A 57,671-nucleotide genomic window follows, 5' to 3' on the forward strand; every position below is an offset into this window, starting at 1 on the left:
GCGGCATGATCGCCGCGAACCCGGTGCTCGCACCGATCTTCACCCTCAACGCCAAGCAGCTCGTGGTGGCGCTTGTGCTCTACTCGTTCGCCGCCGCCGTGTTGCCGCATTGGCTGCTTGTCACCCCGCGCGATTACCTGTCCACCCTCATGAAGATCGGCACGCTCGCACTGCTCGTCATCGGCGTGGTCATCGCGAACCCGCAGGTGCAGGTGCCTGCGCTCACCACGCTCGCGTCGCGCTCCAACGGCCCCACGTTCTCAGGCAACCTGTTCCCGTTCCTGTTCATCACGATCGCATGCGGCGCCCTTTCGGGCTTCCACGGCGCCGTCTCGTCAGGCCTGACGCCCAAGGCGATCGAAAAGGAAAACCAGATCCGCATGATCGGCTACGGCTCGATGCTCGTCGAATCGTTCACCGCGATCATCGCGCTCATCGCCGCCGTCACCATCAGTCAAGGCGTGTATTTCTCGATGAACATGTCGCCCTCGCAGATCGAGGCGACGGCCGGCAGTGCCTACTCCGCCTCGGCGAGCCCAGAACAAAACGCGGCGGCCGCCGTGAGCCGGATGGATGTGCAGAACATCGAAGGCCAACGCATGCGCGTGGAATGGCAGTCCGACGGCACCGTATACACCGGTGCCGAGGCGCTCGACGCGGCCGCCCACGACGTGGGGGAGGAGACGCTCGTCTCGCGCACCGGCGGCGCGACGACATTCACGATCGGCATGGCGAACTTCCTCAGATCCTATCTGGGTGGAGAAGAATCCATGGCGTTCTGGTACCACTTCGCGATCATGTTCGAAGCGCTCTTCATCCTCACCACCGTCGACAACGGCACCCGTGTGGCCCGTTATCAGATCGGCGACCTGCTGGGCAATGTGCGCCGGCTCAGGAAATTCGCCGACCCCACATGGCGCCCCGGCAACCTGATCACGACCTTCGTCGCCACGGCCCTGTGGGGTACGATGCTCTACATGGGCGTCTCGGACGCCAACGGCGGCATCAACGCGATGGTGCCGATCTTTGGCATCTCGAACCAGCTGCTCTCCGCCGGCTGCTTCATGCTCGTCACCGTCTGCGTCGTCAAAGCCGGCTTGGGGCAGTACGCATGGATCCCCGTCGTGCCATTGGTATGGGACGTGGCGGTCACATTCACCGCCGACTTCGAGAAGATCTTCGACCCGCAGCTCGGGTATTTCGCCACCGCTTCGTCATTGCGCGCGTCGATCGACTCCGGGCAGCTTGAAGGCGAAGCGCTCGCCACCGCATACGCATCGCTGTCGAACGCGTACCTCGACGGTGTGCTTTCGGTGTTCTTCCTCGTCATGATGGCCGCGTTCCTGGCCGTGGGACTCAAGACCATCGTCGCCACCGTCCGCGCACGCGCCTATGGCGACCATCTGACCTCGCAGGAGCCGTTCCTCGAATCGAACTGGTTCGCCCCCTCGGGCCTCATCGCCACACGGCTCGAACGCAAGGTCCAGCGCGAGTTCGAGCAGCGCCATGCGCACCGGGCGGAACTCGGATGAGCGCGCCCGCACGGTTGCGCGCCATCGTAGCCCGCATATGACGCGCCGTGGTGTGGTATGTGCGGGAAGTGAGCGGCGAAGCGCGCTACGAGCACTACGTGGAGCGATTCACGCGCGAGCACCCCGGCGAGGAACCGCTTAGCGAGCGCGCCTATCTCAAGGCACGCGAGGAGCACGAGCGGCTGCACCCCAACACCGGCTGCTGCTGTTGAATCCAGCTAACCCGCCAACCCAAGGGCGAGCTTGAGCGCGACGACGCGGCGGGCCGATTGCGTCACCCGCTCGGCGAACGCGGCGTCGTCACGCGTACGCGCACGCAGGCCCTCGAGAATCGGCTGTGTGAACGCGGGGTCGTTCACACAGGCCAAGTCGCCACCGGCCTGCACGAGCCGCACGCCCAGGTCGGCGGGGGCGATCGCGCTGACGGCGCTCGCCGAGAGGGAATCGGAGATGACGACGCCGCTATAGCCGATGTCGCCGCGCACCATGCCGTCAATGACCGTGGGCGAAAACGCCGCCGGTGCATCCGGGTCGATGGCTGTGTACGTGGCGAGCGAAATCATGACCATGCCGGGGTCGGCGGCGCGGATCGTCTGGGCGAACGCCTGCACTTCCGGGCCATTGCGCGTGGTCGTCGTGTCGACGATGCCGTCCGTCGTGAAGTCGGTATTGCCGGTCACTGCGCCGAGCCCGGGAAAGTGTTTCGTCGCTGCTCCCACGCCGGCGGCACGCAAGCCCTCGACGAACGCGGCGGCATGCTGTGCATTGCCCGCGGCGTCGAGCCCATAATCACGGTCGAGCGCGCCGACGGGGGCGTTGGATGCGCGGTCGATCGTCACGGTGTCCACACACGGCGCCAGATCCACATGGACGCCGGCCATATGCAACTGTTCGCCCCACCTCCGGCTCGCTGCCTGCAGGTCGGCGAGGGTCATCGTTCCCTGCGCGACCTCGCTCGGCATGGTTTCGAATCCGGGCCCCTGCAGATGCTGCACCTGGCCGCCCTCTTGGTCGGTGGCCACGAGCACGCGCGTGGGGCCGCTCGCATAGGATTGCAGCATGTCCGTGGCTTCGCGCACTCCGGCCACGCCGCTTGTCCAATTGCCCATCAGGATGACGGAACCGATATGCTCGTCGGCGATCAGTGTGCGGATCGCCGAAGGAGCGGTGCCTGCGGCCAATGGTGTCATGACCAGTTGCGCCGCGCGTTCGTCGAGGCTCATGCCATCCACGATCGCCTGTGCCTGCTCTGCCGTGGTCGGGCTGGGAGAGGTGGTCGGTGTGGCGCTGTTGGGGGAGCCACCCCGGATGACGCCGGGGGATGACGCGGGTGGAGTGGATGTATGCGCCGAGGCGGAAGCCTGCGGGTGCGGGGCATGCGCATGGTGCGCCCAAGCCCACCAGATGGCGCCGCCTGCCAGCAGGACGGCGATCACGCTGGCCATGATGGCGATCCATGCGTGTGTGCGTTGCCGTTGCCCATTGCCGTGTCTGCTTCTCTGCCGCGGTGCCATGAACCCTCCTGTATTGATGTGATTGGTCTTGTGTCCGTTGCCACCAGTGTAATGAGGCGCAACAGGGCGGCGCGTTCCATGTCCGTGGCGAATTATGGAGCATTCATGGATGAATGTGTATGGCGCTTGATGCCATTCGTGGTATTCCAGTAAACTGAATGAATGTCTTTTTTCGATTTTGGCCCTTTGTTCGGCGCTACGCCGGGGGCGCGCAAACCCTCCAACCAGAAGGATGATGACGAGCCGGTCATCATCGACATCGAAACCAACGGCGACGAACCCCACGCTGCGGCTGGTTCGGGCGCCAAGCCACCTACCGGCGCGCCTCGGATCGCCCGCCAGGCGAAGCAGCCATCGCATGGCCGCGGCTCGCGTGTGCTGATCGCGGTCGTGGCGGTGATCGCCGTGGTGGTGGCGTTGTTCTTCGCCGTCGCCAACTTCGCCACCGACGTCATGTGGTATTCCCAGCTTGGCTTCCAGAGCATCGTGTGGACGCTGCTGGGCACACGTGTGGGCCTGTGGCTCGCGTATGCGGCGCTCATGGTGCTGGTCACCTTCATCTCGGCCACACTCGCGATCCGCGCACGGCCCGCCTACTCCGACGGCTCCACGATCCGCATCCACGGAGACACGATCGAAGTGGGCAAATCGGTGAGCTCGAAGACGGCGCGCCGCGTGGCCATTGTGGTCTCGCTTATCGCCGGTCTCGTGTTCGGTTCGCGGTTCAACGCCAACTGGACCGAGATCCTGCTGATGTTCAATGGTGAATCGTTCGGTGTGACCGACCCGCAATTCGGCATAGACAACGGGTTCTACGTGTTTGTGCTGCCTGGCCTGTCGCTGCTGCTTTCCGGCTTGTCGTTGCTGCTCGTCGTCGCGCTCGTGTTCTCGATCGGCACGCATATCGCGATGGGCGGCATCCGGTTCCGCATGCCCGTCCACGGGCGTGGCCTGTTTTCGATGACGACGCGCGCACGCCGGCAGATCGCCATCTGGTTCATGCTGTGGATGGTTTCGTGGGCGGCCAATCAGGTGCTGTCGATCTTCTCGACGATGACCGCGCAGGGAGACCGCATCACCGGCGCCACCTATACGACGGTGCATGCGCACATCCCGGTGATCATCATCATGGCGGCGATCACGGTGATCGTCGGCGTGGTGCTCGGTATCTGGCTCATGCGCACGCGCCTGTTCGATGAGGACGGCGGCGGCCGTTCCGCCGGATTCGTCACCGCGTGGAAGGCATGGCGCGTGCCGGCCATCGCCGTCGCTTCGGCCGTCGTCCTGTCGCTGCTGCTGTCCACGCTGTGGCCCATGCTGCTGCAGCGCTTCCGCGTCAATCCGAACGCGCAGGAGATGGAATCGACGTACATCCAGCGCAACATCGACGCCACGCGCGCCGCCTACGGGCTTGACGCCGTGCAGACCGAGGAATACAAGGCCACGACGAAGGGCACCGAAGGCGCGCTGCAGAAGGACGCCGAGACGACCGCGCAGATCCGCCTGCTCGACCCGCAAATCGTGGCGCCCACGTTCCGCCAGCTGCAGCAGATGAAGCAGTACTATACGTTCGCCGACACGCTTGCCGTGGACAAATACGACATCGACGGGGTGAACCAGGACACGGTGATCGCCGCCCGCGAGATGGACCTTTCGGGCAATGACAACCGCAATTGGGTCAACGACCACACGGTGTACACGCATGGCTATGGTGTGGTGGCCGCCTACGGCAACCGCGTGACGAGCGACGGCCAGCCGGAGTTCTTCGAATACGGCATCCCCACGCAGGGGTACCTGACCGAGACGCAGCATTACGAGCCGCGCATCTACTTCTCGCCCAATGCGCCGGAATACTCGATCGTGGGCGCGCCGGAAGGCGAGCGTTCCTGGGAGTTCGACTACCCGACGAGCGGTAGCGAAGGCGCGGTCACCACATTCAAGGGAGACGGCGGCCCGAATGTGGGCAACATGTTCGCCCGGCTGCTCTACGCGATCCGCTTCGGCTCCGACCAGATCCTGTTCTCCGACCGCGTCACGCCCGAGTCGCAGATCCTCTACGACCGTTCCCCGCGCGAACGCGTGGCCAAGGTGGCGCCATACCTCACCCTCGACGGCCGCGTCTACCCAGCCGTTGTGAACGGCCGCGTGAAGTGGATCATCGACGGCTACACCACATCTGACCGGTACCCGTACGCGCAGATGACCGACCTCGCCTCCGCCACGCAGGACTCCACAACGTTGAGCTCGGACTCGGTGCAGGAGCTCGGCAACAAGCAGGCGAATTACATCCGCAATTCGGTCAAGGCCACGGTCGATGCGTACGACGGCTCGGTCGACCTGTACACATGGGACGACCAGGACCCGGTGCTCAAGGCGTGGCAGAAGATCTTCCCCGGCCAATACCACCCGATGTCGGAGATCTCGGGCGAACTCATGGCGCACATGCGCTACCCGGAGGGCATCTTCAAGGTGCAGCGCCAATTGCTCGCCAAGTACCATGTGACCCAGGCGAACCAGTTCTTCTCGGGTGAGGATTTCTGGCAGACGCCGGTCGACCCCACCGAATCCCAGGAACAACAGGCGCGCGACGTATTGCAGCCGCCGTACTACCTGACGTTGCAGACGGGTGGCTCGCAGCAACCGGTCTTCTCCCTGACCTCGTCGTACATCCCGGCCGGCGCGAGCACGCGTGAGATCCTCACCGGATTCCTTTCGGTCGATTCCGACGCGGGGCGTACCAAGGGCGTGAAAGGCCCGGATTACGGCACGATCCGCCTGCAGGAACTGCCCAAGGACTCCAATGTGCCGGGCCCGGGGCAGGCGCAGAACAACTTCAATGCCAACGCCGAGGTGTCGAAGGAGCTCAACCTGCTGCAATCGGGTTCCACCCAGGTGGAGCGCGGCAATCTCCTCACGCTGCCGCTCGGCGGCGGACTGGTCTATGTGGAACCGGTATATGTCAAGTCCTCCGGCGCCACCAGCTACCCGTTGCTCAAGAAGGTGCTCGTGGCGTTCGGTGACCAAGTCGGCTTCGCCAATACGCTCGATGAGGCACTTGACCAGGTGTTCGGCGGCGATTCCGGTGCCTCCGCGGGCGACGCCTCGAACACGCAGGGCGGCCAACAGGACAAGGCGCCCAGTGGCGGCAGTGATGGTGGGTCGGAGCCGAGCGGTTCCGCATCGCAGGATTCCGCCGCGCTCAAATCCGCGCTCAACGACGCCGCCCAAGCGATGAAGGACTCCGACAAGGCGATGAAGAGCGGCGATTGGAGTGCCTACGGCGAAGCGCAGAAACGACTCGAGGAGGCCATCAACAAGGCGCTTGAACTCGAGTGAACGGTAGGGAACCGGGGCATGTGAACCCTTGGCTTCCCTCAAGGAGACAGGCGGGGCGCCGGTCCAAGCAGGGCTGGCACCCCGCCTGTCGCATGCCGTACGCCTATGGCGAGTGTCAGGCAGTAGCGCGCTACACTGGCGCGTATGACCGATTATTCGTACCATGCGGCCACCGACGCCGATTTGCCCGCGCTCACCGATATCTACAATGCCGCCATCATCCGGGGCGGCTCCACCGCAGATACGGAACCCGTCACCACCGAACAGCGCAAGGCGTGGCTCGACTCCTTCCGGGCGCCGTACGCCGTGTTCGTCATTGATGCCGACGCTGGTGGCACCGCCGAACCGATAGGGTTCGCGGCCATCAGCGCCTTCAACCCCCGGCCCGGCTATGACGGCATCTGTTCGCTCGCGTACTACATCACACCCCAATGGCAGGGCCGTGGCGCCGGAAAATACGCGTTGGGCGTGCTCATCGACGAATGCCGTGCCCGGACGATGCGCATGGCATGCACGGTGATCTTCGCCGACAACGCGGCTTCGAGCGGCCTTATGGAACGGTTCGGCTTCACACGCTATGGCCTGTTGCCGCAGGCGGCGTATGATTCCAAAGGCACATTGCACGATGTGGGGTTCTGGGCGCACACCTTATAGCGACATGGGCGCACGGAGAGCGCCCGCACACCACCCGTAAGAAAAGCAGGGGCATGCGCGCCCCACGGCACACGAAAAGAGGATGACATGGCTTCCGAATACTGGCTCATCGTAGGGCTGGGCAACCCCGGGGCGAAATACCGAGGCACACGCCACAACATCGGCTTCATGACCGTCAACGAGCTCGCCGAACGCTGGAGCGTGCATTTCGCCAACCACAAGGGGTTGGCCGATCTGGGCAAAGGCGTCATGGCGCTCGATGGGCGCAACGTCAAGATGTTCCTATGCAAGCCGTTGACCTACATGAACGATTCAGGCAACGCCGTCGCCTCGATCCGCGACTACTACCGCATCGGCACCGACCACATCATCGTCATCCACGATGACATGGATCTCGAATTCGGCCGCATCAAACTCAAGTCGGGCGGTTCAGCAGGCGGCCACAACGGCATCAAATCCATCGACCGCTGCCTGCACACCCCCGACTACGCGCGTGTGCGCATGGGCGTCGGCCATGCGAGCCGCGCGGGTGACCGCCACGACAACACCATCAACTGGGTGCTCGGCGAATTCAACGCCGCCCAGCGCAAACAACTGCCCGAATTCCTCGCCGACGGCGCCGACGCCGCCGAATCGATCGTGTTCGATGGATTGACGAAAGCGCAGGCCACATTCAATGCCAGCTGACCGAGATACGCATACCCACACCCCGGAAGACGAGCTCATCGCGGGCTCCCTAGGCGAAGTGCGTGAGGCGCTCGCCCGCGACCCGCAGTTCGCGGCGCTTGCGCACGGCGACATCGAAGCGCCCGACGACGCCACCGATCCGAGCCTGCTCATCGGTGCACCGCAAGGCATACGCCCGGCGCTCGCCGCCGCCACCGCCGAACGCGCTCCCGTCGTCGTGGTCGTCCCCTCCGGCCGTGAGGCGGAGGAACTCGTCGAAGACATCCGTTCGTGGTACCGCGGCGACCCGGCGGCGGTCGCCCAGCTGCAGTCGTGGGAGACGCTGCCGCACGAGCGGCTTTCGCCGCGCGCAGACACCGTGGCCAACCGCATGGAGGTGTTCCGTCGCCTGTGCCACCCGCGGCAGGGCAGTGCCATGTTCGGTCCCATCCGCATCCTCGTCATGCCCGTGCGTTCGCTCATCCAACCGGTCGTCGCCGGTATCGGCGACGTCGTACCGCTCGTCTTCACGCGCGGCGAGGAGATGCCGCTCGACACCGCAGCACAGCAGCTTGTGCGCAATGCCTATACCCGCGTCGACCTGGTCATGGACCGCGGCGAATTCGCGGTGCGCGGCGGCCTCATCGACGTTTTTCCTCCGACGGCGCCGCACCCCGTGCGCATCGAGTTCTTCGGTGACGAAATCGATTCGATACGCCAGTTCCATGCCTCGGACCAGCGCACCTACGGTGACGAGATCGACTCGATTTGGGCTACGCCGTGCCGCGAAGTGCAGCTGACGAGCGAGATCCGCAACCGCGCACGCGCGCTTGTCGGCTCCATTCCCAACGCCGACGACATGCTCGAATCCATCGCGCAGGCCATCCCCGTCGAAGGCATGGAATCGCTCATCCCCGCGCTCATCGACGAGATGCAGCCAGTCTCGTCGATGCTGCCCCTCGGTAGCGTCGTCATGCTCAGCGATCCCGAGAAACTGCGCCGCGCGGTCGACGACCTCGAGAAGACCGCGAACGAGTTCCTCGCGACCAGTTGGAGCGTCGCCGCGTCCGGGCACGGTTCTGGCGCGCCGATTACCTTCGACCAGGCGAACTTCCTCAACTATCAGGAGGCCGTCGCGCAGCTCATGTACAGCGAGCGCGAGGTGTGGCAGGTCAGCGGATTCACCGTGGACACCACACGGCCCGGGCATGTGCAAATCGCCGCACAGACACCGGTCGACTTCCGCGGCAGCGAGGCGAAAGCGGAACAGGGGCTGCGCGAACTGCTCGACGACGGGTATGAGCTGACCCTCACCGCCGCCGCGCACGGCACACTGCAGCGACTCAAGCGCATGCTGCACGGCATTGGCGTCGCCCGGTTCACCTGCGTGCGTTCGCAGGCGCAGGACGGATTCATCGACACCGCGGCCAGGGTCGCGCTGCTCACCGAGCGCGATGTGACGGGCCGTGCCAGCGCGGCGGGGGCGTCACGCACCCCGCGCAAACGCCATAAGTCGATTGACCTCATGGAACTCAAACCGGGGGATTTCGTGGTGCACGAGCAGCACGGCGTCGGCCGGTTCGTCGAGATGCGACAGCGCACCACCGGCACGGGCCGCAACCAGTCTACGCGCGAATATCTCGTCATCGAGTATGCGCCGAGCAAACGCAACGCGCCGCCGGATAAGCTGTTCATCCCGACCGATCAGCTCGATCAGGTGAGCAAATACATCGGCGCCGAGATTCCCAAACTCAACAAGCTCGGCGGGTCGGACTGGGCGCAGACGAAGGCCAAGGCGAAGAAACACGTCCACGAGATCGCACAGAACCTCATCAAGCTGTACGCGGCACGCCAGCAGGCGAAAGGGTTCGCCTTCAGCAAAGACACACCGTGGCAGAAAGAGCTCGAAGACGCATTCCCGTACCAGGAGACCGCCGACCAGCTCACCACGATCGACGATGTGAAGGCCGACATGGAAAAGCCGGTCCCGATGGACCGCCTCATCTGCGGTGACGTGGGGTTCGGAAAGACCGAAATCGCGTTGCGTGCGGCGTTCAAAGCGGTGCAGGACGCCAAGCAGGTCGCCGTGCTCGTGCCGACGACCCTGCTCGTGCAGCAGCATTTCGAGACGTTCAGCGAACGCTTCGAGGGATTCCCCGTCAAGGTGGCGGCGATGAGCCGCTTCCAGAGCGCCAAAGAGATCAACGAGACGCTCAAAGGGCTCGAAGACGGCACGGTCGATGTGGTCATCGGCACGCACAAACTGCTCAACCCAAAAGTCAAGTTCAAGGATCTGGGCCTCGTCATCATCGACGAGGAGCAGCGGTTCGGCGTGGAGGCCAAAGAGACACTCAAGGCCATCCGTACCAATGTCGATGTGCTCAGCCTGTCGGCCACGCCAATTCCACGCACGCTGGAAATGGCGGTGACGGGCATCCGTGAGATGTCCACCCTCGCCACGCCGCCAGAAGACCGTCTGCCGGTGCTCACGTACGTCGGCGCCTATGAGGACGCGCAAGTGACGGCGGCGGTGCGCCGTGAGCTGTTGCGTGGCGGCCAGGTGTTCTACATCCACAACCGTGTGCAGGACATCGACGAGAAGGCGGCGCACCTGCGCGAACTCGTGCCGGAGGCGCGCATCGGAATCGCCCACGGCAAGATGGGTCGCAAGCAGCTCGACCAGATCATCCGCGACTTCTGGCATCGTGACATCGACGTGCTGTTGTGCACCACAATCGTGGAGACGGGTCTTGATATCTCGAACGCCAACACGCTGATCGTCGACAACGCCGACAAATTCGGCCTCAGCCAGCTCCACCAGCTGCGCGGACGCGTCGGCCGAGGCCATGATCGCGCCTACGCGTACTTCCTCTACGACCCGAGCAAGCCGATGACCGAGCAGTCGCATGAACGCCTCGTCACCATCGCCCAGCACACCGCGCTCGGCTCCGGCTTCGACGTGGCGATGAAGGACCTTGAATTGCGTGGCACCGGCAACCTGCTGGGCGATGAGCAAAGCGGGCACATCGAAGGCGTGGGCTTCGACCTCTACGTGCGCATGGTGACCAACGCGATTGAGGAATACAAGGAACCGGAGCGCGTGGAGCCGGTCTCCGTGACGATCGACCTACCGGTCGAGGCGTCGATCCCCGTGGAATACATCGATTCTGACAAGCTACGGCTCGAGGCATACCGCAAACTCGCCGAAGCGCGCACGGACGAAGACCTTGAGGAACTGCGCGAAGAGCTCACGGACCGGTACGGCGAACCACCCCAGGTGTTCACCTCGCTGTTCGACATCGCACGGTTGCGCGCCCGCGCCCGTGACCTCGGCATCACGGAGATCGTGGGGCAGGGGCGCAAGCTGCGCGTCGGCAAGATCGATCCGCCGGAGTCGGTGCGCATGCGCATCGAACGCATCTACAAAGGAGCGCAATACCGGCCGCTCACCGAGACATACACGATTCCCACACCGTTCGAGGGGACCCTCGGGTCCGCCCCGATGGATTCCGATGCGGTGCTGCGATGGACCGAGCAGCTTCTCAACGACTTCGCCTGGACACCGAAGGCGGGGTCGCGCTGAGTGGTTACGCCCCGCGGAAAAACGTGGGGCGTAACCGGTCATGAGCACGAATAATGCGTTGTGAGCGCTCACAACTATTGATGGTTCCGGTGTGCACTCGTCCAATAAGCCCACTACTGTTAGAGACTGTCAACACAACCTATGCACATAAGGAGTAGTTGTGGCAGCAATTGAAAGCGTGTACGCACGCCAGATTCTTGATTCCCGTGGCAACCCGACCGTTGAGGTCGTTCTCGACACCGAGGACGGCGCCCGCGGCATCGGCCTGGTCCCCTCCGGCGCCTCCACCGGTGATGCCGAGGCTTGGGAGCGCCGCGATGGCGACAAGTCCGTCTACATGGGCAAGGGTGTCCTCAACGCGGTGAAGGCCGTCAATGAGGAGATCGCCCCGAAGGTCATCGGCATGGACGCCACCGACCAGCGCGCACTCGACGACCTCATGATCGACCTTGACGGCACCCCGAACAAGGGCCGTCTGGGCGCCAACGCCATCCTGGGCGTCTCGCTCGCGGCCATGTACGCCGCGGCCGAGAGCGCCGAGCTGCCGCTGTACCGCTACATCGGCGGCACCAACGGCCATGTCTTGCCGGTCCCCAACATGAACATCATGAACGGTGGCGCGCACGCCGACTTCGCCACCGACATCCAGGAGTACATGATCTCCCCGTACGGCTTCGAGACCTACAGCGAGGCTCTCCAGGCCGGCGTCGAGGTGTACCACACCCTCAAGAACGTACTCAAGAAGCAGGGTCTGGCCACCGGCCTCGGCGATGAGGGCGGCTTCGCTCCGAAGATGAAGACCAACGAGGATTCCCTCAAGTACATCATGGACGCCATCTCGGCCGCCGGCTATGAGCCGGGCAAGCAGATCGGCATCGCCCTCGATGTGGCTTCCTCCGAGTTCTACAACAAGGACAACGGCACCTACCACTTCGACGGTGAGGACCGCGACGCGGCCTACATGCTCGACTTCTACGAGAAGCTCGTGGACGAGTTCCCGATCGTCTCCATCGAGGATCCGTTCCAGGAAGAAGGCTGGGAAGACTGGGCCAAGATCACCAAGGCCCTCGGCGACCGCCTGCAGTTCGTCGGCGACGACCTGTTCGTCACCAACCCGATGCGCCTGAAGAAGGGCATCGACATGGGCGCCGGCAACTCGCTGCTCGTCAAGCTCAACCAGATCGGCACCGTCTCCGAGACCCTCGACGCGATCGAGCTGGCCACGAAGAACGGCTTCACCTCGATGGTGTCGCACCGCTCCGGCGAGACCCCGGACACCACAATCTCCGATCTCGCCGTGGCCAAGAACACCGGCCAGATCAAGACCGGTGCTCCGGCTCGTGGCGAGCGCATCGCCAAGTACAACCGCCTGCTCGAGATCGAGGAAGAGCTCGGCTCGACCGCGCAGTACGCCGGCTACAGCGCGTTCAAGGCCTGCAAGAAGTACATGTGATCGTGAGCGGTGCGCCGCGCGCATGCATGACGCGCCGCTGAACATTCCATGCTTCGATTCACCGCTACCCGTCGTCGTTCTTTCGTCGAACGCGGCGGGTAGCGTCGTATCCATGAGCGCACGCACCAAGACCACAGCACCGAAGCCGCAGCAGCGCAAGCCCGAACGCGCTTCGGGAGCCGGGCCCATCGCGTTTTTCGTGGCGCTGTTCATCATCGCGCTTGGCTTGATCCAACTCGTCTCCACGTTCCACACCTACGCGCTCAACCTTTCGGAACTCAATGCGCTGAAGAAGCAGGAATCCTCGCTGGTGGCGCAGAAACAGGAACTCGAGAACAACATCGAGCGGTGGAATGACGACGCGTATGTCACTGCCCAGGCCCGTGAACGGCTGGGGTATGTGTTCCCGGGAGAACAGGCGATTCGCGTGGAGCATCCGGAGGCAGTGACCGGTGGGGTGCAGCGCACGCAGGAATCCAACGACACCGGCACATCGGGCGATTCGAAACTGCCGTGGTACAGCGAGCTCGCGTATGCGTTCGGCCAGTCCGACACCGACCGCCACGATGCACAGACGAAAAACGGCGGTACAGCGTCGGACGGCCAGCCGGCGGACAAGGCCGGCCAAGAGGAGCAGGCACCTACGCAAGGCGACGGGACGGCCGCACAATGACGTCCCGCCCCATGCAGTACGTGTGATGGAGTGTGCAAGAAGGAATGAGGAACGGATGATGCAATTCGACGCTGCCGAAATGGATAATGCCCAGATTCTGCTGGACCGCATTCTGGAGCATCCGGCGACCGGGCACGATGTGGCGGTCGTGCAGGAACAGCTGGGGCGCTATCCGCGTGGCATGATGGCGGTGGGGGCGCGCTGCGCGAACGGATGTCCACTCGCCGTGGTCACCAGACCGCTTGTGGACGGCAAAATCCCGTTCCCCACCACGTGCTACCTGACTGGCCCGGAGATTGTCAAGGCCGTCTCCCATCTCGAAGCAGATGGGGTGATGCGCGAATACAACGAAATGCTGTCCCAGGATTCGCAGCTGCGTGAACGCTATGAGCGCGCCCACCGCATGTACTTGGCGTTCCGCCATGCGCTGGCGCTCCATACCGGCGACAGTGAAGAACATATCGACGGCATCAGCGCCGGAGGCATGCCCACACGCGTCAAATGCCTGCACGCGCTCGTCGCGCAGAGCCTCGTTATGGGTCCGGGAACCAACCCCATCGGGGACATGGCGCTCGAACGTCTGCGCGGCGAATTCGACCCGGCGGTGTGCACATGCGCGCCAACCACCACCGGGCAGCGCGGCTGATCCGCCGACTGCTCACACGCCCCTATACCATATGGAGAGATCATGAGCGACCATGTTGCCACGCCGCAATCCGAGCCCAGTGTTGTTGTGGGCGGCATCGATTGCGGTACGAACTCGATTCGTCTGAAAATCGCCCGCGTCGACGCGCACGGCGTGCACGACATCGTGCCGCGCACACTGCGCGTCGTGCGCTTGGGCGAGGGCGTGGACCGCACGCACCGGTTCGCTGAAGAGGCGCTTGAGCGCACCTATGCGGCAGCGCGCGAATTCGCGCGAATTCTCGACGGGCACCCGGTGCAGGCGCTGCGGTTCGTCGCCACGTCCGCCACGCGCGACGCGCAGAACCGCCAAGAGTTCGAAGACACGATCGAGTCGATTCTCGGTGTACGCCCCGAGGTGATCAGTGGCGTGGAGGAGGCCGACCTGAGTTTTCTCGCGGCCACAAGCATGACGGCGCGCACCGACTTGGAGCCGCCGTTCCTCGTGGTGGACTTGGGCGGCGGATCCACTGAGCTCGTGCTCGGCGGCGATGGCGTGAAGGCTCCCGCTACGCGTGTGGATGCGGCGTTCTCGATGGACATCGGTTCGGTGCGCATGACGGAACGTCACCTCACCAATGATCCGCCCACCCAGACGCAGATCGATGCGGCCGTCGACGACATCGACGCGCATATCGACGAAGCGTTCACCCATGTGCCGGCCGGACGGGCGCGCACCATCATCGGCGTGTCCGGCACGGTCACGACGATGACGGCGTTGGCGATGGGCCTGACCGAGTACGATCACCGCGCGGTGGATGGCGTGCGCATGGACTTCGGCACGGCGTTCGCTGTGGACGATCGCTTTCTGCACATGACCCGGGCGGAACGCAGCGCATACAAGACGATTCACCCCGGCCGCATCGATGTGGTGGGCGGGGGCGCCTTGGTGTGGAGCCGCGTGCTCGAACGCATCTCACAGGCCGCACAGGCGGATCACGGGCAGCGCATCGATTCGTTTGTGGCGAGCGAGCATGGCCTGCTGGACGGGATTGTGCTCGATTTGGGGAACCGATTGCTTCATGAACGCTAGTGTGGCATAATACCCACGTGCTGTGCATGCTGTGCGCAGACGTGCCGCCCCCATGGCGAAACTGGTAGACGCATTCGACTTAAAATCGACCGCTACGGCGTGCGGGTTCGAATCCCGCTGGGGGCACCGATGTCAACATGCCGTGATGTCGCCGTAACACAAGATGACAATTCGACCATACACTGGCCGGCATGAGCGAAATGACTGAACGGATACCGATGACCACCAACCACACCAAGCAAAGCGGGCGCCGCTCGACCATCGCGGCACACCACGAATCCGGCGTGCCGATCATGCTCACCCAAGCAATCATCGTCGCATGCACGCTGTGTTTCTGCGAATTGCTGTGCTCGCCGTTGTACGTGAGTTTTGCACCCCGCGTGTTCCCGATCCTGCCTTGGGCGCTTGTGGCCATGTTGCTCGCGGTGATGTTCTCGTACGTTGTGGGCTTCGCGCTGCTGTGGTGCGCCGAATCCTTCGCCTACCGCATGAAGCGCAAGCTGCAGCCGGTCGTCTATGCGGTGACCGGTGCCATCGGCTTCGGTGTGTGGACGGTCTGGGTCGTGCTGGGAATCATGAACATGATCAGTGGCGGGATTGGCATGGGCACGGTGAGCGCCGACCACACCACCATCGCCGCAATCAACGGTGCAGTGCTCGGTCTGGCCTCGTTCTTTGCCGCATTCACGTTGGGGGAGCGCCTTGCAAAACACCGTACCGCAGTGATTGCATTGGGCGTGGCCAGCGTGCTGCTCGCGGTGGGTGGGGGCTATGTGCTTGCCTCGATGATGCACGCAGTCGCCTGAGAGCGTAACACTCCTAGCCTCCACGAGAGCGCGCACATATATTCATGTATATGTTCAGCGTCCTCGATTTGTATTCCATCGGTGTGGGGCCGAGTTCGTCGCATACCGTCGGCCCCATGCTCGCCACGCAGCGGTTCGCGGAAGCGGTTGTCCAGCATGGGATGATTGATGAGGTGACCCGGGTACGCGTCACATTGTATGGGTCGCTTGCGCTCACCGGGCTGGGGCACGGCACAGACCGCGCTTCGGTGGCTGGTCTGGAAGGCAATGATCCGCAGACCGTGGACACTGCGTACCTTGCGGATGTGCACCGCATCTGCGACGAGCGTGGCACCATACGCCTTGCCGGAGTGAAAACAATCGCTTTCGATTACAACCATGATATGGTCATCGATGTCTGGCACCGCCTCGCAGCGCACCCCAACGGCATGCGCTGCGAGGTCTTCGATGCGCAGGGCCGCACCGTCTACGAGCAGGTCTGGTATTCGGTGGGCGGTGGGTTCATCGAACCTGGACTCGTCACCGATCCTGTGGTCTCGATGCACGATCGTTCGCCTGAGTCGCAGGCAGATGCCCAGCGTGTGGATGCCGGAGAAACCGATCCCACGATGCAGACCGACGGCTGGCCATATCCGTTCAGCACCGCGAAACAACTCCTCGATATATGTGCGGAGCATGACATGAGCATCGCCGATGTGGTGTGGGCCAATGAATGCGCAATCCACGGCGCTGATGCGATCCGTGCGCATCTCGACCGGGTATGGGCGGCGATGCGCGCCAGCGTATATGAAGGGTGCACAAGCACACAACGCGTGCTGCCCGGAGGCCTCGATGTGCCCCGGCGCGCGCCGGGCGTCTATACACGGTTGCGGGCGAAGGGCGATGTGCTCAGCCAACATGCCTCGGGCAACCTGCGGCATTTGGAATCGTCGGAAGCAGCGTGGATCGATCTGTTCGCGCTCGCCGTCAATGAGCAGAACGCCGGGGGAGGGCGCATCGTCACCGCCCCGACGAACGGCGCGTCGGGCGTCTTGCCGGCCACGCTTATGTACTATTGGCATTTCCTGCCCGATGCCGATGAGGCGGGCGTGCGCACCTTCCTGCTCACGGCGGCGGCCGTGGGGTATCTCATCAAACGCAATGCGTCAATATCCGGTGCGGAGGTCGGCTGCCAGGGCGAAGTCGGATCGGCATGTTCGATGGCCGCGGCTGGGCTGTGTGCTGTCGTCGGTGGCTCGCCGGCGCAGGTCGAGAACGCAGCGGAAATCGGCATGGAGCACCATCTGGGACTGACATGCGACCCGATCGGCGGATTGGTGCAGATTCCCTGCATCGAGCGCAACGCGGTGGCGGCCAATACTGCGATCGGTGCGGTGCGCATGGCGATGCTCGGCGATGGTTCGCATATCGTCACGCTCGATCAGGTCATCGCCACGATGCGCCAGACCGGGCACGACATGATGGCGAAATACAAGGAGACCTCGCAAGGCGGACTCGCGCTCAACGTGGTGGAATGCTGAACGCGCATTGTGCGGCGCAACAGGCGCGGATGTGCTACGCTGAAATGCGTTGTGTCAACAGCAAGGAGGAAACATGGCTACGCAGATGCCCGAGGTACAGGGTGCATATGGTGACCTTCCGGTCATCGTGTTCCCGGAAGGTGAAGCCCCCAAAGGCCTCAAGGTCGTGGAACTCGAGGAGGGCAGCGGTCCGATGGTCCGTCGGGGCGATACCGTTACGGTGAATTACCACGGTCAGGTCTGGGGCAACGATACGGCATTTGACTCCAGCTTCGAGCGTCACCAGCCGGCGAGCTTCGGCATTGGCGTCGGACAGGTGATCAAGGGATGGGATCAGACGGTTCCGGGCCACAATGTGGGCTCCCGTCTGCTCGTGTCGATTCCGCCCGAGTATGGCTATGGTTCGCGTGGTGTTCCGCAGGCCGGTATTGGACCAGATGACACATTGGAGTTCGTCATTGACATCATCGCCACGCGCTGATTGACATTGCATGGAAAGACGGAGAGCACCGGCGGGGCGACGGCCGGTGCTCGATTGTTTATGTGATGACCACATGCACGCGCCGCACCCGCATGGAGGATACGCGGGGTGGCGGTGCACGAAAGGAGGCCATGATGGCCGAAGAAGAAAAGGTCGTGCTCCTGACTCAGGACGCCTACGACAAGTTGAAGGAAGAGCTCACGTACCGCGAGGGCGAATACCGCGACGAGATCACCCAGCGCATCGCCGCGGCGCGCGCGGAAGGAGACCTCTCGGAGAACGGCGGCTATCAGGCCGCCCGTGAGGAACAGGGCAAGAACGAGGGCCGTATCAACGAGCTTATCGTCAAGCTGCGCAATGCGAAGATCATGGAGGCGCCGGCCGCTGGCACTGTGGGCAACGGCTCCATCGTCACTATCGACATGGGTGGCCGTGAGATGGTGTACGTGCTCGGATCGCGTGACATCGCCGTGGCCACTGATTACGACGTGATCAGCCCCGAGTCGCCGATCGGCGCGGCCATCCTCGGCGCGAAGGAAGGCGACACCGTGTCGTACAAGGCCCCCAACGGCCGTGAGATCTCGGTGACGATCACCAAGGCGACGCCGCTGCAGTGATCCGTTGGCCTTCTTGCATGGCAATGGCCCGGCCCATCATATCGATGATGGGCCGGGCCATTGCCATGCAAGAAGGCCGCTACTGTGCCAACTGGGCCAGTCTGACGATCACCATGTAAATGGCCACCATATGGCATGCATAGCCGGCGATGGTGCCCAGATGGAAGATCTCGTGGAACCCGAAGACCTTCGGCCATGGATCGGGTTTGCGCAGCGCGTAGACGATGGCGCCCGCGATATAGCAGGCGCCGCCGGACAGCAGCAGCACGACCACGGCGGGGCCTGCCGCGGGCGACTGCCAGAACAATCCCATGAACGCCACGCCGGAGACACCGAAGATGATGTAGACGAGCACGTAGAGCCAGCGTGGTGCATTGATCCACACCACATGGATGATCAACGCCACAAGGGTGCAGCTCCACATGCCGATGATGATTGTGTTGCGCCAGAAGGCGTCGAGGGCGAATGCGACCGGTGTATAGGTGCCGGCGATGAGCAGGAAGATGTTCATATGGTCAATGCGACGCAACACATCGGTCACGCGGGGCGACCAGTCGCCCAGATGGTAGGCCGCGGAATTGCCGAACAGGATCAATGAGACCGTCATGAACACGGCGCACGCCCATTTGAGCCCCGTGCCGTGCGCGAGGCAGATCAGCACGATGCCGGCCGCCAAGGCCAAGGGGGTGGCGCCGGCATGCAACCACCCGCGGAGCAGCGGTTTTTCCCTGCCGTGCACGTCAAGACGCACTTTGCGCTCGACCTCCTGCGGCACAATGCCTTCGAGCTTGGCGGCCTTCGCCTCTCCTTTGGCGATGATGCGCTTGGCCCTGCAGTCGGCTTTGCGGCACACCTTGGCCGCCTTCGCCTGCGCGTTCGCGCGCACATTGTGCGCTTTCGCCTCGAGCGCCTCCTGCCGGGCGGCCACGACCGCCGCCCGCTTCTCCTCGATGTGCTGCCTGTCTTGAGTGGCCATATCATCTCGTATCACTAGAAGTTACGCAAACGTAAGCTACGTTACCGTAACTATATGACAGGCGCTCACCGGGGCGGTGCCGGCCGCTATGATGGTGCGCATGGCTGATTTTTCACAGATTCTCGCCACACGCCCGGATTTCGACGATTCCGACCGTGAATGGCTGCATCATCTCGTCGCTGATTGGCAGGTCATCGCGGACCTGAGTTTCGCGGACCTGCTGCTCGTGCTGCAAAAAGGCGACGGCAGTTTCGTCATCGCCGAACAATGCCGGCCCTCCACGGTGATGAGCCTGCGCGTCGACGACCTTGTGGGAAGCACGATGGACCCCGAGTTCACTGGGGAACTGACCGAAGCGATGCGCAGCGAAAGCATCTACCACTCATCGATCCTGCGTACCATCGGCGGCTCCACGGTGTGCAATGTCTATGCGCCGATTCGCCATGACGGCAAGACGTTGGGGCTTGTGGTGCGCGAGACGAATCTGGCCACGCGCGAATCGAATGGCAGGTATGAATCGGAAAGCATCAGTGCGGGCAAACGCCTGTTCACGATGATTCCGCGCGGGCAGTTCCCCTACAAGGACGCGGTACTCAACCAGAGGCACAACGCGCGCGTGGCGGACGGCTTCATCATCCTCACCGTCGATGGCGATGTGCAGTACGCCTCGCCCAATGGCATCAGCTGTTTCAGGCGCTTGGGCATGCTCGACACCATGGAGGGCGGTAACCTCGGGGAAATCGGCACCGGGCTCATCCACGAAAACGACCCGGTGTCCGAATCGCTGCCGATCGTCTTGCTCGGCAAAGCCGCGATGGACACGGAAATGGATGCCAATCGCTCGGCGGTTTCGATGCGCTCGTTGCCGCTCATGGATGACCAGGGGCGCACCGGTGCGATTGTGCTGTGCCGTGACGTAACCGAGCTGCGCCGCCGCGAAGTGGAGCTGCAGACGAAAGATGCCACCATCTCCGAGATCCACCACCGCGTGAAGAACAATCTGCAAGCGGTCTCGGCATTGCTGCGGCTACAGGCACGCAAAACCAAATCGGATGAAGTGAAGAAGGAGCTCAAGGAAGCACAGCGCCGCGTGCAGACCATCGCGATGGTGCACGAAGGGCTGAGCCAATCGGCGGACGAAGTGGTGGATTTCGACAAGGTCATCGCGAATCTGCTGCGCATGAGCGTCGATCTGGCGTCGATGAGCGAACAGCATATCTCCATCGATTTCGTTGGCAAATTCGGCATGATGCCCGCCCAGGACGCCACGCCGCTCTCGCTCGTGCTCACCGAACTGATCACCAACGCCGTCGAACACGGCTACGAGGGGCGCACCGAAGGGCATATCGTGGTCTCGGTGGGCCGTGAAGGCAATCATCTGAGCATCTGTGTGGAAGACGACGGCAACGGCATCGACCATGAGGAACAGAACGGCATGGCGCGCACTTCCGGGTCAGGTTTGGGCACGCAGATCATCAACACCTTCGTCACCAACGATTTTGGCGGCACGGTCACGTGGGAGCCGGCACGGGAAGGCGGCACCCGCGTAGTCCTCGACATCAAGCTGCGCGCCGCATAGCGGCGCACAGCATGGCGGAACCGCCCATACTGCGGTGCCCCAGCCACGGGATTGTGGCTGGGGCACCGCAGTATGCTGGGCGTGGGTTGTGTCAGATCTGCATCTGCATCGACTGGGAACGGCGGGCGCGCATGGCGCGGCGCTTCAGTGCACGGCGCTCGTCTTCGCTCAGGCCGCCCCACACACCGTAATCCTGGTTGGTGTCCAGCGCGCATTTGAGGCAGGCGTCGATGACCTTGCACGTGCGGCACACGGCTTTGGCCTCTTCGATCTGCTGGTATGCGGTGCCGGTGTTGCCTACCGGAAAGAACAGCTCTGGATCCTTGTCGCGGCACGCCGCCTTGGCGCGCCAGTCGAATGCACTGCTCATATGGATTGTGTTCCTTACTATGCTTATGAACGACTACCTTGCTTATGCTAAGCAATTTCCGTCCGTTTTTCAAGGGTTTTCCAAGGAATTCAGGAAGCATTGCGTGTGTTGGCGTCAACTGGCGGCCATGAGCTGCACAATCCGTGCCACACCGGAGTCGATATAGACCGCCCGCCCGGGGGTGCGCATATCCTCGCCGTCCATCGTGTTGAGCAATTCGGCGGGGATGCCGTCGGCCAGATCGACCGCGCGCTCGCCACAGGGCAGAATGAGGCGGCGTGTGCAATGTTCGGGAACGCGTAGGCGTCGCGTGGAGGAAAGCGCGAAAACCGTGAACGTGTGCGGGTTGCGTAGCTGCGCGCGCAATGCGCTGGCCCGCACATCCATGCAGAGCGGATCGAGCAGGTCGTCGGCGTCGTCAGTGCATGCCGTGGTGACGCCGTATGCCGGCGCCGCCTGCGTGATCCAGCGCAATAGCGCGCTTTTGCCCCGGCTGTGCTGGCCCACCACCGCGAGGGGGCCGGTGCGTGTGTCGATGACGAACGGTGCGACGGCCACCCCGTCATCGACGAGTCCGAGTGGAAGGTGCCCCGGCGCGCAAGTCTCGGGCAACGACTGCGGGTCCACACGATCGGGCAGCCCATCTGTGAACAGCGGGGGTGGCGCCGTGCAGGCGTGCACGCGAGCGCACCGCTTGATGTCGCCGATGAACGCATCGATGTCTTCGATGTGCGCGCACCTGAAGATGCGCCGTTCATCGTCTTCCATGAGGATTGCCATGCCGGGGGCGGCTGCGCTCAGATGGGCGGCCGCGTCGGAACCGATCATCTCTTGGGATTGCAGTGCATCGCGGACCCGTAGGCATATGCGCAGGCTCATGTTCGCCTTCATCGATGCGCTGATCTGCCCCAATGGGTTCTGCGTGCAGACGACCAGATGCATGCCCAGTGAACGGCCCAACGATGCGATGCGCACCAAACGGTCGATGTAATCGGGCAACTGTCCGTGCAACATATGGAATTCATCGACCACGATCACGAGCCGGGCCACCGGGCATGCGGCCTGCATGAGGTCGCTCACTCCGAGTGCGGCGGCGAGCCGCTCCCGGCGGTCGAGTTCCCGTTCGAGTGCACGCAGGGCGCGTATGGCGTATTTGAGGTCGAGGTCATTGACGCACCCGCGCACATGGGGGAGTGCGCATAGGCGTTCCATCGCCGACCCGCCTTTGAAATCGAGGAGCGCGAATTGCAGGGATTGCGGGGGATAGGTGGCGGCAAGGGCGAGGCACCAGTCCTGCAGCAGCACCGATTTCCCGGACCCTGTGGTGCCTGCCACAATCGCATGGGGCCCGTGGCGTTCCAAGTCGATGGACAGCAGTTGGCCATGGGGGTCGATGCCGATGCGCGCGCTGCATCCAGGTGGTTGGGGGCTGCATGCGGTACGGGTCCACGAGTGGCATATCGTGCGGAATGGCGCGGCGTCGTCAGCCATGCCGTGGAGATGCTCAAGCGTGGTGCCGGTGCATGCGCGGACCGGATTCTCCCCGATGGCGCCGGAAGCATACGCCGTTGAATGTGGGCTGTCCCCGCTGCTTTCGGACGGTGTGGGGCGTGACTGCAGCAGCATCAGCACCATGGTGGCCGCGGTGGCGCAACATCCCGATCCAATCATCAGGGCGAACAGCCATTGCTGACGCACGAGCAGCGCGATGAGCATGATGCATTGCGCGACCAATGGGGCGATATATGCGCACATGCGCAACGCGGTGGTGCGAGTGCGGTGGGTGGCTTGTGTGGTGCTCATGACCCTACTGTGCATGGGGCGCCGGCGTGGCGCAAACACCGCCGGCGCATGTGGTCGGACGGTCGGTGCTGTTCGCGCCTGGCGTATTCCGGGTCAGCCCATTTCGGCTGCGCTACCTACTGCACCGGGATCATGGGTGCCATCGGCGAGCTGGGCGAACAGTTCGAGGTTGCGTGGATTGTCGAGCAGCACGCAGGAGCCCACGCCGTCCACGTAGTAGTTGGGATCGCTCCAATAGAGGCTGCCGGTGACGCCGCTTGAGCCCGAAGCGTTGCGGAATGCGAGCAGCATGTCGAGCAGGGTCTTGGGGTTGGTGCGGTTGTCCACCGTGATCGCCTGCAGGACTGCGTCACCCACCTTGTGCACGGTGCCGAAGTTCATCAGTGTGGACGGGGAGACCGCCTTCTTGGCGATTGCGCCAATCACCTGGCGCTGGCGTTCGGCACGCCCGAAATCGCCCTTGGGGTCGGAATAGCGCATGCGCGAGAACGCGAGCGCCGTATGCCCGTCGACGACATGGCAGCCGGCCTTCCAATGCAGGTCGGAAAGCTCATCGTCCACGTCCTGGTCGTAGCACAGCTCGATGCCGCCGAGCGCGTCGACCACGCCGGTGAGGCCTCCGAAGGTGATCTTGGCCACATGATCGACCTTCTGGCCAGTGATGTCCTCAATCTGTGCGACAAGTTCCTGACGGCCATAGATCTGCATCACGGCATTGATTTTGAGCAGTGCGTCATCCACCTGCACGAGCGAATCGCGGGGCACTGAAATGAGCGAGCTGGGGCCGTGCCTCGGCTTGGTGAGGATGAGGATGGTGTCGGTACGGTCTCCGGGTGTGTCATCGCTGCCGGTGGTGCCATCGCGTTCATCGGACCCAAGGATGAGCCATGTCGTGGCCGGACCCGCGGTTTTGCCTGTGAGCCAGTCCTCTTTGCGCAGGCTGCCACTGACCCAGTTCCAGATGCCGAAGCCCGCGCAGAGTGCGGCGACGAGCACGATGACGAGTGCGGCGATGAGGCTGTTGCGCACACGATGGTGTGTGGTATGCGGGCGCGCGGCCGATGGGTGGGGCGTCGTCGCTGCCGCAGTGGATGCCTTGGAGGCTGCCTGTTGGGGGTGTTGGGTTGCCGCATGGCCTATTGTTGTGCCTGCAGTGGCGCGTGGTGTCCGGTCGCGTGGTGTCCGGTCGCGTGCCGCGCGCGGCGGAATGGAGGCGGGGGTGGGCTGCGTGGCGGACGCGCCCGATGATGAACGGCGGGAATGGGGGGCGAACGCCGGTGGTGCCGGTTGGGCCTGTGCATCTTGAGCGGCGGCTTTGCGGCGCGGCTTCGGGGCGAAGCTCGGTGGCGTGTCGGAAAGGCCGTGCCCCTCGTCGTTCGTCATGGTGACCTCCTGAAACAACGGCATGCCCTCGCGCATGACCGATCGGTGGGATGCTGGCGGCTGGCTACTGCTTGGTGGCAGGCACCGCGCACACGGTGCTGTTGAGATACTGGTAGGCGATGCCCACGTACTGGTTGGTGTCGGGATCCTTGATCGCACCGGTCTCCGGATCCACGATGCCACCCGTTTCCGGATCGATGAGCGTGCCGTCATGCTGCTTGATCAGGCCGGTCAGCGGGTCGATCGTGGGGGCTGGCGTCGCGGCGGGCGAGTCCTGCTGCGAGGGGTCGGCCGTTTCACTTGGCGCTGCGCTGGGGGTTTCGCTCGGCGAGGCCGGGGCATCCGTGCCATCGGCGTCTCCGTTGGCATCGGGTTGCGTGGTGTCCTCCGTGGAGAAGAGCGGCTTGTCCTCACGGAACTTGTTCCACACGTCGTCCGCGTCCGGTGCCCACACCACACGGTTCGGGTCTGTCGGCGCCGCGGTGATCGGCACAGTCTGCATGTACAGATGGTCGAGCGGCATGTTGCGCAGGCTCATCGCCAGACCCACGAGCGCCGCGGTGTCCGCCATGCCTTCACTGATGCTCAGCGAATTGATGGCTGCACGCACCAATTGGTAGAGCTGACTTGTCTGCGTGAACAGATTCTTCGAGATCGCCTCGTTGAACAACGATTTGATCAGGTATTGCTGGCGCGTGGTGCGCATGATGTCCGAACCATCGGTGCCTGTGCCGTAGCGCATGCGCGCATAGTTGGTGGCTGATTTGCCATCGAGGTGGTGCATGCCCTTCGGCAGATCCATGTCGGTATTGGCGTCCACGGTGTGCACGGGGACGCACACGTCCACGCCGCCGATGGCATCGATCATGGCGGCAAGGCCCTTGAAGTCGACGACGATGAAGTTGGAGATGTTCAGACCGGTCAGGGAATTGATGGCGCTCACTGTGCAGCTCGCCGCGGACGAAAGGTCTCCGCCCACAGCATAGGCGGTGCTGAAAATCGAGTTGAACATCACGCCGTATTGGGCAGGAATCGTGCCGTTGGACGTGGTGCAGCTCGGCACATCCACAAGCGAATCGCGTGGAATCGAGACGAGGTTGATGAACTGGCGGTCGGCGGAGATCTCGACGACCATCGTCGTGTCGGCATTGTGCACGCCGGCATTCTCGGCGCCGTCGCCGGCGATGTCGGCATTGCCGGCGTCGCGGGAATCCTGCCCGATCAACACGAAACGAATCGGCTGGCCGGCATTGGGGTCGAGGTATTCCTGATGTTCGATGAGCGAGTTTACGCTGCGCTCCTGCACCGCGTGGTCGATGTTGAACCAGGTGGCCGCGGCCACCGTGCCAACAAAGACGAGCACACCGGCGATGAGGCATGCGATGACCATGCGTGCGCGGTGGCGGATGGTGTAGGCGATCGCGCTATGGCGTGGACGGCGCGGCACCGTCGAGCCCAGATTCGTCTGTTGCGTGTCTTTTGTGCTATGGGAAGCCACCGGTTCGCCTTTCCGTGTCGACATCGGTCACGCCTCGCGGGAACACTGCGAGCAACACACCCACCGCCCCTTGTCGAGCCGCAATCTTCTGCGATTATAAGGCATGTATGTGAGAATCGGCTCGATTCCCATGCGCGCCAGCCACTATGAGCCCCTATATGCAGCAGTATGCGGGCGGGTGAATATACCCTGTTGCGTACACTGTCAACTATGACCCTCTCAGGCAACAGCGAGATCCAGCAAGTGATCGGCGAGGCGTTGGCGTCGCGCCCATACTCACACGACCAGCGGGCGGTGACGAACGTCACAGCGGTGATCACCGTGGAACGCGACCTGCGCTTCCTGCCGCGCACACTGGAATCGGTGCTGCGGCAAAGCGTATTGCCATCGACGATCGTCATCGCCGATTGCTCTGGGAACACCGTCCAGTCCGTGCAGACCGGTTTCGAGATCATCCCCACGGTGGCCGAGGTCTATCAGGAGGTGCCTGAACCGCAACACATCAGCGTGCAGCTCGTGCGCGTGACCCAGGCCAAATCGTTCGCGGATGCGGTGACCAAGGTGCTGCGCACCGCGCAGATCGATACGTCGACGAAGATGCTGTGGCTGTTGCACGATGATTCCCGGCCGGCTGACGACCGCTGCCTTGAGGCGTTGCTCGACGCGTGGCGCAACACCCCCACCGCCGCGCTGCTTGGCGCCAAGCAGCTTGACTGGGAAGGCACGCACCTGCATGCGGTCGGAGCCTATGCCGCGTTACACCGCGTGACGACACTCGTCGTGGATGGCGAACCCGACCAAGAACAATACGACACGCGCCGTGACGTGTTCGCCGTCTCACTCGCCGGCGCGCTCGTGCCGATGAACACGCTGACCGCCGTGGGCGGCGTCAACCCGTGGTTCGGCACCTTCGACGAATCCGATGACTTCTGCCGCAGGCTGTGCCGCAACGGCAAGCGTGTGGTCGTCGTACCGCAGGCCCGTATCGCGCACCGGCGCGCCCGGTGGGACGGCGTGCGGTCCAAAGGCGGCGAGCCAATCGATCAGGATGATGCGGCCAATACCTCGATGGCACAGCTTTCCGGCGAACAGAAGTACCGGTACACCGACATCAATGCCCTATGGTGGCCATTGGCCTGGATCGCCGGCCTCATCGTCGCGGCCGCAAGCGCCCTCCGCCTGCTGTTTCGCAAAAACCCATACCGGGCGTGGTGCACGCTGTGCATGCCCTGGATCGCGCTCTGTGGCATTCCCGGAGCGCTTGGCGCACGCCACCGCCTCAAGAAGGCGAGCACCGTGCCATGGCGTACCTTGGCGCCATTGACCGCCGACCGACAGCAGATCAGGCAATGGCATGCGCGCATCAACGCCTTCAACGACCAATGCAACAATGTGGTGCTCGACCCGCTCGCCACCGCCCATCTGCGCGCGCGCCTCATCCGGCGCTGGGCGCTTGCGGCCACGGCGGCGGCGCTTGCCCTGATCTGCACCGTCATCATGTACTGGGGCATCCTACGGTACGCGTTCGCCGATACCTCGATGTACTCCAACCAACTGCTGCCGACCGATGCGACATTCCGCCAACTGGTGGAATCAGCCACCACACCATGGGTGTTCGGCATCGGCACCGGCATCCCCGTACCGCCAACGCCATGGCTTCTGGTGCTCATGGTGTGCAGTGTGTGCACCGGCGGCCATGTGAGTGTGGCGATGGCCCTCATCTTCTTCCTTTCCGCGCCATTGTGCGTGCTATCGTTCTGGGCGCTCGCCGGCGTCGTCACCCGCTCCGATACGGTCCGTGTGCTGTGCGGCCTGCTGTGGTACGGCTGTGCGCTTGCGTTCGGGCTCTACGCCGAAGCGAACCTGCCTATGCTCACCGTCATGGTGTTCCTTCCCGGTGCTCTGGCGTTGTCGTTCAAAGCGGTCGGCCTGTACCGCACGGAAGCACCCGTCAATCCGCGCTCATCAATCCAAGCCGCTGCGGCGTCCGCCCTCATGTTCATCCCCGCCGTCGCGGCCGAACCGCAATTGCTGCTGGCTCTCATCGTGATCTTCGTGGCCTTCCTCGTCTTCGTGCGCAGGCACCGCCTCATGCTGCTGCTGATTCCGTTCCCGGCGGCCTTTGCATTGGCACCGACCCTCGTCAACGCCGTGCGGTACTGGGGAGACGGCATGTGGCGCCAACTGTTCGGCGACATCATGGTGCCGGTCGTCACGGTGAACGGCACCCCGGAGATCCTCAACCTCAACGCGCTCATCTGGCGCACCTTCGGCATCGACGCGCCGCAGACGTGGTCGGCATGGGCCACGCCTCACGGCATCCGCGACGCGTGCATCATCATCACGATGATCATGATCGTCATGGTCGCCATCATCGCCCTGTTTCGCCCATCCGTGTTCCGCGCGTGCCGGATCCTGTGGACGGTGGCGATCTGTGGATTCGCGCTCGCCATCGTCTCCGCGGCAGTCGTCGTGGCGGTCATGCCGTATGGTGTGGCCGGAGGCTCGGTCCTGCCGGGCGTTGCGCTCGCCGCATGCGGGCTTCTCGCTTCGGTGGCATTGATGGCAGGTTCGGCCGTCAAACCGTTCAACCGGCTCACGGAAGAGTCCGCATCGCCGTATTCCGCTGGCCGCATCGGGCGTGGCGCCATCGCTGTGCTGCTTGCCGTGGCCACGGCCACATGCTGTTGGTATGGCTGGTCCATCGCCACCCGTGACGGCATCGGCATCACCGGATCAGGCTTGCCGATGGTCGCGCGCGACTACCTTGACCAGCAGGGCGACCGGCGCATCCTCGCGTTGCGTGCGAGCGGCAACGGCACCGTCGAGTATTCGGTCATGCGCACGGGCCGCGGTGACCTGATCGACAGTTCACCGGCATACCGAGTGAGCGCGGCATACGGCCTGCAACATGACACGGACGATGAGCAATTGGCTCGGTTGAGCGCACATCTGCTGGCGAACAGTGACGACGACGCCATCGCCACCCTGAGCGACTTGGGATTCGGCGGCATCCATGTGGTCACTGGCGGATCCGGTGATATCAGCGCTCGCGCGAGCGAGCAATTGCTCGCCAACGTCACGGCGTCGCAAGGCACGCAATCGGTCGTGAGCAACACCGATGGCACCTATTTCCGTCTAACGCTCAACGCCACCCCCAGCCAGCACATCGACGCCAGCGCACAGCATCTGGTCCAGCACAGTCCATGGCGTTCCGCATGGCTCTGGTGCCTCGGCATCATCGTGGTGTTGTACTGCCTCGTGGCCATTCCGCGGCGCCGCACCGCCGCAAAGGAGGAACAGGAATGAACGCGCACACCAGCCGCAAGTCGATCGATCAGGCACACCATACACGAAAAGCGATCGTCACGACCGCCACCGGCGCCATTGTGGCGGCGCTCATTGTGGGACTGGCCGTATTGCCGGTTGAAGGCGTCGGCGCTGACACTGCGCAGGTCTCCAATGCGCAGGTGCGGGAGACGGTCAGCCCCAAACAGATTGTGCAATACTGCCCGGCCCAGATGGGTTTGGCTGATACTGAGGCCTTTGGAGACACGGAATTCCAGGCGAGTGTGGGCAATCTGCAATCGAGGCGCAGGTACGCCGCGTTCGGATCGATTTTCCATGCGCAGTCGCGCAACCTCACCGATGCCGATGGCGTGGATGCGGCTGTGCTCGAAAGCCCCACCCGGGACGACGGTGCGGTGGCCTATGTCTCATCGGCACAGAACGCGAACGACCCCTCGGTGCTGGAGACCCGTGTGCTCAGCGCGCAAAGCGGCACCGGCGCCACCGGGGCTCTGGCATCGTGGGCCACCGAAGGAGATATTCCGGGAGTGGCGGCATCGGCATGCGTTTCCACCCAATTGCTGCAGCGGTTCCTCGTGCCCGCCACAACCACGGGGAACACGCAGCAGCTCATGCTCGCCAACACATCCGACAAGCCCACATCCGTGGACATCGCCGCGTGGGGCACAGAAGGCGGGCAGATCGCGCTCTCCACGTCGAGCACCGTGACCGTGCCGGCCAACGGGCGCAGCACCGTCATGCTCAATGCGGCTGCCCCCGGGCAGCAGGCGTTGTATGTCACGGTCACGAGCCAGAACACGCCGGTCGGGGCGGTGATCCGGTCAGTGGCGATGGACGGTCTGACACCGAAGGGCAATGACTTCATCATGCCGTTGCGCGACGCCTCCACAGAGCAGGCCATGCCCATCGGTGAGGACTGGGACGGTGCCATGGTGTATGCCTTCGCGCGCCACGATACGAAGGTCACCTTGTCGTGGATCACCGACCATGGGCTTGTGTCCATGGATTCGTTCTCGATCGCCGCCGGCGCGGTGGCCACGCATGAGGTGGGGAAGGCCCCGCAGGGTGCGGTCGCCGTCTATGCGCAGAGCGATGACGATTGCATGCTGGCAATGCGTGTGACGGCCTCCGGTGACGAAGGGCAGCGGGATTATGCAGTGGTGAACGCTGAACCGGCCATGCATCAAGCCGCATTGGCGATTCCCGCGGATGTCTCGTCGAATATGGTGGTCGCCAACATGAAGGAGTCGCAGGACACGGTGACCTTTGTCGGTTACGATGCCTCCGGCAAGCGTGTGGGGGAACATGATGTGGATGTCGACGCCAATTCGGCCGTCACCCTGACCCCGGGTGAGATCGGCAAAGGCGTCGTGGCGGTGGAGACGGCCGGGAAGTCCGGATCGTTGGTATGGGGGGCGTTCCTTGCGAACGATTCCATCGAGAAGGGCGGTCTGGCCGGCATCGCATACTTGCCCGCCGCATCGCTTGAAGTGCAACGCCAGATCGTCACAGCCCGGAACGATGCGTCCATTGTGCGCTGAACAGAACGGTCATGCGCCGAAATCTGGGTCGATCTCGTCTGGTCTCCGTCCATAGAGTTCCGCGATGCGCACCACAAGCTCATCGCGGATGGCGAACTGCAGATCCATACGGTTGGGGGAGTGGGCCTGCAACGGCATGCGGTACAGCACCACGCGCGCCGGTATGCCGTGTTCGGCGGGGAATCCTTGCGAGAACAGCATCGGTTCCGATTCCCACGGCGCCGGCTCGGATGGCGGCACATCCTCGACGGCGAATTGGAGTGGGGCCACCAGATCCGGCCACGCTTCGGACAACCGTCGGATCTGGGCCACGACCATGTCGTCGAACATGCCGCTTCTGGTGCGGTACCGCGGCAGACGCGTGCCGAACATCGGACGGCGCAGCCCGCGTCCATGGCGGTTGCGGTAGACTTTGGCATTCCACGGAGGTTGTAACATGCCTCCAACTGTAAGCCATCGGCACGGCAATGCTACGATACAGCTACTGTACGGAAGACCTGCCGTCACCTAAGGAGGCAACATGGGCGAACCGGTGAGCGTGGATTGCGCGCAGGTGGACATCAACGCGCTATGCGAGAGGATGCGTGTGGCCGCCTTCGATCTGGACGGCACCCTCGCCCGTTCGAAGAAACCGATGCACCCGGACATGGCGCAGGCGCTGTCCACGTTGACGACCCTGATGCCGGTGGCCATCATCTCTGGCGGTGCCATGCCGTTGCTGGAAAGCCAGGTCACTGACGTGCTCACCGACATGGCCGACCGCACGCACCTCCACCTCATGCCAACGACCGGCACCCGCTACTTCCGGTGGTCCGGCGGGGCATGGGTCCCCATCTACCAGCGCGATCTCGCCACCGAAGACCGTCGGGCGGCCATCGCGTCGCTGGAACGCCACGCCCGCGCCATGGGATTGTGGGAGGAGCACACATGGGGAGACCGCATCGAGGACCGCGGAAGCCAAATCACGTTTTCCGCGTTGGGCCAGCAGGCGCCGGTGGACGCCAAAGAGGCATGGGACCCCACCAATGAGAAGAAGAACAGGCTCGCCCAGGCGGTGCAACAGGACGTGCCGCATCTGCTGGTGCGCTCCGGCGGCTCCACAAGTGTGGATGTGTCCGGCCGGGGCATCGACAAATCCTACGCCGTACGCGAGCTCGCCCGTATCCTCGATGTGCCGGTGGAATCGATGATGTTCGTCGGCGACCGACTAGACCCCGACGGCAACGATTATCCTGCGGCGAAAGCAGGGACGATGGCGATCCGGGTCACGGGGCCCGAAGAGACGCTGCGTCTGTGCACGGCGATCATCGAGTGGTACGATACGCACCGTCCCCGCATGTCATGAACAGGATGTCAGGCGCCGCTGCCGCCGTGACCGATGCCGTGCACGCTGCGCGCGATGTGCTGTTCTCGCGCGGCTGTGCGGGGTGTGGCGCTCCGGACGAAGTGCTGTGCGCCACATGCATGCGCGGTCTGGCGCAGCCGGTGCGCTTCGACCTTCCGGCCACTGTGTGCGGGGTCGGCATGGCGTGTGGGAGCTATCGCGGTCCATTGCGACGTGCGGTGCTCGCGTGGAAGGACCATGGCGACGCCGAATGCGACGGTCCGTTCAGTGACGCCATGGCTGCGTTGCTGCATTCCGAGCCACTCTACGGCGCACTTGCCCATGTAAAGGCCGTGGGCATTGTGTCCGCGCCGTCGTCATGGCTATCCATCTGTACGCGTGGCCGCAGTCAGCTTGACCCGATTGCCGATGCCTTGGCCGTGCAACTGCGCGCATGGGGAGTGGATGCGCGCGTGCACCGCGCATTGCAAGTCAGGCGAGTACGCACCAAATCGGTGCAGACGTCGTCCGCACAGGGGAGACGTGAGCGCGTCGCCGGCCATATCCGCTGCCGGAACAGTGTGCGCCTGCCTGCTGGCATGCCGGTCATCGTCATCGATGACATCGTCACGTCGGGAGCCACCATGCGCGAATGCATCGATGTCCTGCGTGCACGGGGCAATACGGTGCTCACGGGGCTGGCACTCGCCCATACGCCGCCGCGGGCACCGGATCGATCATAATTCGTCGTCGCCCTGTCCGGTGATCTGCGGATAGCGGGGGAGCACGATTTTAAAATTGACGCCGCGGGGGTCATTGATGACCTGCACGGTGCCGCCATGGAGCTGCGCCGCCCAACGCGCGATGGACAGGCCGAGCCCGGTACCGCCCGATTCGGTTCCCGGACCGGACTTGCCCTTGACGAAGCGGCGGAAGATGTCGTTGCGCACCGATTCGGGGATATGCGATCCAAAGTTGACCACATTGACCACGATGGTGTCATTGCTGTCGTCGTCGTGGGCCTCGATCAGAATCGCCGTATTGTCGGGCGAATGCTTCAGCGCGTTGGCGATGATGTTGGTGAAGAGCTGGTGCAGTCGCGCCTCGTCGCCCTCCAGATTGAGATCATCAGGAATCCGCTGTTCAATCGTGTGTCCATGGTCGGCGTCCGTATATTCGAGCGGTCCGGTGGTCTCACTGATGAACTCGGCGAGGTGGATGGGCACAATCTCCAGACTCGCGGCGCCCGCTTCCAGACGCGACAGGTCCAACAGGAACGAGATGAGGTCCGAAAGCCTGTGTGTCTGCGTGAGGATGCTCTCCATGTTCGCGGGGGTCGGTTCCACAATGCCATCCGCCATGTTCTCGACCATCGCCTGCAGCGCCGAGACCGGCGTGCGCAATTCATGGCTGACGTTGGCGATCATGTCGCGCCGCATCTGGTCGGCATGTTCGAGTTCGTCCGCCATGGTGTTGAACGCGGCGGCGAGTTCGCCCACTTCGTCACGGCTGCTCTTCTTGAGATGCACGCGCGCGGAATAGTCGCCTTCGGCCATGGCCTCCGCCGCGTCGATCATTTGGGCCAAAGGACTGGTCCGATGCCGGGATGTGACGTAGGTGAACACCAGTGTCGCGGCGATGGCGACTGGCAGCGCGATCCATCCGTTCAATCCAAGCATCGTGGCGATCCATGCGAGCACGAATGCCAGGACGCTCGAAACGACGATCAGAATGGTCAGTTCCGCACGTAAGGAGATGGGGCGCTTCGCATCACGTTGTGCTTCGTCGCGCCCCATCTTGGTCTTGGTGGTCGGCATCACTGCTCCGGCGGTTCAAATGCGTAGCCGACCCCATGCACGGTCCTGATGGTGCTGGAACCCAGCTTGTGGCGCAGGGCCTTGACATGCGAATCGACGGTGCGGGTACCGGAGGCGTCGACCCAATCCCAGACCTCCTCGAGCAGTTGCTCGCGTGTCAGCACGGACTTCGGCTTGCGCGCCAAGGTCGTGAGCAGGTCGAATTCGGTCGGGGTCAGGTGCACGGCTTCGTTGTTGAGCGTCACACGGCGTGTGGCTGGGTCGATCACGATTGAGCCGAAATCGAGGATCTTCGCGTCCTCGCTGTTCTTGGCGATCACTTTGGCGCGTTCCACGCGGCGCAACAGCGCCTTGCACCGCGCCAGCAGCTCGCGCATCGAAAACGGCTTGGTCATGTAATCGTCCGCACCGGCGCTCAGACCGATGATGACATTGGTCTCATCGTCACGCGCGGTGAGCATGAGCACAGGCACCGGGTGGTGCGACACGATGCGTTTGGTGGCCTCGACGCCGTCCATGCCCGGGAGCATCACATCCATGATGACGAGGTCGGGGCGCACTTGTACCGCCGCACGGACGGCGCTGATGCCATCCTGCGCCACATGCACATCCCATCCTTCAGACGAAAGCCGCTGAGCGATCGACGAGGCGAGTGTCGGTTCATCCTCGACGACCAGGACGGTATGCGAAGGTTTGTCATTTTTTGAAGCCATGACTTCTGGTCTTTACTCTCATTGGTTGTCCGGAACCAGGAATACGGCTCCCAGCGCCGGAACAGTGATACGAGTGGACCAATCACGTGAGTGGTACGCGCCCGCATTGGCTTCGATGTCGGTGTTGTGGATATCGGAACCGCCGTATTTCTTGTCATCCGTGGTGAGCACCTCACGCCAACGGCCGCCCTGCGGCAGCGGCACTTGGTATTCCTGCCAGGCGGTTCCAGAGAAGTTCACCACGACCACCATCTGCTCACCGTTCTTGCCGATGCGCATGAAGCTCAGCACATTGTGGTCGCTGTCGTCACTCGTCAGCCACTGGAAGCCGTCGGGGGTGAAATCCTGGCTCCACAAGGCAGGTGACTGCACATACAACTTGTTGAGGTCACAGACCAGCTCCTGCACCCCACGGTGGTTCGGCCAGTTCAGGCAGTTCCAATCCAGCTGGTTGTCGTAGTCCCATTCGCCGTACTGCGCCAGTTCATTGCCCATGAACGACAGGTTCTTGCCCGGATGTGCCCACTGGTACGCGAACAGTGCGCGCACGCCGGCATACCGCTGCCAATCATCGCCCGGCATCTTGCCGAAGAGCGATCCCTTGCCGTAGACGACCTCGTCATGGCTGATCGGCAGCACATAATGCTCCGAATAGGCGTACACCATCGAGAACGTGATCTCGTTGTGGTGCCATTTGCGGTTGATCGGCTGCTCATGCAGGTATTCGAGCGTGTCGTGCATCCAACCCATGTTCCACTTGAGGCCGTAACCCAAGCCTCCCTGGTCGGTCGGCGCGGTCACGCCCGGGTAGGCGGTCGATTCCTCGGCGATCATGACGATGCCGGGATTGTTCTTGTACGCCGTGGCGTTGGCTTCCTTGATAAAATCGATCGCCTCGAGGTTCTCGCGGCCGCCGAACTTGTTCGGGTGCCACTGACCGGGTTCGCGGCTGTAGTCGAGGTAGAGCATGGACGACACCGCATCCACGCGCAGGCCGTCGATGTGGTATTCGTCAAGCCAGAAGCAGGCGTCCGCCACGAGGAAGTTGCGCACCTCACGGCGCCCGAAGTTGAAGATGTACGTGCCCCAGTCCGGGTGCTCGCCGCGTGTCGGGTCCGGATCCTCATACAGCGGGGTCCCGTCGAAACGGCCGAGTGCGAAAGCGTCCTTGGGGAAGTGCGCCGGCACCCAGTCCATGATGATGCCGATACCCGCCTGATGGAACTTGTCCACCAGGTACTTGAAGTCGTCAGGGCCGCCGAGACGGGAATCCACCGCATAATAGCCGGTGACCTGATAGCCCCACGATCCGGAGTACGGGTATTCCTCAAGCGGCATGAACTCCACATGGGTGTAGCCGAGCTTGAGCACGTACGGCACAAGTTCGTCGGCGAGCTGGCGGTAGTCATGCACGTCGGAACGCCAGCTGTTGGCATGCACTTCGTAAATGCTCATCGGGCCTTCATGCGGGTCGGTCTGCGCGCGTTTGCCCATCCACTCGTCATCCTGCCATGTATGGGTGGAGTCGACGACGATCGATCCGGTGCGCGGCGGAATCTCATGCGAGCGTTCCATCGGATCGGCCTTCATCTCCCAATTGTTGTAGGTGTTGAGGATGTGGTACTTGTAGATCTCGCCGTCCTGCACACCGGGAACGAAGAGTTCCCAGACGCCCGAGGAACCGAGTTCGCGCATGGCGTGGCACGTGCCGTCCCAATTGTTGAAGTCGCCGACGACACGCACGGCATGGGCGTTCGGCGCCCAGACAGTGAATGCGGTGCCGACCACCTGACCGCCGTCGGTGCCATCCGCGGAGCCCATGGAGTCGTCATAGCGCTTCACATGGGCGCCCATCGCCTCCCACAGACGCTCATGGCGGCCTTCACCGAACAGGTAGAGGTCCATGTCGCCCACCGTGGGCAGGTAGCGGTAGGGGTCATCCTGCGTGCTCGTCGTGCCGTCTTCGGCGACCGTGCGGATGCGGTAGTCGGGAACACCGTATCCATCGTCGGTTTTCACGGCCGGCACAACGGCGACAAAGACACCGTTGTGCTCCGGCTGGGCCTGCGTCTCGCCGTCCTTGGTGACGATCGTCACCGACTGGGCCTTCGGTCGCAATACACGGATCGTGCACGTGTCCTCGTACTGGCCGGAGCCCAGATGGCCTCCGAGGATTTCGTGGGGGTTGTAGAAGGCAGCATGGCTCACTGCGTCCAGCTGATCGTCGTTGACGGGGACGATGGCCTGAATGTCAAATGTATTGTTTGTCATGTAATGAGAATAAGCCAGTCGCGGCGCTCGCGGGGCGCGTTTTGCGTAAATTAAGTCTGTTTTTCAACAAAACTTCACAAGTCCACCGAAAGTGCCATAATTGTTTGGGTTTTATGGTTATTCTCACGGAGGATTCATGGGTTACAAGGTCGGCGACATGGTCGTGTATCCACGTCACGGGGCGGCAAAGGTTCAAGCCGTGACCGAGCGAACGGTCAAGGGTGTGACCCGTGAGTACCTCAAGCTTTCGGTCCTGTCGAGCGACGATCTGGAGATCTTCGTGCCCGTCGACAACGTCAAGAAGGTCGGCGTGCGCGACATCGTCGACGGTGACGAGGTGGCCAAGGTCTTCGAGATACTGCGCACGCCGATCATCGAGAAAGAGATGAACTGGTCGCGTCGCTACAAGCTGAACGTTGAGAAGATCTCGACCGGCGACGTGAACAAGATCGCCGAGGTTGTGCGCGATCTTGCGCAGCGGGACGTGGACGAGCACGGTCTTTCCGCTGGGGAAAAGCGCATGCTCACCAAGGCGCGCAGCATCCTGACATCCGAGATCGCCCTTTCGGAGAAACTCGAAGAGGAGGAGGCCCAGCGTCTGCTCGACGTCAACCTCGGCTACTCCGAGCCGCAGCCGGGCGATGAGGACCACCACACCCAGGCCCCTGAAGAGGCCGCCTCCGACACGTTGGCCCGTCTGGAGTCCGAAAACAAGAAGTCGAAGAAGAAGTGAACGAATCGTTGCGCATAGGGCAGGGGGTCGACGCGCATCGGTTCGCCGACGAGCGCGATCCCCGGCCCCTTATGCTCGCAACACTTGCATGGGACGGCAATGGAATCGAGGGGGATTCCGACGGCGATGTAGTCGTGCACGCCATGATCGATGCGTTGCTCTCCGCCGCGCATCTGGGTGACATCGGCACATTGTTCGGCGTGGGGAAGTCGTCTCAAGGCGCGGGTATGAGCGGTGCCGCGATGCTCACCCGTACCATGGAACACCTGCATGCGCATCGATGCACACCATGCAGCATCGCGGTGTGCATCATCGGCAACCGGCCAAAACTCGGCCCCCGCCGTATCCAAGCGGAAACGCAGCTGTCCGCAATCTGCGGATGCCAGGTCTCACTGACCGCCACCACGACCGATGGCATGGGGTTCACGGGCCGCGGCGAAGGCATTGCCGCCACGGCCACCGCGCTTGTCGAAGTACGCTAGGCGCGCACATACCCGCTTACGCCGTGCGGTGGCGCGCCGCCTCGATGCCTTTCGCAATGCCCCAGCATAGCGTGGAGAGCGCGACGATGATGAAGCTCGGGGGAGCGGGGAACATCGCCGACAGCACAAGGCCACCCCAGATTGACACAAGGCAGAGGGCGGTGGCGACGACGATCGCGCGCATCGGCGTGGTCGTGACCATCGTGGCGGTGGCGGCGGGAGTGACCACCAGCGCGAAGATGAGCAATGTGCCTACCGCCGGCACGGCGATCGTGATCACTCCGGCGAGCACCGCCATGAACAGCACATTCATCAGCCCGATCGGCACGCCCTTTGCCTGTGCCACCTGCTCGTCGAGCGAGCTGAACAGCAGGGGACGGTAGGTGACGGCGAGCACGGCCAGCAGCACGACGTCGAACGCCGCGAATCCAACGATCTGCGCTGGGGTGACCGTGAGGATGGAACCGAACAGGATGGATTGGAACTGTTGCGAGGCGGAACTGGACATACGGGCGAAGAACAGACCAAGGCCAGTGGCGAAGGCGAGCACCGTTCCTGTGGCGATTTCGCGTTGCGACGCGCGTTTGCCCAGTGCCGCAATCACCAAGGCGCCGCCAAGCGCGAACGCGCCCATGCCGAATGAGACGGGAAGTCCCAGCAGCACCGCTCCCGTTGCTCCGGGCAGACCGATGTGCGCCAAGGCATGTGCCGCGAACGTCGAATTGCGCGCGATGGTGAAATACCCCACCACGCCGGCGGCGAGCGCGATGCACAGCCCGGCGATGAACGCGTTGAGCATGAAGGGGGACGTAATGGTCAAGACCCACTGCGGGTCGTAGGTGAGTGAATTCATGTGCACAGGGTCTTTCTACTGTCTACCGTGCGCGGTCGTGGTCGTATTCATGGTGGTGGAATTGCGCGACTTCATCGGTGCGGTGCGTGTCGGCGGATGCGTCCGGCTTGGTGAGCGCCGGGGTCACGAACATGTCGCCCTGCGGCGTGGTCACGACCTGCACTGTCGTGCCGTATAGGTGGGTGAGCAGGTCGGAATCGAGCACCTGGTCAAGACGGGCGTAATGCGGATGCCCGTCGAGCAGATACACCGCGCCATCCAGAATGGGAAGCAGCATGTTGAGGTCGTGGGCGACGATCTGGATCGTCATGCCAAGCGTTGAGTTGAGTTGCGCGAGAATGCGCACCGTGGCGCGTTGGCTCGCCAAGTCGAGGTTGGCGAGCGGCTCGTCGAGCATCAACAGTTCGGGATCGCTCACCAGGGCCTGGGCGATGGCGACGCGTTGGCGCAGACCGCCCGACAATTCGGACAGGCGCAGTTTCGCCTTGTCGGCGATGCCGGTGAACTCCATGGCCTCACGCGTCTTCGCCCGCTGGGCCCGCGTGACGGGGTGGATGCCGAACCGCGTGCCGGTCAATCCCAAGAGCACGGATTGTTCGGCGGTCAGGCTCGAGTCGATGTCGGACGTATAGCTTTGCGGCACATAGCCGATGCGCGCGTTGTTCGCGCCCGGCGCGCCGCCAAGCACACGCATGCTGCCATGCGACAGCGGAATCAATCCCAGTTCGGCGTTGAGCAGCGTCGTCTTGCCGGCGCCGTTCGTGCCGACGACCGCGGTCACGGTGCCACGGGGAATGGCGAAGGTGCCATGGCTCCATATGGTGGTGTCACCGCGGCGGATCGCGGCGTCCGTGCAGACGATGCACGGATCGTCCGCGGTGACGCGCGTGCGCGTCTGTTCCATCAGTACTCCTTTGTGTGCGGTGTTCGTGTGTCCCGGTGTCGCTCAGTCGGCTTTCGCGGACGAACGGGTGGTTGTGCTCGTCCGCGGGCTGGGGTTTTCGCTTGACGCGGACCCGTCGTCTTCGGCCGAGGGGACGAACGACGGGTCGACTTTCTCCGTGATCTGTGTGAAGAGCACGTCGATCCAGTCGGTAAGGGTCTTGTAGTTGCTTGGCATCTGTTCGGTGACGGCCTGCACCGGGATGTTCGCGCTTTGGGCGTCCTTGACGAGTCCATCGGTCAGCTCGGTGGCGGTCTGTACACCATTGACGAACAAGTCCACGCCGTCATCGGCGAGCATCGCTTTGAAATCGTGCATATCCGCGGCGGTGGGCTCGGTGTCGTTCATCATCGCCTGCGTGTACCCCTGCGGCGTGCGGTCCTCGAAGCCCATGTCGCTCATGAGGTAATACGCCACATCCTCGGTGGCGGCGTATGTTGTGTCCGGATGTGCCTTGCTGAACTCGTGGATATGGCGTTCCAACGTGTCTTCACGCTCCTGCCATGCCTTGAGGTTCTTTGAGAACGTCTTCTTCTCGCCTGGCCGTAGGCGGCTGAAGGTGTCGGCCAGTTCGCTCGCGATGGCGAAGCGGGCGTCGCGCGAGAACCACAGGTGGGGATTGTCGCCATCCATGGCACCCACGATGTCGCTCACGGAGATGCATGTGGTGGATGACGCCATGTTCTTGCTTGCCCACGTGTCGTAGCCGGCGCCATTGACAAGCACCACGTCCGCGTTGCGCAATGCCTTCACATCCTGTGCCGTGGGGTCGAAGTCATGGGCGTCGACTGTGGCCGAGGAAAGGATCGACGTCACCTTCACGTTGTCACCGCCAATCGCGGAGGCGAGCGACCCCCATTGGTTGAGGGACGCGGTGAGCGTGATGGGTCCGGTAGGGGTCTTCGTCGCGCTCGCGGTGGGGTGTTCAGGCTGCGGGTTGAAGCTGCAGGCGGCTGCCGCCAGCACCATGGCCATGGCGCACAGCGCTCCCATGGCCATGCGGATGCGTGAATGGAATCGTGCGTGCGTCATGGTGTGGTCCTCCGTTGATGCGATGCATCCCGTATGCCGTACCGTCGTGAGACGGTACGGCGGCGCGGGCTCCCCACGTCATACGATATGGCGAAGCGAATCGAACAGGAAAGGTGCTTTTCTCATGGCAATCATACTCGACGGCAAAGCGGTGGCGGCGCAAGTGAAGGCCGATTTGGCTGAGCGTGTACAGCGGCTGCGCGCTCATGGCGTGGTTCCCGGACTCGGCACGGTGCTCGTGGGCGAAGACGCGGGGTCGGTGAAATACGTTGCCGGCAAGCATAAGGATTGCGAGGAGATCGGCATCGCCTCGATCAGGCACGATCTGCCGGCGGACATCACGCAGGAGGAACTGCTTGGCGTCGTCGGCGCGCTCAACGCCGACCCCGCATGCACTGGATACATCGTGCAATTGCCGCTACCGAAGGGCATCGACGCCAATGCTGTCATCGATGCGATCGACCCCGCCAAGGACGCCGATGGCATGCACCCGTTCAATCTCGGCGAACTCGTACTGCATACGAGTGGCCCCTTGACCACGCCGCTGCCGTGCACACCGCGAGGTGTGATCGAACTGCTCGACCATTATGGCGTGGACCTGCACGGCAAAGAGGTGTGTGTGCTGGGGCGTGGCATCACGATCGGCCGCACCATCGGCCTGATGCTCACGCGGCGCGACGTGGATGCCACCGTCACGTTGTGCCATACGGGCACTCGGGACGTGTCTTCCCATATCCGTTCGGCAGATGTGGTGATCGCGGCGGTGGGCAAGGCTGGGTTCGTCACGCCCGAAGATGTCAAGCCCGGTGCGGTGCTCGTCGATGTGGGCGTCTCGCGTGTCTATGACGATGAGGCGGGCCGCATGCGCATCAAGGGCGACGTGGACCATGGCTGTTACGGCGTCGCGGGCGCATACACCCCCAATCCGGGCGGCGTGGGGCCGATGACGCGGGCGATGCTGCTGCGCAATGTGGTCGAGGCCGCGGAACGCTCCGCCGGCCTTGCCTGAACACCCTGCGACACGCCCGAAATCCGTGGAAGGATTTGGGCATGGCTGCGGTTAGTATAGGTGATTGGCTGACTGAAAGGCCGGCCTTACGCATAACTGAAGAACGAACCTATCCATCCAACTATTTGTAAGAACCACATTAATGGCACAGAACAATACAGAAGTCGAAAAGGTCGCCATCAACGACATCGGCACCGTCGACGACTTCATCAAGGCAGTCGATTCCACCATCAAGAACTTCAGCGATGGTGATCTGGTTGAAGGTACCGTCGTCAAGGTCGATCGCGACGAAGTCCTCCTGGACATCGGCTACAAGACTGAGGGTGTCATTCCCTCGCGTGAGCTTTCCATCAAGAAGGACGTCGATCCGGATGAGGTCGTCAAGGTCGGCGACACCATCGAGGCCCTTGTCGTCACCAAGGAAGACAAGGAAGGGCGTCTGATCCTGTCCAAGAAGCGTGCGCAGTACGAGCGCGCTTGGGGCGACATCGAGAAGATCAAGGAAGAGGACGGCGTTGTCGAAGGCACCGTCATCGAAGCGGTCAAGGGTGGCCTCATCGTCGACATCGGTCTGCGTGGCTTCCTGCCGGCATCGCTCGTCGAGATGCGTCGTGTCCGCGACCTGTCGCCGTACATCGGCCAGAAGATCAAGGCCAAGATCCTGGAGCTCGACAAGAACCGCAACAACGTGGTCCTGTCCCGTCGCCAGTACCTCGAGGAGACCCAGTCCGAAGTGCGCGAGACCTTCCTTTCGCAGCTCAAGAAGGGCCAGATCCGCGAAGGTGTGGTCTCCTCCATCGTCAACTTCGGCGCATTCGTCGATCTGGGTGGCGTTGACGGCCTGATCCACGTCTCCGAGCTGTCCTGGAAGCACATCGACCACCCGTCCGAGGTCGTCAAGGTCGGCGACAAGGTCACCGTCGAGGTGCTCGACGTCGATCTCGACCGCGAGCGCATCTCGCTCTCGCTCAAGGCCACCCAGGAAGATCCGTGGCAGCGCTTCGCGCGCACCCACGTCCCCGGCCAGATCGTGCGTGGCAAGGTCACCAAGATCGTGCAGTTCGGTGTCTTCATCTCCGTTGAAGACGGCATCGAAGGCCTCGTGCATATCTCCGAGCTCGCCAACCGCCACGTCGAGAACCCCGAGACCGTTGTCAAGCCGGGCGAAGAGGTCTTCGTCAAGGTCATCGATGTCGATCTCGACCGTCGCCGCATCTCGCTGTCGCTCAAGCAGGCCAATGACTCCGTTGACCCGAGCTCCGAGGACTTCGATCCGGCCCTCTACGGCATGCCGGCGGAGTATGACGAGGAAGGCAATTACAAGTACCCGGAGGGCTTCGACCCGAACACCAACGAGTGGATCCCCGGTTACGAGAAGCAGCGCGAGGAATGGGAATCCCAGTACGCCGCGGCCCACGATCTGTGGGAGCAGCACAAGGAATTCGTCGCGAAGGAACTCGAGAATGCCGAGGCTTCGGCCGCCGAAGACGGCCAGAACGCCGCCAACGAAGAGAAGGTCGAGGAAACCTCGAACTACTCGTCGGAGACCGAGTCCACCGGCACGCTTGCCGATTCCGACCAGCTGGCCGCTCTGCGTGAGCAGCTGCTGAGCGAGAAGAAGTGAGTGGCTGGGCATTAGCTTCGATCTAGGAGGCGCCATGCGCAACGCGCGCATGGCGCCTCCTGCCATATGGGTCTTGTGGGGCGTGTGCATGACAAGGAGGCAATATCATGCAGACCATTGGGGGGGAGCAGTGCATACGCGTCGCGCTCACGGGCGGCATTGCCGCGGGCAAAAGTACCGTCGCGTCCAGAATGGCTCAAGATGGAGCCGATGTGATTGACTATGACTTCCTTGCGCATATCCTGCAGGAACCATGCTCGCCGGCCATCAACCCGCTCGTGGGGGCGTTCGGCCCCGGTATTCTGAACGAGAGGGGTGGCATCGACCGCCGTGCACTGGCCGAGCATGTGTTCGGCGAGGGCGTGCCGCAAAACGCAGTCGCCACGCTGAACAGCATCATGCATCCGCAAATCTATGAGCTTGCCCGCAATAGGGAACGGCAGATCGTGGGCGACGGCCGCAAACACGTCATCGTCCATGACATCCCGTTGTTGGGAGAGGTCATGGAATCGATTCCGTTCGCATTCGACGCTGTGGCCTGCGTTGTGGCGCCGGAAGATGTGCGTGTACGCAGGCTTGTTGATACGCGTGGCATGTCCGAGGAGCAGGCGCGCGTGCGTGTACGCGAGCAGGGCGATGACGCTTCCCGGTTGCGGTACGCCGATGTCGTCATCGACGCAACCCAGCCGTTAGAACAGATGTTCGATTATGTTGATAATCTCGTTGAGGAATGGTTCGACGAGGAGTAAGGATCGCCATGGGATTCAATATCGAGCGCACCGACAAACCGTTCGTGGTCAAGTCACCGTACAAGCCTTCTGGTGACCAGCCCCACGCGATTGAAGAACTCGCCACGCGCATCGAGAACGGCGAGAACGACGTCGTACTGATGGGCGCGACCGGCACCGGAAAAACCGCCACCACGGCGTGGATGGTCGAACGGCTGCAGCGCCCCACGCTGATCATCGAGCCGAACAAGACACTCGCCGCGCAGCTGTGCGCGGAATTCCGCGAACTGATGCCCGACAACGCCGTCAGCTACTTCGTCTCGTACTACGACTACTACCAGCCCGAAGCGTATATTCCGCAGACCGACACCTACATCGAAAAGGATTCCAATATCAACGACGACGTGGAACGCCTGCGCCACGCCGCCACGGCGAATCTGCTCACGCGGCGCGACTGCGTGGTGATCGCCACGGTCTCGTGCATCTACGGCCTCGGCACGCCGGAGGAGTACGCCGGGCGCATGCTGTTCCTCAAGGAAGGCCAGCAGATCGACCGGGACACTTTGCTGCGCCAGTTCGTCGACATGCAGTACAAACGCAACGACATCGCCTTCGCCCGTGGCACATTCCGCGTGCGCGGCGACACGGTGGAGATCATCCCGGTATACGAGGAGCTCGCGATCCGCATTGAGTTCTTCGGCGACGAAATCGACCGCATCTCCACGCTGCATCCCCTGACCGGCGATGTGATCGGTCAGGAGAGCGAAGTGCACATCTTCCCTGCCTCGCATTACGTGGCCGGTCCAGAACGCATGGAGCGCGCGCTCTCGTCGATACAGAAGGAACTCGACGAGCGGGTGTCCGAACTGCGCAAACAGGGCAAGGAACTTGAGGCGCAACGCCTGAGCATGCGCACCACGTACGATCTGGAGATGCTCGCCCAGGTGGGCGTCTGTTCGGGCGTGGAGAATTATTCGCGGCATTTTGACGGCCGTGCGCCGGGTACGCCGCCGCACACCCTGCTTGACTTCTTCCCTGACGACTTCCTGCTCGTCATCGATGAGTCGCATGTGACCGTGCCGCAGATCGGCGCGATGTACGAAGGCGATGCGAGCCGCAAACGCACACTCGTCGAACATGGCTTCCGCCTGCCGTCCGCCATGGACAACCGGCCACTCAAATGGCCTGAATTCCTTGATCGCGTGGGGCAGACCGTCTATCTTTCCGCGACGCCCGGTGACTATGAGCTCGGCTTGAGTGACGGCGTGGTCGAGCAGATCATCCGCCCGACCGGGCTCGTGGATCCGAAAGTCGAGGTGCGTCCGGTCGAAGGCCAAATCGACGATCTGCTCGCGGAGATCAAAGACCGCGTGGCGAAGCGCGAGCGTACGCTTGTGACGACGCTGACCAAGAAGATGGCCGAGGACCTGACCGATTACCTGCTTGAACGCGGCATCAAGGTCGAATACCTGCATTCCGATGTCGATACATTGCGGCGCGTCGAGCTGCTGCGTGAACTGCGCGAAGGCAAGATCGACGTGATCGTCGGCATCAACCTGTTGCGTGAGGGCCTCGATCTGCCTGAGGTCTCGCTCGTGGCCATCCTCGACGCGGACAAGGAAGGCTTCCTGCGCTCGTACCGTTCGCTCATCCAGACGATCGGCCGCGCCGCGCGCAATGTGTCGGGCATGGTGATCATGTACGCCGACGAGATGACAGCGGCCATGGACAAGGCGATCGGGGAGACCGACCGGCGCCGCGAGATTCAGATTGCCTACAACAAGGAACATGGCATTGACCCCAAGCCGCTCATCAAGAAGATCAGTGATGTCAACGACATGCTCGCGAAAGAGGATGTGGATACGCAGACCTTGCTCGAAGGCGGCTACCGCAACGCCAACAAGGCCGGCAACTCCCATCTGGGGGTGCCTTCGATCAGCGCCGAGGAAGCGGACCGCCGCCATGAGGAGATCCTCAAGGCGGGGCTGCCGGCGCAGGATCTGGCTGATCTGATTCGCCAGCTTTCCGACCAGATGCACACGGCCGCCGAACAGCTCCAGTTCGAGCTTGCGGCGCGTCTGCGCGACGAGATCCGCGACTTGAAGAAGGAACTGCGCGCCATGACCGAAGCGAAGCGGTAGGCATACAGGGCGGCGGAACTGTGGTTCCGTCGCCAACGCTCCGTAAGCTTGGTGCTTATGGCTGAGACACCCGTAGCATTCATGATCGGCACATACATTGTGCTGGCCGTCTTCTTCATCGTCGACCTGTTCGTGCTGGGCCGGCGCCCACATGTGCCTTCCACCAAGGAATGTGTGCAGCATATCGTGTTCTTTGTGGCGATGGCCCTCATCTTCGGCGGGCTGATCTGGTGGATCGCCGGATCCAAGCCCGCCATCGAGTTCTATTCGGGTTGGCTCACCGAATATTCGCTCAGCATCGACAACCTCTTTGTGTTTGTCATCATCATATCGAATTTCGCCGTGCCGAAGAAGCTGCAGAAATTCGTACTGTCGGTCGGCATCACGATCGCGCTCGTGCTGCGCGGCGTGTTCATCCTCATTGGCGCCGCGCTCGTGGAGCGGTTCACATGGGTGTTTTTCCTCTTCGGCGCCTTCCTGATCTATACGGCCGTCAAAGTGGCGCGAGGCGAAGACGATGATGAGGAGTTCCATGAGAATGCCCTCATCCGCGTCTTGCGCAAGTTCTCGCGAATCACCAACGATTACGAGGGGGAGAAGCTGCGCGTCACGAAGAACGGCGTCAAGTACTGGACGCCGATGCTGTTCGTGTTCCTGACGATCGGCACGACCGACGTCATGTTCGCCTTTGACTCAATCCCTGCGATTTTCGGCCTGACGAAGGATCCGTTCCTCGTGTTCACGTCGAACGTCTTCGCACTGCTGGGCCTGCAGCAGCTGTACTTCCTGCTTGGCGCATTGCTCGACAAACTCGTCTACTTGCCGCTCGGCCTGTCCGTGGTGCTCGGGTTCATCGGCGTCAAACTGATCATGGAGGCGCTGCACGGCAACACGCTGCCGTTCATCAACGATGGACAGCCGATCACGGCGGTGCCCGAAGTGCCGACGTGGCTTTCGCTCGCGGTCATTGTGCTTGCCATCGGCGGCGCGGCCCTCGCGAGCGTCGTCAAAATGAAATCCGTGGAATCCAAATGACCCATGGTTGTGCCGCAATGTACCCACATGCCGGTAGAACAGAGAATGTGAGCGCTCACATATGACGCTCCGCGAAACCGCTCCAAAGCACCACCGTGGAGTAAGCTGAAATAGGCATTCGGGCAATCCCCGAAGAAACAACACAGAATAGGTAGGCATTCATGCGTAAAGCAAAGATCGTAGATACCATCGGTCCAGCTACTGAATCTCTCGAAAACCTCACCGCGCTCGTCGAAGCGGGGATGGACGTGGCCCGTCTCAACCGCTCGCACGGCACTCCGGAAGACCATCTGCGCGTGTACAACAACGTGCGCGAAGCATCCAAGACCACCGGCCGCAACGTGGCGGTCCTCGTCGATCTGCAGGGTCCCAAGATCCGCTGCGGCTGGTTCAAGAAGAACGCCGAAGGCGAAGACAAGGTGCAGCTCAAGGAAGGCCAGGAGTTCATCATCACGACCGATGACGTCGAAGGCGATGAACACATCACCTCCACGACGTTCAAGGGCCTGCCGGGCGATTGCCATCCGGGGGACCCGATCCTCATCGACGATGGCAAGGTCCGTCTCGAGGTGACCAAGGTCGAAGGAAACAACGTGCACACCAAGGTCGTTGTCGCCGGCCCGGTCTCGAGCCACAAGGGCATCAACCTCCCGGGTGTCGCGGTGTCGCTGCCTGCGCTGACCGAGAAGGATGAGAACGACCTGCGTTGGGCCATCCAGACCGGCGCTGACATCATCGCCATGTCGTTCGTGCGTTTCGCGACCGACATCGACCGCGCCCATGAGATCATGGACGAAGAAGGGCGCCGCATCCCGATCGTGGCCAAGATCGAAAAGCCGCAGGCCGTGGAGAACCTCGAGGATATCGTCAAAGTGTTCGACGGCATCATGGTCGCCCGTGGCGACATGGCTGTGGAAATGCCGTTCGAAGAGGTGCCACTGGTCACCAAGCGCTGCATCGAGCTGTCCCGCCAGTACGCCAAGCCGGTCATCGTGGCCACCGAAGTGCTTGGCTCCATGGTGCACTCCCCGGTGCCGAGCCGCGCTGAGGCGTCCGACTGCGCCAATGCCGTGCTCGATGGCGCTGACGCCACAATGACCTCGAACGAGACCGCCGTCGGCGAGTACCCGACCGAGACCGTGGTGACGATGAGCCGTATCTCCGGTTACGCCACCGAGCACGGTTTCGACCGTATCCCGAAGCTCAAGGACCTCGACATGTCGAGCACCGGCGCCGTCTCCTCGGCCGCCGTCGACCTTGCCGAGAAGCTCAACGCCAAGGCTATCGTGGCGTACACGCAGACCGGTTCCACCGTGCACCGCGTCTCCCGTGAGCGCCCGGCCACCCCGATCTACGGCCTGACGACCAACGAGCACACCTACCACTGGCTCGCGCTGAGCTGGGGTACCGAAGGCTTGCTGCTCGACGAGGACTACCATGACATGTCCCGCAAGGACCTCATGGTGTTCACCGACGAAGTGCTGCGCAAGGCCGGCAAGGTCTCCAACGGCGACAAGATCGTCGTGCTCAGCTCCGCACAGGGCGACCACAAGCCGGGCCGCACCGACACGATCTACGTGCATACGGTCGGCGCCTGCGACTGATTCCAAGCGCTGAAGGCATACCACATGGCTGGGATGCCCCGATAGCGGCTGTGGGCCGGGTATCTGCATGGTCAGGTATGCGGCCCACATCGTATTCGGGGCCTTGCCCGTGCCGTAAAATACGTCATCATGCGGTGTGTCAGTCGATGCATGTGGTATAGTCGTCAAATGTCGCCGCAAGGCGCACGCCCCTGTATCCCAATTGGTAGAGGAGACAGCCTCAAAATCTGTACAGTGTGGGTTCGAGTCCCACCGGGGGCACAACCGGAGGCCCGCTGAAAAGCGGGCCTCTTTGCATATGTGCCTATGGCGGCCATATGCGCGCCGTGTGCGCGGGAGCCATGGCGCAGGAAACGGAGACCATCGTGGAAGGACTGTGACGGAGATGATACAGCGCTTCGATGATTCGCATATCGTGGTGCATCTCGACCGCATCATGTTGGAACGTGGGGTGTCGTTGACCGAATTATCAGCGCGCGTGGGCATCACGCAGGCGAACCTGTCGAAAATCAAGAACAACCACATCAACGCAATCCGTTTTTCCACGCTTGCCGCAATCTGCGAAGCGTTGGACTGCACACCAGCGGACTTGCTGGAATACAGCCCCTGATTCCGTACGGACGTCCTGTCCGCGGTCCTGTTCGCTGCTGCGGAACGTGCAAAGACCCTGTGCGTACAATGGACACAGCTGTTCAAGGTTGAAAGGAACATCATGAGCAAAGCCACATACCGCAGGTTCGATCCTTGGCGCGCCGCTCCTGTCACTGAGGAATCACGTGAGACCATTCTGTCCGGCCATTACTTCGATATCGACCGCACGTCGTTCGATTCACGCGACATCGGCCATTTCGAACGCCTCATCCTGCATAAGAACAACGGCGATTCGGTCGGGGTCATTGGCCTGACCGACGATGGACTGATTCCGCTCATCGAACAATACCGCATTCCTGTGCACCGTTGGACACTGGAGATTCCCGCTGGGCACGCCATTAAGCAAGGCGAGCGTCCTCTGGATGTGGCGAAGCGCAAACTTGCGGAGGAAGTAGGGTATGAGGCAGAGCATCTTGCGCAGTTCTGCCGCTTCATCAACACCCCGAGCTATTCCACGCAATACACCGCGCTGTTCTTCGCATCGGGGCTCAAAGCGGTGCATGCCGGCAACGACGACGCCCTGATGTCGTCCGTACGCTATTTCACCCCGGAAGAAGCGTTCCACATGGTCAAGAACGGCACCATCCTCGACGCGAAGTCGATCATTGCCATCCAGCGTGTGTACTTCGCGCCCAACCACATGGTGGGTGACGAACATCTGAGCTGAGACCCGGATTTTCATGGTACCGGTGCAATGTGTGGCGCACGCAGGGTGTGCGCTATACTGCATGGAGACCACTTGATGCAATGGTGTTGCATCAAGATTGGCGGCGCAGTGCCAGACGCGGTGCGCGCACATGTACCGGCCTGTCCGTGAGGAATGGGCGGTACACAGGCGCAAGGCATGGCACCGGCCATCATGGTGATGGAACGATGAAACCCTCGGTTGGCGTGGTCCAGCCGGTTCGACAACGCGAAAGAGGCTGTTATGGCACTGGAACACAATGAGCAGGAGCATGAGCAGGAAGTGCTCACTGAAGAGGAACTCGACGATATCGCCCAGCAGGGGAATGGGGACACAAGCGAGCCACAGGCGCAGGACGACGCGCAGCCGAAGCACACCAACCCCACCGTCGTGGTGGCCGAAGACGAATCCGTCAACCGTATGGATCTGGTGGCGATGCTCGAAGACAATGGATACGACGTGGTGGGGCAGGCGGCCAATGGTGAAGAGGCGATTGCGCTGACCCGCGAGCTGCGTCCGGATGTGGTGTGCATGGACGTCAAGATGCCGCACATGGACGGCATCACCGCCGCCGGTGTGATCTGCGACGAGAACATCGCCCCGGTTGTCATGCTCACGGCGTTCTCACAGACCGATTTGGTCAAGCAGGCCATTGGCGCGGGTGCGATGGCATATGTGACCAAGCCGTATGAGGAATCGAAGCTCCTGCCAGCCTTGGCGGTGGCCATGGGGCGTTTCGCGGAGATCAACGATCTGCTCGACAGTGTGGAACGCAACGAGACCGAACTGCAGGCCACACAGGAAAAGCTCAAGGACGCCGAAGAAAAGCTCAAGAAGACGCAAGACACGCTCGAGGAACGCAAGCTCGTCGATCGTGCCAAGGGTCTGCTCATGGACAAGGCCAACTTCTCCGAACAAGGCGCATTCCGTTGGATTCAGAAGACCTCGATGGATCAGCGCATCCCTAAGAAGCGTTTGGCGATGGCCATCATCGAAAAGTACGGTGACGACACCGCGAACGACGACTGATCATCCGAGCCTGATTGGACACCATGGACACCTCACCAACCACCACGCACGGAACCTTGCTGGCCGTGGACGGCCATTCGCTGGCGTTCCGTGCGTTTTTCGCATTGCCGGTCGAGAACTTCACCACGAAAGAGGGGCAGCCCACCAATGCGGTCTACGGATTCCTGACCATGCTCGCGCAGGTCATCGAAGCCGAACACCCCGACCGCATCGGCATTGCCTTTGACGTGAAGGGCGGCACGTTCCGCAACAAAATGCTCGGCCAATACAAGGGCACGCGCGAAGCGGCGCCACAGGAGCTGCTCAGTCAGTTGCCGCTCATCCAGCAGGCATTGAAGGCATTGGGCGTACGGTACGTGGAGCAACCTGGGTATGAAGGCGATGACGTGATTGCCACCTTGGCCACCATGGGTGAACAGGCGGGGTACAAGACACTGGTGCTCTCCGGTGATCGCGATGCCTTCCAGCTCATTGATGACCACACCACAGTGCTGTATCCGGGGTACCATTTCAAAGACCTCAAGCACATGGACCCACAGGCGGTGCTCGACAAATACCATGTGACACCGCAACAATACCCCGACTTGGCGGCATTGCGCGGGGAGACGGCAGACAACATCCCCGGTGTGCCCGGCGTCGGCGATGGCTTCGCAGCCAAATGGATCAACCAGTTTGGTGGCTTGGAGGGCATCATCGAGCATGCCGATGAGATCGGTGGCAAGAAAGGCCAGGCACTGCGCGACAACATCGAGCAGGTCAAACTCAACCGCAAGGTCAACGCGCTCGTGCGCAACCTCGATCTGGGCGTGGACATGCAGGACTTCACCTTCGGCCATGTGCATCCGGATGCGTTGGAGTCGTTGTTCGGCCAACTGGAATTCGGCAGCCGTACACGCACCCGGCTGTTGAAGACCTTCAACAATGGGGGAGCCGGGGAAACCGAACTGCCCGTGGAACCACGGGACATCCCGGGCGTCATCGAGCCGGTCGTCGACACCGTGGACGATGCGGCCGCGTTGGAAGCATGGATCGAGCAGTATTGCCCGCAGCCTGACGTGCATGGCAGCGAACCCGCCACCACACTGAACATCGTGGGGCAATATAGGCGCGACCACGTGCAATGCGCCGAAGCGGTGAAGGAATCATGGACACTCCACGCCCAAGGGAGCGCGAAGCCGGGTCATGCCTCGGTGCAGATGATGGCGATCATGGCATCGGGCCATGCCATCGTCATCGATCCCGCCGATGACATGTTCCGTGCCACGGTGCAGGACCTGCTGAACACCCATGCAGGCAGCCTGTGCGTACACGGGTTCAAAGAGCATCTGCATATGCTTGACGCCGCAGGCATCCAGCTGCCCGCCGCATTGTTCGACACCAACCTTGCCGGCTACCTGATCGACCCAGAATTCCAAGGCGGCACACTTGAGGCGTGCGCCGAGCACTTCCTCAACGTCTCGGTCGATACGGCGGAACGCCCGACCCAAGGTACTTTGGCATTCGACATCGAGACCGAAGAAGGCGATCCCCTTCAGGAATGCATCGAACGGGCGGCGTTGGTGACGGCCCTCGCCCGGTATCTGGCGCCGGATGTGGAACGCCGGCACCAATACCCGCTGCTGCGCGACATCGAGCTGCCCACATCCCGGGTGCTGTTCCAGATGGAGAAGACCGGAGCAAGCGTGGACCGTGCGCGGTTCGGGGAACTGTATGAACAGTTCAGTGAGGAATCCGCGCATATGGAAGAGGTCGCATGGTCGAGCGCAGGTCATGAGGTCAATCTGCAAAGCCCTAAGCAGTTGGGCATTGTGCTGTTTGACGAAATGAAGCTGACCCCCACCAAGAAGACCAAAAAAGGTTCCTATACGACCAATGCCGCTGCCCTGACCACGCTGTTCGCGCAATCCGAGGAAGGCTCGAAGGCCAACGAGTTTTTGGGAGCATTGCTGCGCCACCGCGAAACGAACAAGCTCAAGCAGATTGTGCAGACGCTCATCGACGCGATCAATCCGCAGGATGGGCGCATCCACACGACGTTCACGCAGACGGTCACGGCGACGGGGCGGTTGAGCTCGGTCGATCCAAATCTGCAGAACATCCCAAACCGCAATGCCGCGGGCCGTGAGATCCGGTCCGGGTTCGTGCCGGGACCAGGGTACGAAGCGCTGCTCAGCGCCGATTATTCACAGGTCGAATTGCGTATCATGGCCGATCTGTCTGGCGATGAGGCGCTGATCGAGGCATTCAAATCGGGCGCCGACTTCCACAAATACGTCGCGAGCCTCGTGTTCGACAAACCCGTCGACGACGTCAGCGCGAGCGAGCGCAGCCGCGTGAAGGCGATGAGTTACGGCCTGGCGTACGGGTTGAGCACCTACGGCCTTTCCCAACAGCTCGGCATTGGCGTCTCCGAGGCGAACGCACTGAAGAACCAGTATTTCCAGACCTTCGGCAAAGTGCATGATTATCTGGAGTCACTCGTGGCGGATGCGCGGCGCACCGGATATACCGAGACGATTTTCGGACGCCGCCGCTATTTCCCGCAACTTACGTCAGCGAGCCGCAATGCGCGCGACGCCGCCGAACGCGGGGCCCTCAACGCGCCGATCCAGGGGTCGGCGGCGGACATCATGAAGATCGCGATGGTCCGCGCGGACCGCGCATTGCGTGACCATGGGCTCGCCAGCCGCATTGTGCTGCAGATCCATGACGAACTGGTTGTGGAATTGGCGCCAGGCGAAGTCGATGAGGCGACCGAGCTCGTCAAGGATGCGATGGAACACGCGGTGGACCTTGCTGTACCGCTTGACGTCTCCACCGGCATTGGCACCGATTGGCAGCGTGCGGCGCACTGACCCCACCACACATGGGAAAGGAATCCAGTCATGGCTACACTCAAACAGGTCGTGGATGTTCTGGAAACGCTCTATCCGCTGCGCTATGCGGAGGATTGGGACCACCCGGGGCTGATCGTGGGCGACCTGACGCATGAGGTCTCGTCGATTGTCTTCGCCGCTGATCCGACGATGGAGACGGTCGACGACGCCGTGCGCAACGGGGCCGATCTGCTGATCTGCCATCACCCGCTGTTCTTCCGCGCCGTGCATGAGGTTTCGGGACTCACGTTCCGTGGGCGGATCGTGCAAGCCTTGGCACAACATGGCTGTGCGCTGTGGGTGGGGCACACCAATGCGGATGCGTCCTACCGCGGTGTGGCGCAGGCCGCCGCCGACGCGTTCGGACTGATCGATCAGACGCCAATGGAACCGATCGACGACCCTTTGGCCGCGCACCCGGTCGGATTGGGCCGTGTCGGCAGACTCGCCGAGCCGATGAGGCTGCGCGAGTTCGCGGATGTCGTGGCACAGGCGCTGCCCGCCACCAAGTTGGGTGTGCAGGTGGCCGGATCATTGGACGCCATGGTGCGTTCCGTCGCGGTGCTGCCCGGTTCGGGCGATTCGATGTTCAGCACGGTCAATGCATTGGGGGTGGATGTCTATGTGACGAGCGACCTGCGGCACCATCCGGCCACCGACGAACTGCAGCAGTCCGCATATGAGGCTGCGATGCGTGACCAAGGCGTGATGCTCGGCATTGGCGATGCACAGTTGCGGCCGGCATTGATCAACACGCCACACAGCGCCATTGAATCGTTGTGGTTCCGCTATGCGCTTGAGGATGTGCCGAACGCGGTGGAAGTGGCCACCGGTCAACGCCCACAGGTGCGGTGGAATAAGACGAACACGGATCCATGGGCGCTGTCAGTCGGCGCGAACATGACGGTGGGAGACACCGATGGCCGATGAACTGCAACTCAACCGCACATTTGACGATACGTCGGATGGCGTCGACATGGATGTGCCTGCGTCTGTTGTCACGAGTGAGACCGTGTACACGGGGGCGATTTTCAGTGTCGAAGACCGGAGCGTCGCACTGACACGTAATGATGGCAGTACGACGACGATTCGCCGTCAGGTGATTCATCATGCGCCGTGCGTCGTCATGTTGGTGCACGACACCGTGCGCGACACCTACCTCGTGGAACGTGAGTACCGGGCGGGGTCGAACATGTATGCCGTGGGGCTGCCCGCCGGCCTGCTCGACGGTGATGAGGACCCGGAACACGCCGCATTGCGCGAACTGCGCGAAGAAACCGGTGTGGTGCCGCAATCCGATGCGGCTGTGCGGTTCGACCATGTGGGTGACTGGTATTCCTCGGAAGGCATGACTGACGAGCTCGCGCACATCTACGTGCTTCACCTCGATGCGTGGACACGCGAACACTGCGAGTTCGATGCCGATGAACATGTGGAATCGACATGGGTTGATTGGAACCAATTGCGCGCCATGCCCATCACCGCCTCGAACTCGATGATCGCGATTCTCCACGAGCAGATTCGACGTATGAGCTGACAACAACCACGCCTACCGGGCGCCATGCATGAAACAATGCCCCCGACAATGTCGCCCGAACTACTCATTGAACGAAATAATACGAGTTGACGACTGGTGTGCCATACTGGAACAATGCAAACAAGACCTGGTTCCATGTACCCGCTTGGCGCAAGCTATGACGGAGCGGGTGTCAATTTCGCGCTGTTTTCCCGTATGGCCGAGAAAGTGGAGCTCTGCCTGTTCGACGAACAAGACAACGAGACCCGCGTTGAACTCACCGAGCAGAACTCGTACGTTTGGCATATCTATCTGCCGGGCATCCAACCCGGCCAGCGGTATGGCTACCGCGTCTACGGCCCCTACAATCCGGCAAATGGGCAATGGTGCAACCCGAACAAACTCCTGCTCGACCCCTACGCCAAGGCCATCGAAGGCAACATCGATGGCGATGAAAGCCTCTATTCATACTGGTTCAACGACTCCGACAACCCCAACAACATGAACGACCTCGATTCGGCGGACCACACCATGAAGTCCGCTGTGATCAACCCGTTCTTCGATTGGGGCAACGACCAGCACCCCTTCATCCCGTATTCGGATTCGGTCATCTACGAAGCGCATGTGCGTGGCATGACCAACCTCAACAAGGACGTGCCACCGGAAATCCGCGGCACCTATGCGGGTCTGGCGCACCCCAGTGTCATCGAATACCTCAAGAAACTGGGCATCACCGCGATCGAACTGATGCCGATCCACCAGTTCGTCAACGACCCCTTCCTGCAGGAAAAGGGACTCAACAACTACTGGGGATACAACACCATCGGTTTCTTCGCGCCGCATAACGCCTATTCGAGCCAAGGCCAACGTGGCGAACAAGTCAACGAATTCCGTGCGATGGTCAAAGAGTTCCATGCCGCCGGGATTGAAGTCATCCTTGACGTGGTATACAACCACACCGCTGAAGGCAACCATATGGGGCCCACGCTGAGCTTCAAGGGCATCGACAACCAGGCGTATTACCGCCTTGTCGACGACGACCAGATGCATTACTTCGACACGACCGGCACCGGCAACTCCTTGCTGATGCGCTCGCCGCAAACCCTGCAGCTCATCACCGATTCACTGCGGTATTGGGTGCAGGAGATGCACGTCGACGGGTTCCGCTTCGATTTGGCGGCCACCCTGGCCCGCCAGTTCCAAGAGGTAGACAAACTGTCGGCGTTCTTCGACATCGTGCAACAGGATCCGATTATCTCACGCGTCAAACTCATCGCCGAACCGTGGGATTTGGGTTCAGGCGGATACCAGGTCGGTGGATTCCCCCCGAACTGGTCGGAATGGAACGGGCATTTCAGGGATTGCGTGCGTGATTTCTGGCGCTCGCAGCCGTCCACGCTGCCCGAATTCGCCAGCCGTATCATGGGCAGCTCCGACCTGTACCAGCACAACGGGCGCAAACCTGTGGCGTCTGTCAATTTCGTGACCGCGCACGACGGCTTCACCCTCAACGACCTGGTCAGCTACAACAACAAGCACAACGAGGCGAACGGCGAAGGCAACAGGGACGGCGAAAGTCACAACCGTTCGTGGA

At 62.4% G+C, this 57,671-nt stretch carries 45 protein-coding genes, 2 tRNA genes and 2 pseudogenes (2 of these 49 cut by a window edge); 36 read left to right on the forward strand and 13 right to left on the reverse strand.

Translation table 11 applies throughout. The annotated features are described in order from the left end of the window. Positions 1 to 1,532, forward strand: a pseudogene (locus tag OU02_RS03435) (carbon starvation CstA family protein); its annotated part reaches 646 nt to the left of the window's first position; the annotation flags it as partial. 47 nt (positions 1,533 to 1,579) lie between these two features. Then, on the forward strand, positions 1,580 to 1,744 hold the full coding sequence (locus OU02_RS08520; protein ID WP_080720480.1) for a CstA-like transporter-associated (seleno)protein: 165 nt from the start codon (positions 1,580 to 1,582) through the stop codon (positions 1,742 to 1,744). A 6-nt stretch (positions 1,745 to 1,750) separates the two neighbouring features. Here the strand turns inward: OU02_RS08520 and OU02_RS03440 are convergent, their stop codons facing one another. Continuing rightward, entirely contained in the window at positions 1,751 to 2,977 is a 1,227-nt protein-coding gene (locus OU02_RS03440; protein ID WP_051918230.1) for a glycoside hydrolase family 3 N-terminal domain-containing protein, read from the reverse strand. Between the two features lie 231 nt (positions 2,978 to 3,208). Between OU02_RS03440 and OU02_RS03445 the strand changes: the two genes are divergently transcribed. The 13 genes from OU02_RS03445 (at position 3,209) to OU02_RS03505 (ending at position 18,552) form a co-directional block, all read left to right on the forward strand. Beyond that, complete coding sequence (locus tag OU02_RS03445; protein ID WP_033488767.1) at positions 3,209 to 6,382, forward strand: UPF0182 family membrane protein; 3,174 nt, start codon at positions 3,209 to 3,211, stop codon at positions 6,380 to 6,382. A 144-nt stretch (positions 6,383 to 6,526) separates the two neighbouring features. After that, entirely contained in the window at positions 6,527 to 7,036 is a 510-nt protein-coding gene (locus tag OU02_RS03450) for a GNAT family N-acetyltransferase (RefSeq protein WP_033488768.1), read from the forward strand. 87 nt (positions 7,037 to 7,123) lie between these two features. Then, complete coding sequence (gene pth, locus OU02_RS03455; protein ID WP_033488769.1) at positions 7,124 to 7,723, forward strand: aminoacyl-tRNA hydrolase; 600 nt, start codon at positions 7,124 to 7,126, stop codon at positions 7,721 to 7,723. Then, a complete protein-coding gene (gene mfd / locus OU02_RS03460; RefSeq protein ID WP_051918229.1) occupies positions 7,713 to 11,285 on the forward strand; it encodes a transcription-repair coupling factor in 3,573 nt (1,190 codons plus the stop codon). The genes pth and mfd overlap by 11 nt, the downstream gene beginning before the upstream one ends. A 160-nt stretch (positions 11,286 to 11,445) precedes the next feature. Then, entirely contained in the window at positions 11,446 to 12,738 is a 1,293-nt protein-coding gene (gene eno / locus OU02_RS03465) for a phosphopyruvate hydratase (protein ID WP_033488770.1), read from the forward strand. Positions 12,739 to 12,850: 112 nt separating this feature from the next. Beyond that, positions 12,851 to 13,411 carry an FtsB family cell division protein gene (locus OU02_RS03470; RefSeq protein WP_033488953.1) on the forward strand — a complete coding sequence of 187 codons (561 nt, stop codon included), beginning with the start codon at positions 12,851 to 12,853 and terminating at the stop codon, positions 13,409 to 13,411. Between the two features lie 58 nt (positions 13,412 to 13,469). Further along, a complete protein-coding gene (locus OU02_RS03475; RefSeq protein WP_051918271.1) occupies positions 13,470 to 14,057 on the forward strand; it encodes a DUF501 domain-containing protein in 588 nt (195 codons plus the stop codon). Positions 14,058 to 14,099: 42 nt separating this feature from the next. Next, on the forward strand, positions 14,100 to 15,128 hold the full coding sequence (locus OU02_RS03480; RefSeq protein WP_051918228.1) for a Ppx/GppA phosphatase family protein: 1,029 nt from the start codon (positions 14,100 to 14,102) through the stop codon (positions 15,126 to 15,128). A gap of 46 nt (positions 15,129 to 15,174) precedes the next feature. Then, positions 15,175 to 15,254: transfer RNA gene (locus OU02_RS03485), tRNA-Leu, on the forward strand. A gap of 65 nt (positions 15,255 to 15,319) precedes the next feature. Beyond that, positions 15,320 to 15,934, forward strand: coding sequence for a cadmium transporter (locus tag OU02_RS03490; RefSeq protein ID WP_238551913.1), 615 nt, complete (start codon positions 15,320 to 15,322; stop codon positions 15,932 to 15,934). 50 nt (positions 15,935 to 15,984) lie between these two features. Next, positions 15,985 to 17,454, forward strand: coding sequence for an L-serine ammonia-lyase (locus tag OU02_RS03495; protein WP_033488961.1), 1,470 nt, complete (start codon positions 15,985 to 15,987; stop codon positions 17,452 to 17,454). Between the two features lie 73 nt (positions 17,455 to 17,527). Further along, positions 17,528 to 17,935 carry an FKBP-type peptidyl-prolyl cis-trans isomerase gene (locus OU02_RS03500; RefSeq protein WP_033488771.1) on the forward strand — a complete coding sequence of 136 codons (408 nt, stop codon included), beginning with the start codon at positions 17,528 to 17,530 and terminating at the stop codon, positions 17,933 to 17,935. 134 nt (positions 17,936 to 18,069) lie between these two features. Next, complete coding sequence (locus tag OU02_RS03505; protein ID WP_033488963.1) at positions 18,070 to 18,552, forward strand: GreA/GreB family elongation factor; 483 nt, start codon at positions 18,070 to 18,072, stop codon at positions 18,550 to 18,552. 79 nt (positions 18,553 to 18,631) lie between these two features. On the opposite strand, the gene trhA is transcribed toward OU02_RS03505, so the two are convergent. Beyond that, entirely contained in the window at positions 18,632 to 19,528 is an 897-nt protein-coding gene (trhA, locus tag OU02_RS03510) for a PAQR family membrane homeostasis protein TrhA (RefSeq protein WP_033488772.1), read from the reverse strand. 100 nt (positions 19,529 to 19,628) lie between these two features. Between trhA and OU02_RS03515 the strand changes: the two genes are divergently transcribed. Continuing rightward, positions 19,629 to 21,107: a sensor histidine kinase gene (locus tag OU02_RS03515; RefSeq protein WP_051918270.1), complete on the forward strand. Its 1,479-nt coding sequence runs from the start codon at positions 19,629 to 19,631 to the stop codon at positions 21,105 to 21,107. Between the two features lie 91 nt (positions 21,108 to 21,198). Here the strand turns inward: OU02_RS03515 and OU02_RS03520 are convergent, their stop codons facing one another. The 4 genes from OU02_RS03520 to OU02_RS03535 all read right to left on the reverse strand — a co-directional run bounded on the left by OU02_RS03520 (position 21,199) and on the right by OU02_RS03535 (position 26,161). Continuing rightward, positions 21,199 to 21,477 carry a WhiB family transcriptional regulator gene (locus tag OU02_RS03520; protein WP_022858608.1) on the reverse strand — a complete coding sequence of 93 codons (279 nt, stop codon included), beginning with the start codon at positions 21,475 to 21,477 and terminating at the stop codon, positions 21,199 to 21,201. 114 nt (positions 21,478 to 21,591) lie between these two features. Beyond that, on the reverse strand, positions 21,592 to 23,280 hold the full coding sequence (locus tag OU02_RS03525; protein WP_160248849.1) for an FtsK/SpoIIIE domain-containing protein: 1,689 nt from the start codon (positions 23,278 to 23,280) through the stop codon (positions 21,592 to 21,594). Between the two features lie 93 nt (positions 23,281 to 23,373). Further along, on the reverse strand, positions 23,374 to 24,663 hold the full coding sequence (locus tag OU02_RS03530; protein WP_238551909.1) for an LCP family protein: 1,290 nt from the start codon (positions 24,661 to 24,663) through the stop codon (positions 23,374 to 23,376). 64 nt (positions 24,664 to 24,727) lie between these two features. Further along, complete coding sequence (locus OU02_RS03535) at positions 24,728 to 26,161, reverse strand: LCP family glycopolymer transferase (RefSeq protein WP_033488969.1); 1,434 nt, start codon at positions 26,159 to 26,161, stop codon at positions 24,728 to 24,730. Positions 26,162 to 26,371: 210 nt separating this feature from the next. Here OU02_RS03535 and OU02_RS03540 point away from each other — a divergent pair, with 210 nt between their 5' ends. Then, positions 26,372 to 29,470: a glycosyltransferase family 2 protein gene (locus OU02_RS03540; protein ID WP_033488774.1), complete on the forward strand. Its 3,099-nt coding sequence runs from the start codon at positions 26,372 to 26,374 to the stop codon at positions 29,468 to 29,470. Continuing rightward, positions 29,467 to 31,011: a DUF5719 family protein gene (locus tag OU02_RS03545; protein ID WP_033488775.1), complete on the forward strand. Its 1,545-nt coding sequence runs from the start codon at positions 29,467 to 29,469 to the stop codon at positions 31,009 to 31,011. The genes OU02_RS03540 and OU02_RS03545 overlap by 4 nt, the downstream gene beginning before the upstream one ends. 9 nt (positions 31,012 to 31,020) lie before the next feature. On the opposite strand, the gene OU02_RS03550 is transcribed toward OU02_RS03545, so the two are convergent. Beyond that, positions 31,021 to 31,449, reverse strand: a complete 429-nt coding sequence (locus OU02_RS03550; protein WP_080699175.1) for a metallopeptidase family protein — start codon at positions 31,447 to 31,449, stop codon at positions 31,021 to 31,023. A gap of 82 nt (positions 31,450 to 31,531) precedes the next feature. On the opposite strand from OU02_RS03550, the gene OU02_RS03555 reads away from it, so the two are divergent. After that, positions 31,532 to 32,356, forward strand: coding sequence for an HAD-IIB family hydrolase (locus OU02_RS03555; RefSeq protein ID WP_033488776.1), 825 nt, complete (start codon positions 31,532 to 31,534; stop codon positions 32,354 to 32,356). Further along, positions 32,353 to 33,078, forward strand: coding sequence for a ComF family protein (locus OU02_RS03560; protein WP_080720477.1), 726 nt, complete (start codon positions 32,353 to 32,355; stop codon positions 33,076 to 33,078). Before OU02_RS03555 ends, OU02_RS03560 begins: the two co-directional genes overlap by 4 nt. On the opposite strand, the gene OU02_RS03565 is transcribed toward OU02_RS03560, so the two are convergent. Genes OU02_RS03565 through glgB form a run of 3 tightly spaced genes read right to left on the reverse strand, consistent with a single transcriptional unit; the run spans position 33,073 to position 37,136 of the window. Then, entirely contained in the window at positions 33,073 to 34,152 is a 1,080-nt protein-coding gene (locus OU02_RS03565; RefSeq protein WP_033488777.1) for a sensor histidine kinase, read from the reverse strand. The genes OU02_RS03560 and OU02_RS03565 overlap by 6 nt on opposite strands. Beyond that, positions 34,152 to 34,865 carry a response regulator transcription factor gene (locus OU02_RS03570; RefSeq protein WP_033488778.1) on the reverse strand — a complete coding sequence of 238 codons (714 nt, stop codon included), beginning with the start codon at positions 34,863 to 34,865 and terminating at the stop codon, positions 34,152 to 34,154. The genes OU02_RS03565 and OU02_RS03570 overlap by 1 nt, the downstream gene beginning before the upstream one ends. A gap of 18 nt (positions 34,866 to 34,883) precedes the next feature. Next, the gene (glgB, locus tag OU02_RS03575; RefSeq protein WP_033488779.1) at positions 34,884 to 37,136 is read right to left on the reverse strand and encodes a 1,4-alpha-glucan branching protein GlgB; all 2,253 of its coding nucleotides are present in this window, start codon (positions 37,134 to 37,136) and stop codon (positions 34,884 to 34,886) included. A 136-nt stretch (positions 37,137 to 37,272) separates the two neighbouring features. Between glgB and OU02_RS03580 the strand changes: the two genes are divergently transcribed. Next, entirely contained in the window at positions 37,273 to 37,869 is a 597-nt protein-coding gene (locus OU02_RS03580) for a CarD family transcriptional regulator (RefSeq protein ID WP_033488780.1), read from the forward strand. An 8-nt stretch (positions 37,870 to 37,877) separates the two neighbouring features. After that, a complete protein-coding gene (gene ispF, locus OU02_RS03585; protein WP_033488971.1) occupies positions 37,878 to 38,351 on the forward strand; it encodes a 2-C-methyl-D-erythritol 2,4-cyclodiphosphate synthase in 474 nt (157 codons plus the stop codon). 16 nt (positions 38,352 to 38,367) lie between these two features. On the opposite strand, the gene OU02_RS03590 is transcribed toward ispF, so the two are convergent. From OU02_RS03590 to OU02_RS03600, 3 genes and pseudogenes are all read right to left on the reverse strand, one after another. Further along, positions 38,368 to 39,204, reverse strand: a complete 837-nt coding sequence (locus OU02_RS03590; RefSeq protein ID WP_033488781.1) for a metal ABC transporter permease — start codon at positions 39,202 to 39,204, stop codon at positions 38,368 to 38,370. A 343-nt stretch (positions 39,205 to 39,547) separates the two neighbouring features. Continuing rightward, a pseudogene (locus tag OU02_RS09205) lies at positions 39,548 to 40,108 on the reverse strand (ATP-binding cassette domain-containing protein); the annotation flags it as partial. Between the two features lie 42 nt (positions 40,109 to 40,150). Then, positions 40,151 to 41,179 carry a metal ABC transporter solute-binding protein, Zn/Mn family gene (locus OU02_RS03600; protein WP_101428656.1) on the reverse strand — a complete coding sequence of 343 codons (1,029 nt, stop codon included), beginning with the start codon at positions 41,177 to 41,179 and terminating at the stop codon, positions 40,151 to 40,153. A 124-nt stretch (positions 41,180 to 41,303) separates the two neighbouring features. On the opposite strand from OU02_RS03600, the gene OU02_RS03605 reads away from it, so the two are divergent. The 14 genes from OU02_RS03605 to glgX all read left to right on the forward strand — a co-directional run. Continuing rightward, a complete protein-coding gene (locus OU02_RS03605; RefSeq protein WP_033488783.1) occupies positions 41,304 to 42,188 on the forward strand; it encodes a bifunctional methylenetetrahydrofolate dehydrogenase/methenyltetrahydrofolate cyclohydrolase in 885 nt (294 codons plus the stop codon). A gap of 142 nt (positions 42,189 to 42,330) precedes the next feature. Further along, complete coding sequence (rpsA, locus tag OU02_RS03610) at positions 42,331 to 43,812, forward strand: 30S ribosomal protein S1 (protein ID WP_022858591.1); 1,482 nt, start codon at positions 42,331 to 42,333, stop codon at positions 43,810 to 43,812. 107 nt (positions 43,813 to 43,919) lie between these two features. Then, on the forward strand, positions 43,920 to 44,561 hold the full coding sequence (gene coaE / locus OU02_RS03615) for a dephospho-CoA kinase (RefSeq protein ID WP_033488784.1): 642 nt from the start codon (positions 43,920 to 43,922) through the stop codon (positions 44,559 to 44,561). Between the two features lie 8 nt (positions 44,562 to 44,569). Further along, the gene (uvrB, locus tag OU02_RS03620) at positions 44,570 to 46,681 is read left to right on the forward strand and encodes an excinuclease ABC subunit UvrB (RefSeq protein WP_033488785.1); all 2,112 of its coding nucleotides are present in this window, start codon (positions 44,570 to 44,572) and stop codon (positions 46,679 to 46,681) included. Between the two features lie 57 nt (positions 46,682 to 46,738). After that, positions 46,739 to 47,716: a TerC family protein gene (locus OU02_RS03625; protein WP_033488786.1), complete on the forward strand. Its 978-nt coding sequence runs from the start codon at positions 46,739 to 46,741 to the stop codon at positions 47,714 to 47,716. Positions 47,717 to 47,877: 161 nt separating this feature from the next. Continuing rightward, the gene (gene pyk, locus OU02_RS03630) at positions 47,878 to 49,320 is read left to right on the forward strand and encodes a pyruvate kinase (RefSeq protein ID WP_033488787.1); all 1,443 of its coding nucleotides are present in this window, start codon (positions 47,878 to 47,880) and stop codon (positions 49,318 to 49,320) included. 187 nt (positions 49,321 to 49,507) lie between these two features. Beyond that, a tRNA-Leu gene (locus OU02_RS03635) sits at positions 49,508 to 49,581 on the forward strand. 124 nt (positions 49,582 to 49,705) lie between these two features. Further along, positions 49,706 to 49,930, forward strand: a complete 225-nt coding sequence (locus OU02_RS03640; RefSeq protein ID WP_033488788.1) for a helix-turn-helix domain-containing protein — start codon at positions 49,706 to 49,708, stop codon at positions 49,928 to 49,930. Between the two features lie 102 nt (positions 49,931 to 50,032). Next, entirely contained in the window at positions 50,033 to 50,638 is a 606-nt protein-coding gene (locus OU02_RS03645; RefSeq protein WP_033488789.1) for an NUDIX domain-containing protein, read from the forward strand. A 261-nt stretch (positions 50,639 to 50,899) separates the two neighbouring features. Beyond that, on the forward strand, positions 50,900 to 51,685 hold the full coding sequence (locus OU02_RS03650) for an ANTAR domain-containing response regulator (protein WP_033488790.1): 786 nt from the start codon (positions 50,900 to 50,902) through the stop codon (positions 51,683 to 51,685). Between the two features lie 23 nt (positions 51,686 to 51,708). Then, on the forward strand, positions 51,709 to 54,540 hold the full coding sequence (polA, locus tag OU02_RS03655) for a DNA polymerase I (RefSeq protein WP_033488791.1): 2,832 nt from the start codon (positions 51,709 to 51,711) through the stop codon (positions 54,538 to 54,540). A gap of 30 nt (positions 54,541 to 54,570) precedes the next feature. Further along, entirely contained in the window at positions 54,571 to 55,491 is a 921-nt protein-coding gene (locus OU02_RS03660; RefSeq protein WP_033488792.1) for a Nif3-like dinuclear metal center hexameric protein, read from the forward strand. Next, positions 55,481 to 56,098 carry an NUDIX hydrolase gene (locus OU02_RS03665; RefSeq protein WP_033488793.1) on the forward strand — a complete coding sequence of 206 codons (618 nt, stop codon included), beginning with the start codon at positions 55,481 to 55,483 and terminating at the stop codon, positions 56,096 to 56,098. Before OU02_RS03660 ends, OU02_RS03665 begins: the two co-directional genes overlap by 11 nt. 114 nt (positions 56,099 to 56,212) lie before the next feature. Beyond that, on the forward strand, positions 56,213 to 57,671 hold the 5' portion of the coding sequence (gene glgX, locus OU02_RS03670) for a glycogen debranching protein GlgX (RefSeq protein ID WP_193345769.1). It continues 683 nt past the right edge of the window; 1,459 of the gene's 2,142 nt are visible here — the first part of the coding sequence; the start codon lies at positions 56,213 to 56,215; the stop codon falls past the right edge of the window.

The sequence above is a fragment of the Bifidobacterium pseudolongum subsp. pseudolongum DSM 20099 genome, assembly GCF_000771225.1.
Classification (GTDB): domain Bacteria; phylum Actinomycetota; class Actinomycetes; order Actinomycetales; family Bifidobacteriaceae; genus Bifidobacterium; species Bifidobacterium pseudolongum.

What these genes read in the sequence shown, in the direction of transcription:
- OU02_RS03440 (WP_051918230.1), bottom strand. Translation starts at nt 2,977, where the DNA reads ATGGCCAGCGTGATCGCCGTCCTGCTGGCAGGCGGCGCCATCTGGTGG.
- OU02_RS03445 (WP_033488767.1), top strand. Translation starts at nt 3,209, where the DNA reads ATGTCTTTTTTCGATTTTGGCCCTTTGTTCGGCGCTACGCCGGGGGCG.
- OU02_RS03450 (WP_033488768.1), top strand. Translation starts at nt 6,527, where the DNA reads ATGACCGATTATTCGTACCATGCGGCCACCGACGCCGATTTGCCCGCG.
- pth (WP_033488769.1), top strand. Translation starts at nt 7,124, where the DNA reads ATGGCTTCCGAATACTGGCTCATCGTAGGGCTGGGCAACCCCGGGGCG.
- mfd (WP_051918229.1), top strand. Translation starts at nt 7,713, where the DNA reads ATGCCAGCTGACCGAGATACGCATACCCACACCCCGGAAGACGAGCTC.
- OU02_RS03470 (WP_033488953.1), top strand. Translation starts at nt 12,851, where the DNA reads ATGAGCGCACGCACCAAGACCACAGCACCGAAGCCGCAGCAGCGCAAG.
- OU02_RS03475 (WP_051918271.1), top strand. Translation starts at nt 13,470, where the DNA reads ATGCAATTCGACGCTGCCGAAATGGATAATGCCCAGATTCTGCTGGAC.
- OU02_RS03480 (WP_051918228.1), top strand. Translation starts at nt 14,100, where the DNA reads ATGAGCGACCATGTTGCCACGCCGCAATCCGAGCCCAGTGTTGTTGTG.
- OU02_RS03490 (WP_238551913.1), top strand. Translation starts at nt 15,320, where the DNA reads ATGAGCGAAATGACTGAACGGATACCGATGACCACCAACCACACCAAG.
- OU02_RS03495 (WP_033488961.1), top strand. Translation starts at nt 15,985, where the DNA reads ATGTTCAGCGTCCTCGATTTGTATTCCATCGGTGTGGGGCCGAGTTCG.
- OU02_RS03500 (WP_033488771.1), top strand. Translation starts at nt 17,528, where the DNA reads ATGGCTACGCAGATGCCCGAGGTACAGGGTGCATATGGTGACCTTCCG.
- OU02_RS03505 (WP_033488963.1), top strand. Translation starts at nt 18,070, where the DNA reads ATGGCCGAAGAAGAAAAGGTCGTGCTCCTGACTCAGGACGCCTACGAC.
- trhA (WP_033488772.1), bottom strand. Translation starts at nt 19,528, where the DNA reads ATGGCCACTCAAGACAGGCAGCACATCGAGGAGAAGCGGGCGGCGGTC.
- OU02_RS03515 (WP_051918270.1), top strand. Translation starts at nt 19,629, where the DNA reads ATGGCTGATTTTTCACAGATTCTCGCCACACGCCCGGATTTCGACGAT.
- OU02_RS03520 (WP_022858608.1), bottom strand. Translation starts at nt 21,477, where the DNA reads ATGAGCAGTGCATTCGACTGGCGCGCCAAGGCGGCGTGCCGCGACAAG.
- OU02_RS03525 (WP_160248849.1), bottom strand. Translation starts at nt 23,280, where the DNA reads ATGAGCACCACACAAGCCACCCACCGCACTCGCACCACCGCGTTGCGC.
- OU02_RS03530 (WP_238551909.1), bottom strand. Translation starts at nt 24,663, where the DNA reads ATGACGAACGACGAGGGGCACGGCCTTTCCGACACGCCACCGAGCTTC.
- OU02_RS03540 (WP_033488774.1), top strand. Translation starts at nt 26,372, where the DNA reads ATGACCCTCTCAGGCAACAGCGAGATCCAGCAAGTGATCGGCGAGGCG.
- OU02_RS03545 (WP_033488775.1), top strand. Translation starts at nt 29,467, where the DNA reads ATGAACGCGCACACCAGCCGCAAGTCGATCGATCAGGCACACCATACA.
- OU02_RS03550 (WP_080699175.1), bottom strand. Translation starts at nt 31,449, where the DNA reads ATGTTACAACCTCCGTGGAATGCCAAAGTCTACCGCAACCGCCATGGA.
- OU02_RS03555 (WP_033488776.1), top strand. Translation starts at nt 31,532, where the DNA reads ATGGGCGAACCGGTGAGCGTGGATTGCGCGCAGGTGGACATCAACGCG.
- OU02_RS03560 (WP_080720477.1), top strand. Translation starts at nt 32,353, where the DNA reads ATGAACAGGATGTCAGGCGCCGCTGCCGCCGTGACCGATGCCGTGCAC.
- OU02_RS03565 (WP_033488777.1), bottom strand. Translation starts at nt 34,152, where the DNA reads ATGCCGACCACCAAGACCAAGATGGGGCGCGACGAAGCACAACGTGAT.
- OU02_RS03570 (WP_033488778.1), bottom strand. Translation starts at nt 34,865, where the DNA reads ATGGCTTCAAAAAATGACAAACCTTCGCATACCGTCCTGGTCGTCGAG.
- glgB (WP_033488779.1), bottom strand. Translation starts at nt 37,136, where the DNA reads ATGACAAACAATACATTTGACATTCAGGCCATCGTCCCCGTCAACGAC.
- OU02_RS03580 (WP_033488780.1), top strand. Translation starts at nt 37,273, where the DNA reads ATGGGTTACAAGGTCGGCGACATGGTCGTGTATCCACGTCACGGGGCG.
- OU02_RS03590 (WP_033488781.1), bottom strand. Translation starts at nt 39,204, where the DNA reads ATGAATTCACTCACCTACGACCCGCAGTGGGTCTTGACCATTACGTCC.
- OU02_RS03600 (WP_101428656.1), bottom strand. Translation starts at nt 41,179, where the DNA reads ATGACGCACGCACGATTCCATTCACGCATCCGCATGGCCATGGGAGCG.
- OU02_RS03605 (WP_033488783.1), top strand. Translation starts at nt 41,304, where the DNA reads ATGGCAATCATACTCGACGGCAAAGCGGTGGCGGCGCAAGTGAAGGCC.
- rpsA (WP_022858591.1), top strand. Translation starts at nt 42,331, where the DNA reads ATGGCACAGAACAATACAGAAGTCGAAAAGGTCGCCATCAACGACATC.
- coaE (WP_033488784.1), top strand. Translation starts at nt 43,920, where the DNA reads ATGCAGACCATTGGGGGGGAGCAGTGCATACGCGTCGCGCTCACGGGC.
- uvrB (WP_033488785.1), top strand. Translation starts at nt 44,570, where the DNA reads ATGGGATTCAATATCGAGCGCACCGACAAACCGTTCGTGGTCAAGTCA.
- OU02_RS03625 (WP_033488786.1), top strand. Translation starts at nt 46,739, where the DNA reads ATGGCTGAGACACCCGTAGCATTCATGATCGGCACATACATTGTGCTG.
- pyk (WP_033488787.1), top strand. Translation starts at nt 47,878, where the DNA reads ATGCGTAAAGCAAAGATCGTAGATACCATCGGTCCAGCTACTGAATCT.
- OU02_RS03640 (WP_033488788.1), top strand. Translation starts at nt 49,706, where the DNA reads ATGATACAGCGCTTCGATGATTCGCATATCGTGGTGCATCTCGACCGC.
- OU02_RS03645 (WP_033488789.1), top strand. Translation starts at nt 50,033, where the DNA reads ATGAGCAAAGCCACATACCGCAGGTTCGATCCTTGGCGCGCCGCTCCT.
- OU02_RS03650 (WP_033488790.1), top strand. Translation starts at nt 50,900, where the DNA reads ATGGCACTGGAACACAATGAGCAGGAGCATGAGCAGGAAGTGCTCACT.
- polA (WP_033488791.1), top strand. Translation starts at nt 51,709, where the DNA reads ATGGACACCTCACCAACCACCACGCACGGAACCTTGCTGGCCGTGGAC.
- OU02_RS03660 (WP_033488792.1), top strand. Translation starts at nt 54,571, where the DNA reads ATGGCTACACTCAAACAGGTCGTGGATGTTCTGGAAACGCTCTATCCG.
- OU02_RS03665 (WP_033488793.1), top strand. Translation starts at nt 55,481, where the DNA reads ATGGCCGATGAACTGCAACTCAACCGCACATTTGACGATACGTCGGAT.